The 56,549-nt window shown below is 64.0% G+C and carries 49 protein-coding genes, 1 tRNA gene and 1 pseudogene (1 of these 51 only partly in view); 19 read left to right on the top strand and 32 right to left on the bottom strand.

All coding sequences use genetic code 11. From position 1 onward, the window contains the following. From kdpB to AC3A4H_RS21130, 4 genes are all read left to right on the top strand, one after another. Positions 1–1,778, top strand: the 3' portion of a protein-coding gene (gene kdpB, locus AC3A4H_RS21145) for a potassium-transporting ATPase subunit KdpB (RefSeq protein WP_487768474.1). The gene continues 325 nt to the left of window position 1, outside the view; 1,778 of the gene's 2,103 nt are visible here — the last part of the coding sequence; its start codon lies off the left edge, out of view; its stop codon occupies positions 1,776–1,778. A gap of 11 nt (positions 1,779–1,789) precedes the next feature. Next, positions 1,790–2,395 (top strand): K(+)-transporting ATPase subunit C, encoded by a 606-nt coding sequence (locus AC3A4H_RS21140; RefSeq protein ID WP_487768473.1) that lies wholly within the window; start codon positions 1,790–1,792, stop codon positions 2,393–2,395. 75 nt (positions 2,396–2,470) lie between these two features. After that, positions 2,471–5,149, top strand: a complete 2,679-nt coding sequence (locus tag AC3A4H_RS21135; RefSeq protein ID WP_487768472.1) for a DUF4118 domain-containing protein — start codon at positions 2,471–2,473, stop codon at positions 5,147–5,149. Further along, the gene (locus tag AC3A4H_RS21130; RefSeq protein ID WP_487768471.1) at positions 5,146–5,841 is read left to right on the top strand and encodes a response regulator transcription factor; all 696 of its coding nucleotides are present in this window, start codon (positions 5,146–5,148) and stop codon (positions 5,839–5,841) included. Before AC3A4H_RS21135 ends, AC3A4H_RS21130 begins: the two co-directional genes overlap by 4 nt. 25 nt (positions 5,842–5,866) lie before the next feature. Here the strand turns inward: AC3A4H_RS21130 and AC3A4H_RS21125 are convergent, their stop codons facing one another. Beyond that, positions 5,867–6,112, bottom strand: coding sequence for a hypothetical protein (locus AC3A4H_RS21125; protein WP_348780852.1), 246 nt, complete (start codon positions 6,110–6,112; stop codon positions 5,867–5,869). Positions 6,113–6,250: 138 nt separating this feature from the next. Next, complete coding sequence (locus AC3A4H_RS21120; protein ID WP_487768470.1) at positions 6,251–6,808, bottom strand: DUF308 domain-containing protein; 558 nt, start codon at positions 6,806–6,808, stop codon at positions 6,251–6,253. Between the two features lie 234 nt (positions 6,809–7,042). On the opposite strand from AC3A4H_RS21120, the gene AC3A4H_RS21115 reads away from it, so the two are divergent. Further along, positions 7,043–7,591 (top strand): formaldehyde-activating enzyme, encoded by a 549-nt coding sequence (locus AC3A4H_RS21115; RefSeq protein WP_487768469.1) that lies wholly within the window; start codon positions 7,043–7,045, stop codon positions 7,589–7,591. Between the two features lie 139 nt (positions 7,592–7,730). On the opposite strand, the gene AC3A4H_RS21110 is transcribed toward AC3A4H_RS21115, so the two are convergent. Then, positions 7,731–8,462, bottom strand: a complete 732-nt coding sequence (locus tag AC3A4H_RS21110; protein WP_487768468.1) for an outer membrane protein — start codon at positions 8,460–8,462, stop codon at positions 7,731–7,733. Positions 8,463–8,976: 514 nt separating this feature from the next. On the opposite strand from AC3A4H_RS21110, the gene AC3A4H_RS21105 reads away from it, so the two are divergent. The 8 genes from AC3A4H_RS21105 (at position 8,977) to AC3A4H_RS21070 (ending at position 17,460) form a co-directional block, all read left to right on the top strand. Next, on the top strand, positions 8,977–10,071 hold the full coding sequence (locus AC3A4H_RS21105; protein ID WP_487768467.1) for a porin: 1,095 nt from the start codon (positions 8,977–8,979) through the stop codon (positions 10,069–10,071). A 245-nt stretch (positions 10,072–10,316) separates the two neighbouring features. After that, complete coding sequence (locus tag AC3A4H_RS21100; RefSeq protein WP_487768466.1) at positions 10,317–13,238, top strand: monovalent cation/H+ antiporter subunit A; 2,922 nt, start codon at positions 10,317–10,319, stop codon at positions 13,236–13,238. Continuing rightward, a complete protein-coding gene (locus AC3A4H_RS21095) occupies positions 13,238–13,576 on the top strand; it encodes a Na+/H+ antiporter subunit C (protein ID WP_348780846.1) in 339 nt (112 codons plus the stop codon). Before AC3A4H_RS21100 ends, AC3A4H_RS21095 begins: the two co-directional genes overlap by 1 nt. After that, positions 13,573–15,177, top strand: a complete 1,605-nt coding sequence (locus AC3A4H_RS21090; RefSeq protein WP_487768465.1) for a monovalent cation/H+ antiporter subunit D — start codon at positions 13,573–13,575, stop codon at positions 15,175–15,177. Before AC3A4H_RS21095 ends, AC3A4H_RS21090 begins: the two co-directional genes overlap by 4 nt. Further along, entirely contained in the window at positions 15,174–15,659 is a 486-nt protein-coding gene (locus AC3A4H_RS21085) for a Na+/H+ antiporter subunit E (protein ID WP_487768464.1), read from the top strand. Before AC3A4H_RS21090 ends, AC3A4H_RS21085 begins: the two co-directional genes overlap by 4 nt. Next, positions 15,656–15,937, top strand: coding sequence for a K+/H+ antiporter subunit F (locus AC3A4H_RS21080; protein ID WP_487768463.1), 282 nt, complete (start codon positions 15,656–15,658; stop codon positions 15,935–15,937). The genes AC3A4H_RS21085 and AC3A4H_RS21080 overlap by 4 nt, the downstream gene beginning before the upstream one ends. Then, positions 15,934–16,335, top strand: a complete 402-nt coding sequence (gene mnhG, locus AC3A4H_RS21075) for a monovalent cation/H(+) antiporter subunit G (protein WP_487768462.1) — start codon at positions 15,934–15,936, stop codon at positions 16,333–16,335. The genes AC3A4H_RS21080 and mnhG overlap by 4 nt, the downstream gene beginning before the upstream one ends. A gap of 141 nt (positions 16,336–16,476) precedes the next feature. Then, positions 16,477–17,460 (top strand): zinc-dependent alcohol dehydrogenase family protein, encoded by a 984-nt coding sequence (locus AC3A4H_RS21070; RefSeq protein ID WP_487768461.1) that lies wholly within the window; start codon positions 16,477–16,479, stop codon positions 17,458–17,460. A gap of 25 nt (positions 17,461–17,485) precedes the next feature. Here the strand turns inward: AC3A4H_RS21070 and AC3A4H_RS21065 are convergent, their stop codons facing one another. The 3 genes from AC3A4H_RS21065 to deoC all read right to left on the bottom strand — a co-directional run bounded on the left by AC3A4H_RS21065 (position 17,486) and on the right by deoC (position 22,708). Further along, positions 17,486–19,006, bottom strand: a complete 1,521-nt coding sequence (locus tag AC3A4H_RS21065) for an FAD-dependent oxidoreductase (RefSeq protein WP_487768460.1) — start codon at positions 19,004–19,006, stop codon at positions 17,486–17,488. A gap of 250 nt (positions 19,007–19,256) precedes the next feature. After that, positions 19,257–21,650, bottom strand: a complete 2,394-nt coding sequence (locus AC3A4H_RS21060) for an aldehyde dehydrogenase family protein (RefSeq protein ID WP_487768459.1) — start codon at positions 21,648–21,650, stop codon at positions 19,257–19,259. Between the two features lie 11 nt (positions 21,651–21,661). Then, on the bottom strand, positions 21,662–22,708 hold the full coding sequence (deoC, locus tag AC3A4H_RS21055) for a deoxyribose-phosphate aldolase (RefSeq protein WP_487768458.1): 1,047 nt from the start codon (positions 22,706–22,708) through the stop codon (positions 21,662–21,664). Positions 22,709–22,839: 131 nt separating this feature from the next. Here deoC and AC3A4H_RS21050 point away from each other — a divergent pair, with 131 nt between their 5' ends. Next, positions 22,840–23,568: a DeoR family transcriptional regulator gene (locus tag AC3A4H_RS21050; RefSeq protein ID WP_487768457.1), complete on the top strand. Its 729-nt coding sequence runs from the start codon at positions 22,840–22,842 to the stop codon at positions 23,566–23,568. Between the two features lie 56 nt (positions 23,569–23,624). On the opposite strand, the gene pyc is transcribed toward AC3A4H_RS21050, so the two are convergent. The 10 genes from pyc to AC3A4H_RS21000 form a co-directional block, all read right to left on the bottom strand. Further along, positions 23,625–27,083 carry a pyruvate carboxylase gene (gene pyc, locus AC3A4H_RS21045; protein ID WP_487768456.1) on the bottom strand — a complete coding sequence of 1,153 codons (3,459 nt, stop codon included), beginning with the start codon at positions 27,081–27,083 and terminating at the stop codon, positions 23,625–23,627. Between the two features lie 117 nt (positions 27,084–27,200). Further along, positions 27,201–28,319, bottom strand: coding sequence for a branched-chain amino acid ABC transporter substrate-binding protein (locus AC3A4H_RS21040; protein WP_348780835.1), 1,119 nt, complete (start codon positions 28,317–28,319; stop codon positions 27,201–27,203). A gap of 138 nt (positions 28,320–28,457) precedes the next feature. Then, a complete protein-coding gene (locus AC3A4H_RS21035) occupies positions 28,458–28,805 on the bottom strand; it encodes a DUF6867 family protein (protein WP_487768455.1) in 348 nt (115 codons plus the stop codon). Positions 28,806–28,887: 82 nt separating this feature from the next. Next, complete coding sequence (locus AC3A4H_RS21030; protein WP_487768454.1) at positions 28,888–29,619, bottom strand: ABC transporter ATP-binding protein; 732 nt, start codon at positions 29,617–29,619, stop codon at positions 28,888–28,890. After that, positions 29,616–30,662 (bottom strand): ABC transporter ATP-binding protein, encoded by a 1,047-nt coding sequence (locus tag AC3A4H_RS21025; RefSeq protein ID WP_487768453.1) that lies wholly within the window; start codon positions 30,660–30,662, stop codon positions 29,616–29,618. Before AC3A4H_RS21025 ends, AC3A4H_RS21030 begins: the two co-directional genes overlap by 4 nt. Positions 30,663–30,679: 17 nt before the next feature. Then, positions 30,680–32,068 (bottom strand): high-affinity branched-chain amino acid ABC transporter permease LivM, encoded by a 1,389-nt coding sequence (gene livM / locus AC3A4H_RS21020; protein ID WP_487768452.1) that lies wholly within the window; start codon positions 32,066–32,068, stop codon positions 30,680–30,682. A 4-nt stretch (positions 32,069–32,072) separates the two neighbouring features. After that, complete coding sequence (locus AC3A4H_RS21015) at positions 32,073–32,975, bottom strand: branched-chain amino acid ABC transporter permease (RefSeq protein WP_348780830.1); 903 nt, start codon at positions 32,973–32,975, stop codon at positions 32,073–32,075. 329 nt (positions 32,976–33,304) lie between these two features. Further along, positions 33,305–34,306 (bottom strand): 4-hydroxyproline epimerase, encoded by a 1,002-nt coding sequence (locus AC3A4H_RS21010; protein WP_487768451.1) that lies wholly within the window; start codon positions 34,304–34,306, stop codon positions 33,305–33,307. 10 nt (positions 34,307–34,316) lie between these two features. Next, on the bottom strand, positions 34,317–35,567 hold the full coding sequence (locus AC3A4H_RS21005; protein WP_487768450.1) for an NAD(P)/FAD-dependent oxidoreductase: 1,251 nt from the start codon (positions 35,565–35,567) through the stop codon (positions 34,317–34,319). 123 nt (positions 35,568–35,690) lie between these two features. Beyond that, positions 35,691–36,584: a dihydrodipicolinate synthase family protein gene (locus tag AC3A4H_RS21000; RefSeq protein ID WP_487768449.1), complete on the bottom strand. Its 894-nt coding sequence runs from the start codon at positions 36,582–36,584 to the stop codon at positions 35,691–35,693. A 107-nt stretch (positions 36,585–36,691) separates the two neighbouring features. On the opposite strand from AC3A4H_RS21000, the gene AC3A4H_RS20995 reads away from it, so the two are divergent. Continuing rightward, complete coding sequence (locus tag AC3A4H_RS20995) at positions 36,692–37,363, top strand: GntR family transcriptional regulator (protein WP_487768448.1); 672 nt, start codon at positions 36,692–36,694, stop codon at positions 37,361–37,363. Positions 37,364–37,471: 108 nt separating this feature from the next. Next, positions 37,472–37,873: a DoxX family protein gene (locus AC3A4H_RS20990; RefSeq protein WP_487768447.1), complete on the top strand. Its 402-nt coding sequence runs from the start codon at positions 37,472–37,474 to the stop codon at positions 37,871–37,873. A gap of 377 nt (positions 37,874–38,250) precedes the next feature. On the opposite strand, the gene AC3A4H_RS20985 is transcribed toward AC3A4H_RS20990, so the two are convergent. After that, positions 38,251–39,747 carry a CoA-acylating methylmalonate-semialdehyde dehydrogenase gene (locus AC3A4H_RS20985; RefSeq protein WP_487768446.1) on the bottom strand — a complete coding sequence of 499 codons (1,497 nt, stop codon included), beginning with the start codon at positions 39,745–39,747 and terminating at the stop codon, positions 38,251–38,253. Between the two features lie 178 nt (positions 39,748–39,925). Here AC3A4H_RS20985 and AC3A4H_RS20980 point away from each other — a divergent pair, with 178 nt between their 5' ends. Continuing rightward, on the top strand, positions 39,926–40,807 hold the full coding sequence (locus tag AC3A4H_RS20980) for a LysR family transcriptional regulator (RefSeq protein ID WP_487768445.1): 882 nt from the start codon (positions 39,926–39,928) through the stop codon (positions 40,805–40,807). A gap of 63 nt (positions 40,808–40,870) precedes the next feature. On the opposite strand, the gene AC3A4H_RS20975 is transcribed toward AC3A4H_RS20980, so the two are convergent. The 12 genes from AC3A4H_RS20975 to obgE form a co-directional block, all read right to left on the bottom strand. Next, positions 40,871–42,124, bottom strand: a complete 1,254-nt coding sequence (locus AC3A4H_RS20975; protein WP_487768444.1) for a D-amino acid dehydrogenase — start codon at positions 42,122–42,124, stop codon at positions 40,871–40,873. A gap of 45 nt (positions 42,125–42,169) precedes the next feature. Then, positions 42,170–43,303, bottom strand: coding sequence for an alanine racemase (alr, locus tag AC3A4H_RS20970; protein ID WP_487768443.1), 1,134 nt, complete (start codon positions 43,301–43,303; stop codon positions 42,170–42,172). A 373-nt stretch (positions 43,304–43,676) separates the two neighbouring features. Beyond that, complete coding sequence (locus tag AC3A4H_RS20965; RefSeq protein WP_487768442.1) at positions 43,677–44,192, bottom strand: RNA pyrophosphohydrolase; 516 nt, start codon at positions 44,190–44,192, stop codon at positions 43,677–43,679. Positions 44,193–44,201: 9 nt separating this feature from the next. Continuing rightward, the gene (locus AC3A4H_RS20960; RefSeq protein WP_487768441.1) at positions 44,202–45,350 is read right to left on the bottom strand and encodes a divergent polysaccharide deacetylase family protein; all 1,149 of its coding nucleotides are present in this window, start codon (positions 45,348–45,350) and stop codon (positions 44,202–44,204) included. Between the two features lie 119 nt (positions 45,351–45,469). Next, positions 45,470–46,798 carry a S41 family peptidase gene (locus AC3A4H_RS20955; protein WP_487768440.1) on the bottom strand — a complete coding sequence of 443 codons (1,329 nt, stop codon included), beginning with the start codon at positions 46,796–46,798 and terminating at the stop codon, positions 45,470–45,472. Next, on the bottom strand, positions 46,788–48,068 hold the full coding sequence (locus AC3A4H_RS20950) for a murein hydrolase activator EnvC family protein (protein WP_487768439.1): 1,281 nt from the start codon (positions 48,066–48,068) through the stop codon (positions 46,788–46,790). The genes AC3A4H_RS20955 and AC3A4H_RS20950 overlap by 11 nt, the downstream gene beginning before the upstream one ends. Before the next feature lie 149 nt (positions 48,069–48,217). After that, positions 48,218–48,700, bottom strand: a complete 483-nt coding sequence (gene rlmH, locus AC3A4H_RS20945) for a 23S rRNA (pseudouridine(1915)-N(3))-methyltransferase RlmH (RefSeq protein ID WP_487768438.1) — start codon at positions 48,698–48,700, stop codon at positions 48,218–48,220. A 215-nt stretch (positions 48,701–48,915) separates the two neighbouring features. Next, positions 48,916–49,293, bottom strand: coding sequence for a ribosome silencing factor (gene rsfS / locus AC3A4H_RS20940; protein WP_487768437.1), 378 nt, complete (start codon positions 49,291–49,293; stop codon positions 48,916–48,918). A 165-nt stretch (positions 49,294–49,458) separates the two neighbouring features. Then, entirely contained in the window at positions 49,459–50,046 is a 588-nt protein-coding gene (locus AC3A4H_RS20935) for a nicotinate-nucleotide adenylyltransferase (RefSeq protein ID WP_487768497.1), read from the bottom strand. Positions 50,047–50,248: 202 nt separating this feature from the next. After that, entirely contained in the window at positions 50,249–51,535 is a 1,287-nt protein-coding gene (locus tag AC3A4H_RS20930; RefSeq protein ID WP_487768436.1) for a glutamate-5-semialdehyde dehydrogenase, read from the bottom strand. A gap of 3 nt (positions 51,536–51,538) precedes the next feature. Continuing rightward, on the bottom strand, positions 51,539–52,684 hold the full coding sequence (proB, locus tag AC3A4H_RS20925; protein ID WP_487768496.1) for a glutamate 5-kinase: 1,146 nt from the start codon (positions 52,682–52,684) through the stop codon (positions 51,539–51,541). A gap of 11 nt (positions 52,685–52,695) precedes the next feature. Beyond that, positions 52,696–53,730 carry a GTPase ObgE gene (gene obgE / locus AC3A4H_RS20920; RefSeq protein WP_487768435.1) on the bottom strand — a complete coding sequence of 345 codons (1,035 nt, stop codon included), beginning with the start codon at positions 53,728–53,730 and terminating at the stop codon, positions 52,696–52,698. Positions 53,731–53,843: 113 nt separating this feature from the next. Between obgE and AC3A4H_RS20915 the strand changes: the two genes are divergently transcribed. Beyond that, positions 53,844–54,704 carry an endonuclease/exonuclease/phosphatase family protein gene (locus AC3A4H_RS20915; protein WP_487768434.1) on the top strand — a complete coding sequence of 287 codons (861 nt, stop codon included), beginning with the start codon at positions 53,844–53,846 and terminating at the stop codon, positions 54,702–54,704. A gap of 81 nt (positions 54,705–54,785) precedes the next feature. Here AC3A4H_RS20915 and AC3A4H_RS20910 read toward each other — a convergent pair whose 3' ends face one another. From AC3A4H_RS20910 to rplU, 3 genes and pseudogenes are all read right to left on the bottom strand, one after another. Further along, positions 54,786–55,376 (bottom strand): GNAT family N-acetyltransferase, encoded by a 591-nt coding sequence (locus AC3A4H_RS20910; RefSeq protein WP_487768433.1) that lies wholly within the window; start codon positions 55,374–55,376, stop codon positions 54,786–54,788. Between the two features lie 123 nt (positions 55,377–55,499). Next, positions 55,500–55,769 carry a 50S ribosomal protein L27 gene (gene rpmA / locus AC3A4H_RS20905; protein ID WP_348780810.1) on the bottom strand — a complete coding sequence of 90 codons (270 nt, stop codon included), beginning with the start codon at positions 55,767–55,769 and terminating at the stop codon, positions 55,500–55,502. Positions 55,770–55,803: 34 nt separating this feature from the next. Then, positions 55,804–56,211: pseudogene (rplU, locus tag AC3A4H_RS20900) on the bottom strand (50S ribosomal protein L21); the annotation flags it as partial. A gap of 246 nt (positions 56,212–56,457) precedes the next feature. Between rplU and AC3A4H_RS20895 the strand changes: the two are divergent. Beyond that, positions 56,458–56,547: transfer RNA gene (locus AC3A4H_RS20895), tRNA-Ser, on the top strand. Positions 56,548–56,549 lie beyond the last annotated feature (2 nt).

Below are 56,549 nucleotides of genomic sequence, written 5' to 3'. Positions count from 1 at the left end.
AGCTGCTCACCGGCCAGGATCGCCTTGCTTTCACGCTGGTGCCGGGCGCCAGCCTCAAAGTGGGCGACGTCGTGCTGGTTGAGGCCGGCGATATCATCCCTTCCGATGGCGAGGTGGTCGAGGGCGTGGCCTCGGTCAACGAAGCCGCAATCACAGGCGAATCGGCACCGGTGATCCGCGAGTCCGGCGGTGATCGTTCCGCCGTGACGGGAGGCACGCAGGTGCTTTCCGATTGGATCAGGGTGCGCATCACCGCAGCGGCCGGGTCGACCTTCCTCGACCGCATGATTGCACTGGTGGAAGGCGCCCAGCGTCAGAAGACGCCAAACGAGATCGCGCTTAACATTTTGCTGGCCGGCATGACCCTGATCTTCGTCATGGCCACCGTGACGATACCGAGCTTTGCAGCTTATGCCGGCGGCACGATACCGGTGGTGGTGCTGGTGGCCTTGTTCGTGACGCTGATACCGACGACCATCGGCGCGTTGCTCTCGGCCATCGGCATTGCCGGAATGGATCGCCTCGTGCGTTTCAACGTGCTTGCCATGTCGGGGCGCGCCGTGGAGGCCGCGGGCGACGTCGATACGCTCCTGCTCGACAAGACCGGCACGATCACGCTCGGCAACCGGCAGGCGACGGAATTTCGCGCGCTGGCCGGCATTGACGAACGCGAGCTTGCCGATGCCGCACAGCTTGCTTCGCTGGCCGACGAGACGCCGGAGGGACGCTCGATCGTCGTTCTGGCAAAGGAGAAATACGGCATCCGCGAACGCGACATGCGAAGCCTGCATGCGCATTTCGTGCCCTTTTCCGCCCAGACGCGGATGAGCGGCGTCAATCTCGACAACGGCTCCATTCGCAAGGGAGCAGTCGATGCGATCCTTGCCTACATCGCAAAGTCCGGCCCCGATGCGCTGCTGGTCAGCCGCCCCTCCGAGGTGCTGACGCGAGCTTCCGGCGCAAGCATCGGAGAGATGCGCGCTATCGCCGAGGACATCGCCAAGGTGGGCGGCACGCCGCTGGCGGTGGCGCGAGATGGCCGGTTGCTGGGCGTCATCTATCTCAAGGACATCGTCAAGGGCGGCATTCGCGAGCGCTTCGCCGAGCTGCGGCGAATGGGCATCCGCACCGTGATGATCACCGGCGATAACCCGATGACTGCTGCGGCGATCGCGGCGGAAGCCGGCGTGGACGATTTTCTTGCCCAGGCCACGCCTGAAAACAAGCTGCAGCTCATTCGCGACGAGCAGGCCAAGGGCAAGCTGGTGGCCATGTGCGGCGATGGAACCAACGACGCGCCAGCCCTTGCGCAGGCAGACGTCGGGGTGGCCATGAACACCGGAACGGTTGCGGCGCGCGAGGCCGGCAACATGGTCGATCTCGATTCCGATCCGACCAAGCTCATCGAGATCGTGGAGATTGGCAAGCAGTTGCTGATGACGCGCGGCGCGCTGACGACCTTCTCAATCGCCAACGACATCGCCAAGTATTTCGCCATCATCCCTGCCATGTTCGTGGCGTTCTATCCGCAACTGCAGGTTCTCAACGTCATGAACCTGGCGACGCCGCAATCGGCCATACTCTCGGCGATCATATTCAATGCGCTGATCATCGTCGGGTTGATACCGCTTGCCTTGCGCGGCGTCAGATATCGCGCGGTCGGAGCCGCCGCGCTGCTGCGCCGCAACCTGCTCGTCTACGGCCTTGGGGGCATTGTCGTGCCCTTCATCGGCATCAAGCTGATCGACATGATCGTATCGGCACTCGGCCTCGCGTAAGGAACGCTGCGATGCTCCGGCAATTTCGACCCGCGCTCGTCATGATCGTCGCATTCACGGCAATTACCGGCCTTCTCTATCCGCTCGCAATGACCGGACTTGCGGGCATGCTGTTTCCCGGCCAGGCCGCTGGCAGCTTGGTAACGGAAAATGGAAGGGTGGTGGGCTCCGCGCTGATCGGGCAGAACTTCACCAGCGAGCGCTATTTCCATGGCCGCCCTTCGGCCACTGTCGCGCCTGATCCGGCCGACCCCTCGAAAACGGTGCCTGCGCCCTACAATGCGGCGAACTCGGGCGGGTCCAACCTCGGTCCGTCCAATTCGGCCTTGATCGGGCGGGTACGCAACGATGTCGAACGACTGAAGGCCGAAAATCCCGGCCAGCAGGTGCCGATGGATCTCGTGACCACGAGTGGCAGCGGGCTTGACCCCGATATCTCGCCCGAGGCCGCGTTGTTCCAGGTGCCGCGCGTCGCCAAGGCAAGGCAGGTTTCGGAAGATGTGCTGCGTGAACTCGTTGCCAATCACGTTGAAAAGCCGTTCTTCGGGATCATAGGCGAGCCGCATGTCAACGTGCTGGCGCTCAACCGGGCACTCGACGCATTGCCGAAGAAGTAGCATTTTCATTCCCCGGGCTTTCCCTTGCGGCAGGGGGCGAGAAACCGGCTTTACGCCCGAAACAGAGTGATCTGGATGGTCGACGATACCGACAAGCGTCCGTCTCCGGAGGCGCTTCTGGAAGCCGCCGAGCGCGAGATGCGCGGCAAGCTGCGCATTTTCCTCGGTGCTGCTCCGGGCGTGGGCAAGACGTTCGAGATGTTGCTTTCGGCGCGAGCCCGCCTGGCGGAAGGCGTGGATGTCGTGATCGGTGTGGTGGAGACACACGGCCGCAAGGAAACCCAGGCGCTTCTCCAGGGCTTAGAGATCATCCCGCGCGCGGAGGTGTCCTATCTCGGCAGGATGCTCGAGGAGATGGACCTCGATGCGATTCTGGAGCGGCGGCCGGCATTGGTCCTGGTCGACGAACTGGCTCACACCAATGCGCCGGGCAGCCGCCACCCGAAGCGTTACCTCGACATAGAGGAACTGCTGGCCGCAGGCATAGACGTCTACACCACCGTCAACATCCAGCACGTCGAAAGCCTGAACGACATCGTCGCGCAGATCACCCGCGTGCGGGTGCGCGAGACGGTTCCCGACTCCATCATCGACCGTGCCGACGAGATCGAGGTGGTGGACCTCACGCCGGGCGATCTGATCGAGAGGCTGAAGCAGGGCAAGGTCTATGTGCCGGAGACGGCGCGAAACGCCATCGAGAACTATTTCAGGCCAGGCAATCTGACGGCGCTGCGCGAACTTGCGCTGAGGTGCACCGCACAGCGGGTGGATGAACAACTCGTCAGCCATATGCGCGAAAACGCCATCGAGGGCCCCTGGGCCGCAGGCGACCGGGTTCTGGTCTGCGTCGACGAGGCACCGCGCTCCCTGGCAATCGTGCGCTATGGCCGGCGGTTGGCCGAACGCCTGCGTGCGCCATGGTCGGTCATCAACATCGAGACGCTGCGCTCGGCGCGCCTGTCGGAAAGCGCACGCGACCAATTGGCGGCCTCGATGCGGCTGGCCGAAACTCTCGGGGCAGAGGCCGTCACGCTGCCCGGCCGCGCTGTCGCAGAGGATGTCATGCGCTATGCGCGCGAGCGCAATGTCACCCATATCGTGGTGGGGAGCTCCCACAAGGCGCGCTGGCGAGAATGGCTTCAGGGCTCCGTCACCCACGACCTCATCCGCATCGCCGGCGACGTAAGCGTGCATGTGATCTCAGGCCGCACGCCTGAGCCGAAGCCGCCACGGGGCACGGTGGAGCTCGGCTCCGCCGGAGGATTGTCGCTGCAGCCCTACATCGCAAGTGCGGCAATCGTGGGCGTCGCTTTGCTGCTGGGCGAGGCGCTGCACCAGTCGCTCGACGTCGCCAATATCGCGGTCGTGTTTCTCATGGGGGTGCTGGTCAGCGCGCTGCGTTACGGCCTGGCGCCGGGCATCTTCACCAGCATTGCCAGTGCGCTGGCTTTCAATTTCTTTTTCCTGCCGCCGCTCTACACCTTCACCATCGGCGATCCGGAAAGCATCGTCACATTCATCTTCTTCCTGATCGTCTCGGTGATCGCCAGCAACCTGACCTCGCGCGTGCGGACCCAGGCGATGGCGGCCCGCCAGCGCGCCCGCATGACGGAAAACCTCTACCTCTTCAGCAAGAAGCTGGCTGGAACCGCGACATTGGACGATGTGCTTTGGGCGACAGCCTTTCAGATTGCGTCCATGCTGAAGGTGCGCGTGGTTCTGCTCCTGCCGGAGCACGGGCAAATCGTGGTGAAAGCAGGATATCCGCCGGAGGATACGCTCGACGAAGCCGATCTGGCGGCAGCCAAATGGACCTGGGAAAATGACCGGCCCGCCGGTCGGGGCGCCGATACCCTGCCGGGTGCCAAGCGGCTCTTCCTGCCCATGCGCACGGTGCGCGGTGTCATCGGCGTCGTCGGCATCGATGACGATCGCCGCGGCCCCCTGTTGACGCCCGAGAGGCGCAGGCTGATGGACGCGCTGACGGATCAGTCAGCGCTTGCCATAGAGCGCGTCCATCTGGTCGAGGACCTGGACAATGCGCGTCTGGCCGTCGAGGCAGACCGGTTGCGTTCGGCGCTGTTGACCTCCATTTCGCACGACCTGAAGACGCCTCTTGCGGCAATCATGGGGGCGGCCGGGATGCTGAAGGAGTTTTCCTCCGCGCTGGAGGCGCCGGCCAAGGAAGAGCTGCTGGGCACCGTGCTGGACGAGGCAGAGCGGCTGAACCGGTTCATTGCCAACCTGCTGGACATGACGCGGCTGGAGTCCGGTGCAGTGACGCCCAATTTTGGGCTCCACGACATCAGCGAGATCGTGGGCAGCGCGCTTCGACGCGCCGGGAAGATACTTTCCGGGCATGAGATTGAGGTCGACCTGCCGGCGGACCTGCCGATGCTGCGCGTGGACCCGGTTCTGTTCGAACAGGTCCTGTTCAACCTGTTCGACAATGCCGCGAAATATTCGGAAGCGGGGTCGCGCATCCGCGTCCAGGCCTTCCTCGCTTCGAACACCCTGACCCTGCAGGTTCTGGACGAGGGGAGCGGCATTCCCCCCGATGAACTGGAAGACATATTCGGCAAGTTCACGCGGGCGCGCAAACGCGACAGCGTGCCGGCCGGGACCGGCCTTGGCCTTGCCATCTGCCGTGGCTTTGTCGAAGCCATGGGCGGAACCATCGCAGCAGGCAACCGCACCGATCGCAAGGGCGCGGTCTTCACCATCCGCATGAAATTGCCCGGAGAAGTCGCTTGACGCCCGCCTCTCACATCAGGGTGCTTGTCGTGGACGACGAGCAGCCCATCCGCAGACTGCTGCGTTCCGGCCTTTCCACGCAGGGCTATGCCGTCGCCGAGGCGCCGAACGCCCGGGCCGCCCTTGCAGAGATGGCGAATGAAGCCCCCGACCTGGTGGTGCTCGACCTTGGTCTGCCCGATGTGTCGGGGCAGGAGCTTCTCAAGCAATGGCGGGGCGCCGGCTGCGCAGTGCCGATCATCATCCTCTCCAGCCGCACCGACGAAGCCGGCATCGTGGAAGCGCTGGATCTCGGTGCCGACGACTACATAACCAAGCCGTTCGGGGTGAACGAGCTCATCGCCCGCATTCGTCTGGCGCTCCGGCACAGGCTGCAGCAACAGGGCGAGAAGCCGGTGTTCCAGACCGGCGGGCTCTGCGTCGACCTCGTGCGGCGGATCGTCAAGGTCGACGGGCGGGAAGTGAAGCTGTCGCCGAAGGAATACGACATATTGAGGGTGCTTGTGCAGCATGCCGGAAAGGTTCTGACCCACAATTTCCTGATGAAGCAGGTGTGGGGCGAGGTGCAGGACGTGCAGTATCTCAGGGTCTATGTGCGTCAGCTGCGTCAGAAGATCGAGCCCGATCCGAGCCAGCCATGCTACATTCGCACTGAAACCGGCGTCGGCTATCGCCTCAGCGAGGCCGATTGAGCCCAGTCAGCCAACCGGATCGGCCTCAGGTGACGATGGCGCCTATCGAAGCCCCTATCAGAAGAATGGCGACGACCAGCAGGGCGCCGTAGATCGTGGGTTTGCCAAAAAGCACCGCAAATGACGAACCCCATACGACGACCGCGGAGCCCAGGGCATAAAGGAATGCCGGCTTGTCGTTCCACGCGATGCCGATGGCCATCAGCCCGCCGATGATAAGGGCGCCGAAAAGCAGCATTATCGACAGGGCGAATTTCTCGACAGAATCCATGGATCATCCTCTCCTTGCCGGGCGAATGTGCCGGATCGCTGATCCTTGGGCAATGCCTGAACACACAGAATTTGACGTTTGCAAGCCGCCGGGCTGCCTGGGCGGAAAGCCGAAGCGTGCAGCTCGGAATTGCAGGCTTTAATACTCGTGGGCGCGCAGACGCCACGCCCGGACGAAAAGGCTGAGGCCGTATAGCACCAGCAAGACCATGATGACGCGGACAAGGGTGACTGCGCTGGAGAGCGGGATGAAAGCCAGCGCCAGCCCGAACACGATGTAGAGACCGCCGCCCAACAGGACCGGCCAAAGCCGCGCACGGCGGGCGCGACCGACGACCATTGTGGACAGAATTTCCATGATGCCGACGAGAACTGCCACTGTTCCCACGAGCCCAGCCAGGAAACTCAGGGTGAAGATCGTGAGCAGGAAAGAGCCCGAGAGCACCAGCAGGCCCGCGATGATGGAGAGGGCATTCCGAATGAGCGTAAACCAGAAGGCAGTGTCCCTGGGGCCGGAGTAGGAAAGCGTGGCGATGCCCAGGGCTCCGTCGACGAGCAGAAGGCCGCCCCCTGCAAGGACCAAGAATGTCACGGTCTGTTCCGGAAACATGAAGGCAACAATTGCCGCCGCGATCATTATAAGGCCGCGCAGTGCCGTCAGCGTTGCTGCAAAGCGTTCAGATTCTACAGCTGCCATGATCGAGTAATCCTTGGCCTGTTACTGCACGAATTCAATGAATCACCAATTCCGGTCGCTTTGCAATAGACGCAGAATTTTCCTCTCGCTGGCGGGAAACTTCCTGCCCTGTTCTGGCGGCACCACCAGACGCCCGGATTAACGCCTTGTTGACCATGCATGACCATGATGCGGCCGTCGGCGGTCGAAGTGAACCGCGATGATCCCCCTGCTTTGACTGTATGAGGAGTTGGAATGAGCAATCGTATCGTTATGCGGACCGGCGAAGCGCTGGTCGCTGGAGGCCCTCCGGGCACTGCGTCCGAACCCGAAGTGGTGATCGGCGAACTCGACGGGCCCGTCGGTACCGCACTTGCAACCCTGACCGGCGATCAGGTTGCGGGCCATACGCGCGTCTTCGCGCTGCTCAACACCGACATCATGGTGCGCCCGGTCACGCTTTGCGTGTCCAAGGTTACGGTGAAGAGCTCGCGCTACACCAATATCCTCATGGGTACGGTGCAGTTCGCCATCGCCAACGGCGTTCTCGACGCTGTGCGCGCAGGCTTCATCCCGAAGGAGAAGGCCAACGATCTCGGCATCATCTGTTCGGTGTGGCTGGCGCCGAGCGTGGTCGACGACCAGAACCTCGACCACAAGATCCTGTTCGACCTGCACCGGAAGGGCACGACCGAGGCCATCCGCAAGGCGATGTCCAACGAGCCTTCGATCGACTGGCTCCTGGAGAACCAGGACAAGATCATGCACAAGTACCACCAGATGGGACTCGACGGTAAGATCTGACGCAGCCTGACCGCCGGGAGCTACGCTCCCGGACGCACGGACATGAGCCGCCGCCTCGCAAGGGGCGGCGGTTTTTTGTGCGGCAAAACAAAAGGCCCCGGCGATGCCGGGGCCCCTTCGAAGCAAATGAAAGTTCTTGTCAGAACTTGTAGTTGATGCCGGCGCGGACCGTGTGGAAGTTAAACTTCCGGTTGATGTTGACGGGATCGCCGTCGATTTCGCCGTTGAAGAGATTGCTCTTGCCGAGATCGGTGTAGAGATACTCGGTCTTGAAGGTGACATTGTCGGTGATTGCGTATTCCGCACCGGCGCCGATCGTCCAGCCAGCCTTGGTCTTCTTCACGCTTTCGCGGATGGCTTCGTCGAAAGCATCTCCGTTGATGTAGCTGGTGGTACGGCCATAGGCGAGGCCGCCGGTGGCATAGGCCATGAAACGGTCGGTGGCAGCAACGCCCAGGCGCGCGCGCACGGTGCCGTACCAGTTGAGCTTGGTGCCCATGCGGACAGCCATCAGTTCGTCCTCGTCGAGGGCGGTCGCAGCGAACTCGGCCTTCGCATTGGAGCCCTGGAAATCAGCCTCGACGCCGAGAACGACCTGGTCGATCTGGTAGTTGTAGCCGATCTGGGCGCCGCCGACGAAACCATTGGCATTGAGGTTGATCGAATCATCGAAGTCGGTGCCGGAGAAGTGGTGCTTGGCCTTTCCGCCAGCATAGCCCGCGTTCAGACCGAGATAGGCGCCGGTCCAGCTGAAGATCGGCGTCACGGCTTCCGGTGCCGACGGCTCGTAGGAGAACGCGTCAGCAGCAAAGGCGCTGCTCGAAAGAAGCATGGCAGCTGCGGTGGCGCCGGCGATGTGCTTGAAGTTCATTTTTCCAATACCTTTGCATTCACACTCAAACTCAAGATGACCTCCACCTACACGGCTCGGTTGAAGAGAGTCTGTAGCAAAGCAGCAACAGCGGCGGCGATGAGTTGGGATGGTAAATAAAATGCTATTAAATTTCCGTGGGTTGCCGGCAGGCAGATCAGGCTGGAGCCAATGCCCGTTACTGCTGCCGGGCATTGACGGCCGCAATCCCTCGAACACCTTCACGACTACCGGTAGCGGCACCGAGGCGCCCCACGTGGAGAAAGGCATGTCCGTGAAGCCGGTGGGCCGCTGCCTGGCGCCCCGCCTGCGTGCAGTTCACCGCCACTGATGCCGATGTGCCACAGTGCAGGCCCAGATTCCCGATCTCCCGGTTTGTCATCTCTCTGTCATGTTCCCGATACGCAAGCGTCACGCGGCGTCGCTAGAGCGGCGGTGGGGATGGGGGCAGGGAAGGCTGGTCTCCAGCAAAAGTGCCCAGACCCGTTGATTAACTTTTGACTGGAGTCAATACATGAACATCAAGAGCCTTCTCCTCGGCTCAGCCGCGATGATGATCGCGGTTCCTGCTGCCTACGCCGCCGACGCTGTTGTCGTTGCTGAGCCCGAGCCGATGGAATACGTCCGCATCTGCGACGTCTACGGCGCCGGCTTCTACTACATTCCCGGCACGGAAACCTGCCTGAAGGTCGGCGGCTACATCCGCTACGACATTCGCGCAGGCAACGGTGGCAACCGCGGCCTGATTGACGTCGTCGACAAGCTCGACGCTGCCAAGGGCATCGATTCGACCAACGACACCTACTACAAGCGCGCCCGCGCTGCCATGCAACTCGATGCCCGTTCGGAAACCGAACTCGGCACGCTGCGTGGCTACATGCACATCAACTTCAACTACGACACGGCTGCGCCCGGCGGCATTACCACCGCCAACACCGGCTTCGCCATCAACCATGCGTTCATCGAACTCGGCGGCTTCCGCATCGGCAAGACCGACTCGATGTTCTCGACGCTGACCGGCTATGCGGGCGGCGTCATGGAAGACGATCTGGTGCCCTTCGGCCCCTACGACACGCATCAGATTGCCTATACCTACACTGGTGACAACGGCTTCTCGGCTTCCGTCGCCCTCGAGGAAGGCAATGGCGTTCTCTACACGCTCGATTCCTACGTCCCGCACGTGGTTGCCGGCGCTGCCTATACGCAGGGCTGGGGCGGTTTCTCCGGCGTCGTCGGCTATGATTCGGTCTGGAACGAGTGGGCCGGCAAGGTTCGCCTCGACGTGAAGGCGTCCGACAGCGTCTCGCTCTTCGTCATGGGCGGCTATGGCACCGACAAGAACATCTCCCGCAGCTTCTACAAGTCCTGGGGCGGCAACTGGGCCGTCTGGGGCGGCGGCAGCGTGAAGATGAGCAAGCAGGCTGCGCTCAACGCGCAGGTCTCCTATGCCGAGAACAAGGACCTCGCGGTCGTTGCCAACGTCGCCTACACCATCGTTCCGGGCTTCAAGATCACCCCGGAAGTGGCGTGGAACTCCGTCCACACCGACGACGGCACGAAGATCCGCGACGGCTTCGGCGGCATGGTCCGCTTCCAGCGCTCGTTCTGATTCGTTCGACCGATCCAACGAAAGGGCCCGGCGGGAAACCGCCGGGCTCTGCCGCTTCGAGACTGCGCACGACAGCAAATTTCGGGGTTCGGAGATCGCTTTTCGCGTGAGGAAAGTGCCGGCCGGGAAAAGATTTCAACTTTTCCGGCCAATTCCCTTGCGCGGGCTGTCCCGGGTCCCCAATAATATAGAGGGGTGGTTTCCATCCGACGCATTTGATTTGATTGGGAAACCGCCTGAGGACGATGAACGACGACATATTGCTGATTCTCATTGTCGTTCTTCCTTTCGCCGGAAGCATTCTCGCGGCCACCTTTCGCCCCAACGCACGAAATTCCGAGGCCTGGCTGGCTGGCGGGGTGGCGTTGGCATGCCTGCTTCTGGCCTCGATAGCCTATCCCGCCATCGTCGAGCGAGGTGTCATCCGTAGCGAAACGGAGTGGCTGCCTACCCTCGGGCTCAACTTCGTGCTGCGCATGGACGGTTTCGCCTGGCTGTTCAGCGTGCTGGTAAGCGGCTTCGGCTTCCTGGTGGTGCTTTATGCGCGCTACTACATGTCGCCGCAGGATCCCGTGCCGCGGTTCTTTGCGTTCCTGCTTGCCTTCATGGGCGCAATGCTCGGACTGGTGATCTCCGGCAATCTGGTCCTGCTGGTCGTCTTCTGGGAACTGACCAGCATCTTTTCCTTCCTGCTCATCGGCTACTGGCATCACAATTCCAGCGCGCGCGACGGCGCGCGCATGGCGCTCACGGTCACGGCAATCGGCGGCATGGCGCTTCTTGTAGGTGTTCTGCTGATCGGCCACATCGTGGGAAGCTATGATCTCGACCGCGTTCTCTCTTCGGGCGACCTGATCCGCTCGCACGAGCTTTATCTTCCCGCGCTGTTGCTCATCCTGCTGGGCGCGCTGACGAAAAGCGCCCAGTTCCCGTTTCATTTCTGGCTGCCCAACGCGATGGCGGCGCCGACGCCGGTCTCGGCCTATCTTCACTCGGCCACGATGGTGAAGGCGGGCGTTTTCCTGATGGCGAGGCTGTGGCCGGTTCTGTCGGGCACGCCGGAATGGTTCTGGATCGTCGGTTTCGCCGGAATGGCATCGCTGCTGGTGGGGGCGTTCTTTGCCATCTTCCAGCACGATCTCAAGGGGCTGCTCGCCTATTCCACGATCAGCCATCTCGGCCTGATCACCATGCTTCTCAGCCTCGGCAGTCCGCTGGGGGCGGTCGCCGCCATCTTCCACATGATGAACCACGCGACCTTCAAGGCTTCGCTGTTCATGGCTGCCGGCATCATCGACCACGAGACAGGCACGCGCGACATGCGCCGGCTGAGTGGGCTCTTCCGCTTCATGCCCATCACCGCGACGCTCGCCATGGTGGCAAGCGCGGCCATGGCCGGCGTGCCGCTGCTCAACGGCTTTCTCTCGAAGGAAATGTTCTTCGCCGAAGCCATCGAAACGCACGCGAAGTCGGTGCTGGACACGGCCGCTCCCTATGTGGCCGTTCTGGCCGGGGCTTTCGCCGTTACCTATTCCCTGCGCTTCATCCATACGGTGTTTTTCGGGCCGCCTCCCAAGGATCTCGAGCGTACGCCGCATGAGCCGCCTTTCTGGATGCGCTTTCCCATCCAGTTCCTTGTCCTGGCCTGCCTCGTCGTCGGCATCATTCCTGCCATGACGGTCGGTCCCTTTCTTCACGTTGCGGTGACTTCAGTTCTGGGGCCGGACACTCCGGCTTACAGCCTGTCGGTCTGGCATGGTTTCAACCTGCCGCTTCTGATGAGCGCGATCGCGCTCGTGGGCGGCGTGGTGCTCTATTTGTTGCTGAACTCGTATCTGAACGAGAGCGAGGAGGGGCCGCCATTTCTTCGCCGTCTCGAAGGACGACGTGTCTTTGAACGCGTGCTGGTCACCCTTTCCTGGAAGTGGGCCCGGTCGCTCGAAACGGTATTGGGGACGCGGCGTCTGCAGCCGCAGCTCCGCGTGCTTGTGGTCGTGGCCTTCCTGGCAGCGCTGGTTCCGCTCTATCTCAACGGCTTCAGGCCGGGTCTGCCCGTTCTGGACGCCATCGATCCCGTGTTCGTGCTGATCTGGGCCAGTGGCATCTTCTGCGCCATCGGCGCTGCCTACAAGGCCAAGTACCACAGGCTGGCAGCTCTCATCCTTCTGGGCGGGGCGGGGCTTTCCACCTGCATCACCTTCGCCTGGTTCTCGGCCCCGGACCTGGCCCTGACACAGTTGCTGGTCGAAATCGTCACGACCGTGCTGCTGTTGCTCGGATTGCGCTGGCTTCCGAAGCGTCTTGAGGAAAAGGAGCGCGGGGCCGTTGCGATCGGCATACGCCTGCGCAGATACCGCGACTTCGTCATCGCCGTTTTGGCGGGCGGTGGGGTCGGACTTCTGGCCTTTGCCGCCATGACTAGCCCTTTCGCGGCCGAGACCGTGGCGAGCTATTTCCTGGAGAAGGCCTACCTGGAAGGCGGCGGCAAGAACGTGGTCAACGTCATCCTCGTGGACTTCCGCGGCTTCGACACGCTGGGGGAAATCACCGTGCTGGCGGTTGTCGCCCTGACGGTGTTTGCACTGCTGCGCCGTTTCCGGCCGGCTGCCGATAGCGTGGCCGCGCCAGAGCAGCAGCGCATGCAGAATGCCTTCGACGAGGCCGCGCCCGACCGCGAGCTCGGCGACACGGTTGGCGACTATCTCCTGGTGCCGGCCGTGCTCATGCAATGGGCATTCCCGGTCGTCATCGTGCTGGCCGTCTACCTGTTCATGCGCGGGCATGACCTTCCCGGCGGCGGCTTTGTGGCGGGAATAGCGATGGCGGCGGCCTTCATCCTGCAATACATGGCCGCCGGAGCAAGATGGCTTGAGGAAAGGCTTCGCATCCTGCCCGTGAGCTGGATCGGCCTTGGGCTGCTTTTGGCGGCACTCACCGGCATGGGTTCCTGGTTGTTCGACTATCCTTTCCTGACCTCGCATTCCCAGTATGTCGAACTGCCCCTGGCTGGCGCGGTGCCATTCGCCACTGCCATGCTTTTCGACCTGGGAGTTTTCGGCATCGTGGTCGGCGCCACGGTGCTCATGCTGATCGCGCTCGCGCACCAGTCGATCAGAAGCCTGCGTTCGGCCCGCGCCGCCGTCGAAGCGGAAGGGGAGGACGCCTGATGGAACTCGTCCTCTCGCTCAGCATCGCCGCCCTGGCAGGTTCGGGCGTCTGGCTGCTTCTGCGGCCGCGCACCTACCAGGTCATCGTGGGCCTGTCGCTCATCTCCTATGCAGTGAACCTGTTCATCTTCGGAATGGGCCGACTGCGGGGCGGCGCCGCTCCCGTTCTGAACGGACAGAGCGGCAGCCTGGCCGACTATGCGGACCCGGTGCCGCAGGCGCTGGTTCTGACGGCAATCGTCATCGGCTTTGCCACGACGGCCTTGTTTCTGGTGATCCTGCTGGCGGCGCGCGGCTTTACCGGCACCGACCATGTCGACGGGAGGGAACCGGAATGACCGGCTGGTCCGACCATCTGGTCATCATGCCCGTGCTGCTGCCGCTGGTGGCCGGCGCGCTGCTCATGCTCTACGACGAGCGGCGTCATTTCCTGAAGTCGATCATCAATCTGGCTTCGACGCTCCTGCTGGTCGTCGTGGCAGTCAAGCTGGTGCGCCTTGCCGACACCTCCGAGGCTTCCGTTTATCTGCTGGGCAACTGGCCGGCACCCTTCGGTATCGTTCTCGTGCTGGACCGTTTGTCCGCGCTGATGCTGATGGTGACCAGCCTTCTGGCCTTGGCATCGCTGGTTTTCGCGCTGGCGCGCTGGCACAAGGCCGGAGCCCATTTCCATACGCTGTTCCAGTTCCTGCTGATGGGGGTGAACGGGGCCTTCCTGACAGGCGACCTGTTCAACCTGTTCGTCTTCTTCGAAGTGATGCTGGCGGCTTCCTATGGCCTCGTGCTGCACGGCTCCGGGCCCGCGCGCGTAAAGGCCGGCATGCACTATGTCGCCGTCAATCTCGCTGCCTCCTTCCTGTTCCTGATAGGCGTGAGCCTCATTTATGGCGTCACGGGTACGCTGAACATGGCCGATCTTGCTGCGAGGATCGGCGAACTATCCGGCCGTGACCGCACCCTGCTCGAGGCTGGCGCGGCGATACTTGGCGTTGCTTTCCTTGTGAAAGCGGGCATGTGGCCGCTGAGCTACTGGCTGCCGAATGCATATTCTGTCGCGGCTGCACCGGTAGCGGCCATTTTTACGCTGCTCAGCAAGGTCGGCATATATGTGCTCCTGCGGCTGTCGCTCCTCCTGTTCGGTGTCCAGGCCGGAGATTCCGCCGGCTTCGGCAGCAATCTGCTGATCGTGGGAGGCATGGCGACGATCGTCTTCGGCACGGTCGGCGTGCTGGCCTCCCAGGCGATGGCGCGGCTTGCCAGCTTCAGCGTGCTGATTTCGTCGGGAACGCTGCTGGCGGCCGTGGGCATGTCTGCGGTGGACGTCACCGCCGGCGCCCTGTTCTATCTGGTCAGCTCCACCGTCACCGTCGGCGCGCTTTTCCTCCTCATCGAACTGATCGAAAGGGAACAGAACCCAGCCGCAGACATTCTGGCGGTCACCGCCGAGGCCTTCGGAGACGAGGACGAGGAGGCCGTTGAGGACCGGGTGGGCGTGGCGTTCCCCGGCGCGTTGGCCATCCTTGGCGTGTGCTTTGCGATCTGCGGCCTGCTGCTGGCCGGCCTGCCCCCGCTGTCGGGCTTCATCGCCAAGCTGGCATTGCTGTCGGCCATCCTCGATGCCGGAGGGGCGGCGGGAATCTCCGCCGCCGCCTGGATATTGACGACCCTTGTGGTGCTGTCCGGTCTCGCGGCGCTTCTGGCGATGTCGCGTTTTGGCATACGCATGTTCTGGGCGCCGATCGAGGCGGTTGTTCCGCGCGTCCTCGTCATCGAGGTGGTCCCGGTAGCGTTCCTCCTTCTGCTCGCATTGATGATGACGATACAGGGCGGGCCTGTCATGCGTTACCTTGAGGCCACGGCCCGCTCCCTGCATGCTCCGCAGCAATATATCGGCGAGGTTCTGCGGGCGCCCCGAGCCGGGCCGGGAGCGGCGGAATGATGAGGCAGTTGCTCCCATACCCGCTTCTGACCGTGTCGCTGCTGGCGATGTGGCTTTTGCTGAACGGCTTTTCCACCGGCCAACTTCTGCTAGGCGGCGTCATTGCCGTTGCAGCGTCCGGTGCCATGGCAGCCCTGGAACCGAAAAAGCCGCGGCTGCGCCGATGGAGCGCGATCCCCGGCCTGGTCTGGGTGGTGTTCATCGACATTCTGCGCTCCAACATCGCGGTTGCGACCTTGATCCTGCGCGGCACCGGCGGACGCGAGATATCAGGCTTCGTGTCGATACCGCTGGCGCTTCGCGATCCCACCGGGCTGGCCGTGCTTGCCTGCATTGTCACCAGCACGCCGGGTACGGCATGGGTCGAATACGATTCCACCCGCAATACGCTCCTTCTGCATATCCTGGATCTCGGCGACGAGGACTGGGTGGGGCTGATCAAGAACCGCTATGAGCGGCCTTTGCTGGAGATATTCGAATGAGCGCCATAATTCTCGTCTGGTCGCTGCTGGTCGCACAGATCCTGCTTGGCATCGCCATGGCAATCGCCGCCTCGCGCATCGTTCGCGGTCCGCGCGCGCAGGACAGGATCCTCGCCTTCGACGCCTTCTACATTGCCGGCATGCTTCTGCTGGTCGTGCTGGGCATGCGCACCGGAAGCACGCTTTATTTCGAAGCGGCGCTTATCATCGCGCTTCTGGGTTTTGTGTCCACGGTGGCTCTGGCAAAGTTCCTCATGCGAGGCGAGGTCATCGAATGACCGAAATTGCAGACCTGCCGGCCTGGGCCGCGCTTCTCGTCGCATTCCTTGTGCTTGCCGGTTCCGCGTTGACGCTGCTCGGCATAGTGGGGCTGGTGCGGTTGCGCAGTTTCTACCAGCGTGTTCACGCCCCGACGCTCGGCACCACCTGGGGCGCAGGCAGCATATTGATCGCCTCGATGGTCTTCTTCTCCATCCTGGAAAGGCGTCTGGTACTGCACGAAGTGCTCATAGCCGTCTTCGTGACCGCGACGACGCCGGTGACGCTGATGATGCTGGCCAGGGCGGCGCTCTATCGCGACCGCGCCGAAGACGCCAGCTTGACGACCGCGCCGGGCGATAGCTGTTCCGGGCGCGACGGAACCGCCAACCAGACTGACCTGCCGCCCGCTGCCTGAAGCCGTGTCACGCCGACGGCCATGATCGGCAAGATTGCCAGACAGGTGCGGAGCGTGGTCAAATGACCTCGTAGGGCGCAAGTCCGCGCTGCGGCCACGGCTCGGCGGGATGCGGCCGAAGTCTCTGCGCTGGAGACGACCATGCGAGCAATGGTGCTGGAAGCAATCGGCAAGCCCCTGGTTCTCGAAGAATGGCCAGATCCTGATCCGGGAGCAGGCGAGATCAGGCTGGTGGTCGAAGCCTGCGCCGTCTGCCGCACCGACCTCCACGTCGTCGACGGCGAACTGCCCGACCCGAAGCTGCCGCTGGTTCCCGGCCACGAGATCGTGGGAATTGTCGATGCGGTTGGAGATGGGGTCGATCCAGCCCGCGTCGGTCGCCGGGTCGGCGTGCCCTGGCTCGGGCACAGCTGCGGAACCTGCCCCTATTGCCTCGCCGGTTCAGAAAACCTGTGCGATCGACCGCTGTTCACCGGCTATACCCGCGATGGCGGCTTTGCCACTCATGTCGTGGCAGACGCTGCATTTTCCTTCGATCTCGACATGGAGGCCGATCCCGTGTCGCTGGCGCCGCTGCTCTGCGCCGGCCTGATCGGCTGGCGATCTCTAAGGAAGGCCGGGGAGGGGCGGCGCATAGGGCTCTTCGGCTTTGGCGCGGCGGCGCATATCATTGCCCAGATCTGCCTCTGGCAGGGGCGGGAAGTATATGCCTTCACGAGACCCGGCGACCTAGAGGCTCAGAAGTTCGCGTTGAGCCTGGGCGCGGTGTGGGCCGACGGCTCTGACACGCGGCCGGAGACTCCGTTGGATGCGGCAATCATCTTTGCTCCTGTGGGCGATCTGGTGCCGGCCGCTCTCCGGGCAGTCAGGAAAGGCGGCCGCGTCGCCTGCGGCGGCATTCACATGAGCGATATTCCCTCAATGCCCTATGCACTTTTGTGGCAGGAGCGGGAGCTTGTTTCGGTGGCAAACCTGACGCGGGAGGACGCCCACACCTTCTTCCCGGTTGCGAGGCAGGCCGGCGTGCGCACCCGGACCATCCCCTATGCGCTGGAGCAAGCCAACACTGCACTTGCCGATCTTCGCGCCGGCCGCTTCAGCGGCGCGGCGGTTCTGGTGCCGTGAAGGAGCGGCGAGCCACCCGTCAGCGTCAGCTCGATGCTTCGGCCATCCTGGCCTCGAACTCCAGCGCCTGGATATCGCGGCCGATGGAGGCGATGGCGACCGTCTTCCCGGCCTTCCGGTATTCGACAAGGCAATCCCGGCGCTCGATGCTGCCGTCAATTTCGATCGAGTCCCAGGACCGGGCGTAGCCGACATAGCGGATCGTCACGTCGTAATGCGCGCTCCAGAAAAACGGCGGCGCCGAAAAGGGTATGCGCCGGCCCAGCATGTTCTCCGCCGCGGCCTGGCCGTGCCGCTCGGCCAGGACCCAGTGCTCGACACGCCGCCTTTCGCCGTCGGACTGCCATTCGGCAATGTCTCCGGCCGCGTAGATTCCGAGCACGCTCGTCTGCAGGAACTCGTCCACCAGCACACCGCTGTTTACGGCAATGCCGGCCTTCGCGGCCAGGGCGATGCGCGGCTTCACGCCGACGCCCATCACCACGAAATCGGCCTCGATCTCGCTTCCGTCGCTCAGCTTCAGCGATCGGTCGTCGATGCTTGCGGCGGTGGCTCCGAGGTGGAAATGCACCCCATGCTCTTCATGCAGCGACCTGATGAAGGCGCCGAGCTGCGGACCGAGCACCTTTTCCAGAGGCGCAGCCTCCGGCGCGGCCACGTGAACCTCCAGCCCGCGCTCCCGCAAGGCGGCAGCCACTTCCAGCCCGATGAAGCTCGCGCCGACTATCGCCACCTTCGCGGCGTTCTGTGCAGCTGCGATGATCGCGCGGCTGTCGGCGAGCGAGCGCAACACGAAGACGTTTTCGCGGTCCGCACCGGGGATCGGCAACCGCACCGGCTCGGCACCGGTCGCAAGGAGAAGCCGGTCGAAGGGAAAGCTGCGCCCGTCGGCCGCAATCACGGTCCGCGCCTCCGGGTCGATGCGCTCCACGCTTGTGCCCAGCTGCAGGTCGATCTGCTTCCTTGCGTAATATTTCGGCGAGCGCAGTGGAATCCATCCCTCCTCGGCCGTTCCGGCGAGATAGTCCTTCGACAGGTTGGGGCGATCATAGGGCGCGTCGGCGTCTGCGCTGAGCATCGTCAATTGCCCCGCATAGCCGCGACGACGCAACATTTCCGCCGCTGCGAACCCTGCCGCGCCACCGCCCACGATGACGATCCGCTGCGGGTCTCCGGCCGTATCCCGGGCACCTGAAGGTTCCGGCGAGATCTTGTCGCCCACCACGATCCGGTCGCCGTGGCGTTCTACCTTCCAGCACCCAACAGGGTCGAAAGCCGGGGCCGCCAGCGCTTCGCCAGTGCGCAAGCTGAAGCACGCATGGTGCCATGGGCAGCGAACCGTATCGCCCACAAGAATGCCGTCGCCCAGCGATGCCCCGTAGTGCGTGCATGTCGCGCTCACGGCAAGCACTTCGTCGCCAACGCGCGCAAGCACCACCGGCTCCCCGTCGACATGCCCCTGGATCAGCGACTTTTCGTCGAATGCCGAAATCGGCACGCCGGCACCGAGATCGGGACCCGCGTCGTGATCACCTTGCGAAGCCATGTTGCCTCTCCCTCACAGCTTGGCCCGCGCCTGAAGTGACGCGGACATGGCTGTTTGACGCCGCAAACCGCAATTGGTTCCCGGCGGGAGCTGCAATGGTGGAATTTTTCGATCGGCGGCAAATCGGCCCTCGCGGCGAGCGACGGGAGAAGCTCCGGAAGAGTGTCATTTGCCGGGCAAGTTTGCCTGCTGCCAAGACGATGCGGGCCACATCCGGCCCGCACCGCCGCAATCCATGAAGGCCTCGGCCCTACTCGCCGTAGGGCACCCAGATGTTCTTCACCTGCGTTGCCCGGCGCAGGAATTCCCGTCCCTGGCCGTCGCTCGAGGTCCAGTCACGCGCGCCGCCGCTCCACACCGGCTTGAGGTTGCCGGCGGAAGCCGTCTCGATCGTGGCTGCGTCGCCTGCCGTGCCGAAATCCCAAAGCGCTGCAACCTCGTCGTGCTCGGCCAGCGTCTTGGCAAGGCCCGCCGTCTCGCCGGTGACGATGCTGACCACGCCGGCCGGCACGTCGCTGGTGTCGAGCAACTGGTAGAAATCGGTCGCCGCCAGCGGATGGCGGGCCGACGGCACGGCGATGACGCGGTTGCCTGCGGCAAGCGTCGGCATAACGAGCGAGACGAAGCCGAGCAGCGGCGCCTTGTCGGGGCAGACGATGCCCATGATGCCGAAGGGCTCGTTCATCGCCAGCGTCACGTGGCGCGACTTGGTCGAGTGGACGGCGCCGTCATGCTTGTCGGCAAAGCCGGCATAGAAGAAGGTCCGGCGGATCGACGCCGCCACTTCCTCCGCCGCATCCTTGGCCGAGGCCCCGGTCATCGCGCGCAGCCTTGCCTCGAACTCGGCCGCTCGGGCCGACAGGTTTTCGGCGATGTAGTAGAGGATCTGCGCCCGGTTGTGCGCCGTCGCATCCCCCCAGCTTCCCGCCTTGGCGGCCGCTTCCACCGCGTTGCGGATGTCCTTGCGGTTGCCGAGGCCGGCATGGCCCACCGTCTTGCCGGCGGGATTGACCACCACATAGCTGTAGCCGGAATCCGGCCGCGCCTGCTTGCCGCCGATATAGAGCTTGGCTGTGCGGTCGATCGCATCGTCGGAGACGGGCGCCAAGGCCGTCGCGGCCGATGGCGTGGGGTTGAGCGCAGCCTTTGACGCCTCCGCGCCCTTGGCCGGCTTGCCGTTGGCGGGCACCAGGTATTCGTAGAGCCCTTCCCGGCCACCCTCGCGCCCGAACCCGCTTTCGCGGTAGCCGCCGAAGCCGGCGGCGGCATCGAACAGGTTGGTGGCGTTGATCCACACCACGCCGGCCTTCACGCGGGCGGCGAGATCGAGGCTGCGGTTGATGTTTTCCGACCAGATCGAGGCGGCCAGGCCGTAGCGCGTGTTATTGGCGAGCGCCACCGCCTCGTCCGGCGTACGGAAGGTCATCGCCACCAGCACCGGCCCGAAGATTTCTACCATCGCAACCGTCGAGGCCGGTTCGACGCCGGTCATCAGCGTCGGCGGGAAGAAGCAGCCTTTGGCCGGCAGCGGGATCGACGGCTGGAACACTTCGGCGCCTTCCTGTCTGCCCTTGGCCACCAGTGCGCCGATGCGCTCCAGCTGCTCGGTGGACACGACCGCGCCGATGTCGGTCGATTTCTCGAGGGGGTCGCCGACCCGCAGCGTGGCCATGCGGGCGCGCAGCTTGGCGTAGAATTTTTCGGCAATGCCTTCCTGCACCAGCAGGCGCGAGCCGGCGCAGCAGACCTCGCCCTGGTTGAACCAGATCGCATCGACCAGACCCTCGACGGCGCTATCGAGATCGGCGTCTTCGAAGACGATGAAGGGCGACTTGCCGCCGAGCTCCAGCGACAGCTTCTTGCCCGAGCCGGCCGTGGCGCGGCGGATGATGCGGCCGACCTCGGTCGAGCCGGTGAAGGCGACCTTGGCCACGCCCGGATGCCCGACCAGCGCCGCACCCGTGTCGCCCTCGCCGGTGACGATGTTGACCACGCCGTCCGGCAGGCCGGCCTCGCGGCAGATCTCGGCGAAGGCCAGAGCCGTCAGCGGCGTCTGCTCGGCGGGTTTGAGCACCACGGTGTTGCCGGCGGCCAGCGCCGGCGCGATCTTCCAGGCCAGCATCAGCAGCGGGAAGTTCCACGGGATGACCTGGCCGCAAACACCGACCGGCTGGTAGCCGGGAAACTCGCTTTCGATCAGCTCGGCCCAGCCGGCATGGTGGTAGAAGTGGCGGGCGACCAGCGGGATGTCGATGTCGCGGCTTTCGCGGATCGGCTTACCGTTGTCCATGGTTTCCAGCACGGCCAGGAAGCGGTCGCGCTTCTGGATATGGCGGGCGAGCGCATAGAGATGCCGCGCCCGCTCGTGTCCGGACAGCTTCGACCAGCTCTTGAAGGCGCGTGTGGCGGCTGCCACGGCGCGGTCGACGTCCTCGGCCGTGCCCCGGGCCACCCGGGCAAGCACCTTGCCATTGGCCGGGCTGGTCACCTCAAAGCTTTCGCTCGCCGCCGGGTCGGTGAACTTGCCGTCGATGAAGTGGCCGAAGCCCGCCTCATGCTGCCCGAGCCAGGCGACGACGTGTTCGTTGCTTTCGGGCGAGGGGCCATATTCCATGGTTTGCAGGATATCCTTGATGAGGGCCATGGGTGTCTCTTTCAGGCGAGTGCGTGCCGGTAGGCGGCGGAGTAGCGGCCGGTGACGAAATGCTCGAGCTGGCGCTCGATGTCGCCCAGCAGCGAGCTTGCGCCGATGCGGAAGAGGTCGGGCTCCAGCCAGCGCCGGCCAAGCTCCTCCTTCATCAGGAACAGCCAGTTCATGGCGTCCTTGGCAGTTTTCAGGCCCCCGGCGGGCTTGAAGCCGATCTTGAAGCCGGTCTCTTCTCCATAGTCGCGCAAGGCCCTCAGCATCACCAGGCTGACAGGCAGCGTGGCGTTGACGTCTTCCTTGCCGGTCGAGGTCTTGATGAAATCGGCGCCGGCCTGCATGGCCACCATCGAGGCCTTGTAGACGTTGCGCAGCGTCTTGAGGTCCCCGGTGGCCAGGATGGCCTTCAGATGCGCCTCGCCGCAGGCTTCGCGCATCGCCGCCACCTCGTCATAAAGCGCCTGCCAGTCTTGGTTGAACACGAGCGCGCGGTTGATGACGATGTCGATCTCCTGCGCGCCCTGCTCCACCGCATAGCGGATTTCGGCGAGGCGCTGCGGCAGAGGAGTAAGACCCGCCGGGAAGCCCGTTGCGACCGAGGCCACCGGGATGCCGGAGCCGGCAAGCGCCTTGACTGCGGCCGGAACCATGGCCGGATAGACGCAGACCGCGCCCACGGTGGGCGGCGCATCCGTCAGCCCCAGCCCCTCGACCAGCTCGTCGCTCAAGGGGCGCATCGCCTTGGCGCAAAGCCGGTGGACACGCCCGGGCGTGTCGTCTCCGGCAAGGGTGGTCAGGTCGATGCAGGTCAGCGCCTTCACCAGCCAGGCCGCCTGATATTCCTTCTTCACCGAGCGGCGGGTGGGGAGCGTCGCGGCGCGCCGCTCTACGGCGCTGAGATTGACCTGAACCGCCTCGAAGGCCTCGGTGCGCAACGGTGTTCCCTCGTTGCGCCGGAAGTTTTCAAGTCGTTGCGGCGTCGAATGATCCGGATTTGTCACGGATGGTGCCCGTCCTCTGGAGCCGACCCGGGCCTGCCTGGAGGGGCGCCGGCTCATTTTGTTAGAATTCCATCATTATGTTTCGATCGTTTCATGTTGACGTGAGAACTGTCAAGAGCGCATCTATCCGTATGCGGGTGCGACGACTGGCCGGGATGCCCGCAATTCGTGATCCGGATGGAGGCCACGTGAGCAGAACGGGACGCAGAAGCGAACGCCTGGATGCGCTGGGCGCGGTGTTGGAGAAAGAGGGCGTGCTGCGGCTGCGCGATGCTGCCGGTCAACTCGGGGTCTCCGAGATGACGATCCGTCGCGATATCACCGAGGCCAGGGATCGTTTCACCTGCCTCGGCGGCTATATCGTCGGTGCGCTCGATGGCCCGGCGGGCGGCGACTACTCGCTGGCCCGGGAAAGCGACAGCCATGCGGCCGCCAAAGCGGCGGCTTGCGCCGAGGCGGTGAAGCTCATCGAGGAAGACGACACCATCTTCATCGATTGCGGCACGACCACGCCGCACTTGGCCGCACGTATCCCGGAGGACATGCGCCTGACGGCGATCTGCTATTCGATGAACGTGGCCGAAATTCTCTGCCACCGCAGGAACACCCGGCTGATCATGCTTGGCGGCCTCTACCACCCCGAAGCGGCTTCTTTCTCGGGCGAGGAAGGGCTTGAGACGTTGAAGCGCATCAACCTCAACAAGGCGTTCATCTCGGCCGGCGGCGTGCACGAGACGCGCGGCGTCACCTGCTCGCATTTCCATGAGGTGCCCATCAAGCAGATGGCGATCGAACGCGCGCTGGAGGCGCATCTCGTGGTCGACGCAAGCAAGTTCGGCAAGGTCAGGCCGGCGCATTTCGCGCAGGTCTCTGCCTTCACCTCGGTCATTTCGGACCGCCGGGAAACCTCCGGGTAACACACGCTCTTCACGGCGCCCCGGCAGCAGGCCTGGGCGCCGTGAGGTTACGGAGGTTAGCCGAAGACCACCAGAAGGTCCTTGGCGTCGATTTGGTCGCCGGACCTGACCAGTACTTCCGAAACGGTGCCGTCGCGTTCGGCGTGAAGGGCGGTCTCCATCTTCATCGCCTCGATGGAAAGCAGCACGTCGCCTGCCTTGACGGGTTGTCCGGCGGCCACCGCCAGCGTCGAGACAACCCCCGGCATCGGCGCTCCGACATGCGCGTCGTTACCCGGTTCGGCCTTGCGCCGCGCCCTGGCGGCGGAAGTACCATGCGCCCGGTCCGGCACCTTCACGCGACGCGGCTGGCCGTTGAGTTCGAAGAACACCGTCACCATGCCCTTGTCGTCGACGTCGCCGATGGCCAGGCAGCGGACCACCAGTGTCTTGCCCTTTTCGATGTCTACGAAGATCTCGTCCTCGGGCTCCATGCCGTAGAAATAGGCCGGCGTGGGCAGCACGCTGACCGGGCCATAGCTTTCCTGAGCTGCCGCGAAGTCCGAGTACACCTTGGGGTACATCAGCCAGGATGCAAACTCGAACTCGCTCATCGAACGGCCGAGCTTTCCTTCGATCTCCTTGCGGTTGGCTGCAAGATCGGCCGGCTTGAGCAGCGAGCCCGGGCGCACGGTGATGGGCTTTTCGCCCTTCAGCGCCTTCTTCTGCAGCGCGGCCGGCCAACCGCCCGGCGACTGGCCGAGATCGCCGCGCAGCATCGACACCACCGAATCCGGGAAGGCGATGTCCTTCTCCGGGTTCTCGACGTCGGCGACGGTGAGGTCCTGGCTCACCATCATCAGCGCCATGTCGCCCACGACCTTGGAGGAGGGGGTAACCTTGACGATGTCGCCGAACATCAGGTTGACGTCGTGGTAGGCCTGCGCCACCTCGTGCCAGCGCGTCTCCAGCCCCAGCGAACGCGCCTGTTCCTTGAGGTTGGTGAACTGGCCGCCCGGCATCTCGTGCAGGTAGACCTCCGAAGCCGGCCCCTTCAGATCGCTCTCGAAGGCTGCATACTGGTTGCGCACGGCCTCCCAATAGAAGGAGATGCGGCGTATCCAGTTGGGATCGAGGCCAGGATCGCGCTCGTCGCCGCGCAGCGCCTGCACGATGGAGCCCAGGCAGGGCTGCGAGGTGTTGCCGGAGAAGGCATCCATCGCGGCATCGACGGCATCGACGCCGCTTTCGACCGCGGCAAGCACCGTGGCGGCCGACAGGCCCGACGTGTCGTGCGTGTGGAAATGAATCGGCAGGTCGGTTGCCTCACGCAGCGCCTTGAACAGAACGCGCGCCGCCGCCGGCTTGAGCAGCCCGGCCATGTCCTTGACCGCGATGATGTGGGCGCCCGCGGCCTCCAGCTCCTTGGTGAGACCGACATAGTATTTCAGGTCATACTTCGCCCGCGCCGGATCGAGTATGTCGCCGGTGTAGCAGATCGCCGCCTCGCACAGCTTGCCTTCGGCCAGCACGGCGTCCATGGCGACGCGCATGTTCTCGACCCAGTTCAGGCAGTCGAACACGCGGAACAGGTCGATGCCGCCGGCGGCCGCTTGGGCGACGAAATGCTGCACGACATTGTCGGGGTAGTTGGTATAGCCGACGCCGTTGGCGCCGCGCAGCAGCATCTGCAGCAGCAGGTTGGGCGCAGCCTCGCGAACCTGCGACAGCCTCTCCCAAGGGTCCTCGGTCAGGAAGCGCATCGCAACGTCGAAGGTCGCGCCGCCCCAGCATTCGAGCGAAAGCAACTCGGGCAGGGCGCGGGCATAGGTTCCGGCAATGCGAGCGATGTCATAGGTGCGCACGCGCGTCGCCAGCAGCGACTGGTGGGCGTCGCGCATCGTCGTGTCGGTAACGAGCACCCGCTTTTCGCCGCGCATCCACTCGGCGAATTTCTTAGGTCCGAGTGCGTCGAGACGCTGCTTGGTGCCGTCCGGCACGGGGCCGGTGAACCAGGGAATGACGGGGGCAGCGGCGTGCGGGTTGGGCTTGGCGCGGTCGCGCGTCTCCGGATGGCCGTTGACCGTCACGTCGGCCAGATAGTTCAGGAGCTTCGTCGCGCGGTCCTGGCGCTTGACCTGCGCGAACAGTTCCGGCGTGGAGTCGATGAACCGCGTCGTGTAGCTGTTCGCGCGGAAGTCGGGATGCGTGATGATCGCTTCCAGGAACGTCAGATTGGTCGCTACGCCGCGGATGCGGAACTCCCGAAGCGCACGGTGCATGCGCGCGATCGCCTCGTCCGGCGTCGGCGCCCAGGCAGTCACCTTTTCCAGAAGCGGGTCGTAGAAGCGGGTGATAACCGCGCCCGAATAGGCGGTGCCGCCGTCGAGGCGGATGCCGAAGCCGGTCGCGCCGCGATAGGCGGTGATGCGGCCATAGTCCGGGATGAAATTGTGCTCCGGATCTTCCGTGGTGATGCGGCATTGCAGGGCATGGCCGTTCAGCCGGATTTTCGACTGGCTGGGCACCCCGGATTCCGGCTTGCCGATCGCGAAGCCGTCGAGGATGTGGATCTGCGCCTTGACGATGTCGATGCCGGTCACCTCTTCGGTGACGGTGTGCTCGACCTGGATGCGCGGATTGACTTCGATGAAGTAGAATTTCCCCGTATCCGCATCCTGCAGGAACTCGACCGTGCCGGCGCCGATATAGTTGGTTTCCTTGGCGAGCTTCAGCGCGTGGCCGCACAGTTCCTGGCGCAGCTCGTCGCTGAGATAAGGCGCCGGGGCGCGCTCGACCACCTTCTGGTTGCGGCGCTGGATGGAGCAGTCGCGCTCGAAAAGATGCACGACATTGCCATGGGTATCGCCCAGCACCTGCACCTCGACATGGCGCGCCCGCTCGATCAACTTCTCGAGATAGACCTCGTCCTTGCCGAAGGCCGCCTTCGCCTCCCGCTTGCCTTCCGTGACTTCACGGGCGAGATCGGCCTCGGAGCGGATCGCGCGCATGCCGCGCCCGCCACCGCCCCATGAGGCCTTGAGCATGACCGGATAGCCGATCTCGGCAGCCAGCTTCTTGACCGCCTCCATGTCGTCGGGCAGCGGATCGGTTGCCGGGACGACCGGCACGCCCACTTCCATGGCGAGGTGGCGGGCAGCGACCTTGTTGCCCAGACGGCGCATGGTTTCGGGCCTGGGACCGATGAAGACGATGCCATTTTCGGCGCAAGCCTCTGCAAATTCAGGGCTTTCCGAAAGCAGCCCGTAGCCGGGATGGATCGCATCGGCGCCGGAAAGCTTGGCAACCCGGATCACTTCGTCGATCGACAGGTAGCTCTCGATCGGCCCCAATTCCCGGGCCAGATGGGGGCCGCGCCCGACCTGGTAGGATTCATCGGCCTTGAACCGATGCAGCGAATATTTGTCTTCCTCGGCCCAGATCGCGACGGTTTTGAGCCCGAGCTCATTGGCCGCGCGAAACACGCGAATGGCAATCTCTGAACGGTTGGCGACGAGGATCTTGCTGATCGGCAAAGGACTTTCTCCGATTGACGTTGGGAGAGGGGCGCCGGTCTGCTTAGCCTCACAATTGATGCGGTGCAAACAAAAATGCCCGGCGCAGGCGCCGGGCATTTGCTCTAGATTTGAAGCTTAGTCGATCTGGAAGTAGTTGTACTTGCCGTCGTCGCCCTTCTTCCACTGGTAGACCACGTAGTCGGCGTCGGTGCGGTCGCCCTTCTCGTTGAAGGAGAGATCGCCCAGCACCGTCTTGAAGGGGCCCTTGGACTTGATGGCCTTGGCAACTTCCTGCGGGTCGTTCGAACCGGCAGCGGTCGCAGCCTGCGCGATGACCTGCGTGGCGGCATAGGAGTAGAGCGTGTAGGCCTCGGGCTCGAAGCCGGCAGCGCGGAACTTCTCGACCACTTCCTTGGCGGCCGGGTTGTTGCGCGGGTCCGGACCGAAGGTGTTGTAGGTGCCCGCCACCGCATCGCCGGCGATCGAGGCGAGCTCGTTCGACACGATGCCGTCGCCCGAGAACAGCGGAGCCTTCAGGCCCTGGTCGGCCGCCTGGCGGATGATCAGGCCGGCTTCGGTGTGCAGGCCGCCCCAGTAGATCATGGTGACGCCGGCTTCCTTCATCTTGGCGATCAGCGCCGAGAAGTCCTTGTCGCCGGTGTTGACGCCTTCGTACATGACGTCCTTATGGCCGGCGGCAACGAGCGCCTTCCTGGTTTCGTCGGCAAGGCCCTGGCCGTAGGGGGTCTTGTCATGAATGACAGCCACCTTGGCGTCGGGGAACTTCTTGGCGATGTAGGCGCCGGCAATCTCGCCCTGCTGGTCGTCGCGGCCGCAGACGCGAATGGTATTCCACAGGCCGCGCTCGGTGAAGACCGGGTTGGTCGCGGCCGGCGTGACTTCCAGGATGCCGTTTTCGGCATAGACTTCCGAGGCCGGGATCGAGACGCCGGAGTTGAAGTGACCGACGACGAACTTCACGCCATCGGCAACGAACTTGTTGGCAACCGAGATGCCCTGCTTGGGGTCGGAAACGTCGTCGCCGACCGAAACCTTGATCTGTTCGCCATTGATGCCGCCCGCGGCATTGATATCTGCGGCCGCCTGCTCGGCGCCCTTTTGAAGCTGCGCGCCGAAGGCTGCGTTCGGGCCAGTGATCGGACCGCCGACGCCGAGCAGAATGTCTGCCCAGGCGCTTCCGCTGAACGCCATCAGCGCAGTCAGTGCAACTGCAGACAACAGTGATTTTTTCATTGAAACACTCCCATTAGACGGGCGGACGTGGATGATGCTTTCATGCGATGCCCACCCCTATCGCAGAAAGATTAGTTTGCCGATTTTCCGGCTATTGTCACGCCGATTCAAAGATGAACCGGCGCTATTATTTGCAGCTCAGGCCTTGTTTCTCCAGCTCAGCAAGGAGGCTCTTTCGTAAAGCCAGTGATATTGTGTCACCATCTGGTTGGTGCGCGTGTACTGGAAGCCGAGGGCTCCGAGAATAATGAGGACCAGCGTGTCCGCGGCATAGTATTGCAGCGAAAACATCGTTCCCTCGAACAGCGCGTGATGGATGAAACGCACCGCTACGCCAAGCAGCAGCAGATAGAACACCAGTGCAGCGAAGCTGCGCCAGGTCTGCGCGCAGGCGCGGCCGGTCATCCAGGCTGCCCAGCCGCCAAGCAGGCAGGTTACGAAAAAAAACTGCCAGATCGAGGCTTCTTCATAGAGAATGCCTTGCATTTCAACTCCTCCGCGCGGGCCTTTGGACCCTGTTCTGCGTATTAGCCCGTACGCGACCTGACCGCCGCGTGCATCGCCCCTGCTAGTGCCGGCCGCCTTCGAGATAGGCCGCGCGCACTTCCGGATCTGCCAGAAGTTCCATGCCGGAGCCGCTCATGGTGACGACGCCGTTCACCATCACATAGCCGCGATCCGCAAGCCGCAAGGCGCCGAAGGCGTTCTGCTCGACCAGGAATACCGTCAGGCCCTGCGTCTTGTTGAGAACGCGTATGGCATCGAAGATCTGCTTCACGATCAGCGGCGCCAGTCCCAGCGACGGTTCGTCGAGCAGCAGCAGGCGAGGGCGTGCCATCAGCGCGCGTGCTATCGACAGCATCTGCTGTTCGCCGCCCGAAAGCGTGCCGCCGCGTTGCGACACGCGCTCCTTCAGGCGCGGAAACAGCTCGAAGACCTTTTCGACGTCCTCGTCGAAATATTTCAGCTTGTCGAGGCTGGCGCCCATCTGCAGGTTTTCCATCACCGTCATGCGCGGAAAGATGCGCCGTCCTTCGGGGGACTGGGCGATGCGCAGACGGGCGATTTCATGCGTGGGCAGTTCGGTGATGTCGGTGCCGGCAAAGGTGATCTTGCCGGCGCGAGCCCGCGGATTGCCGAAGATCGTCATCATCAGCGTCGACTTGCCGGCGCCGTTGGAGCCGATCAGGGCGACGATCTCGCCTTCATTGACCGTGACGTTGACGCCCGCCAGGGCGCGGATATTGCCGTAATAGGTCTGAACGCCCTCGACCTGGAGCAAGGGTTTTGCCGTAATCATGTGCGCCTCTTGCCCTTGCCTGAGCCGGATCTGTCCGTGCTGCGCTTGTCTATCTGCAGCGCCTTGGATGCCTCGCCAGACACCCGGACGAGTTCACCATCTCCATTGCTGTGGCCGATCGTGTCGCTGACCGGCCCGGCCATCATCGACGAGGACGCTGACGGCCCATGCGCCGGGTCCGGTTCGCCATCCAGTTCGTGGATGACGTGCTCGTCTCCAACGACTGTCAGGACTTCCTCGACCTCCTCGTCGTCGACGCCGAGATAGGCGGCGATGACGCGCGGGTCGTTCTTCACCTTGTCCGGATTTCCGTCGGAAATCTTGCGGCCATATTCCAGCACCACGACGTGGTCGGAGATCTGCATCACCACCGACATGTCGTGCTCGATCAGCAGGATCGAAGTGCCGCTGTTTTCCTTGATGTCGTTGAGCAGCGTGTTCAGCGCCAACGATTCCCTGGGGTTCAGGCCGGCCGCGGGTTCATCGAGGCACAGGAGTTCCGGTTCGGTGCACATGGCGCGCGCGATTTCCAGCCGGCGCTGCGCGCCATAGGGAAGATCGCCGGCCGGGTCATCGGCACGGTCGAGCAGTTCGGCCTTGTCCAGCCAGTATCTGGCCATGTCGATGGCGTCGGCGGAGGCCTTGTGGTAGCCGCCGATGCCGAGCAGGCCAAGCACCGTGAAGCCCGAAGCCCGCATGAGCTTGTTGTGCTGCGCAACCAGCAGGTTTTCCAGCACCGTCATGCCCGAGAACAGGCGGATGTTCTGGAACGTGCGCGCCACCTTGGCATGGGCGGTGATGCGGAAGTCCGGCATGCGTTCCAGCAGGAACTCGTTGCCGTCGCGGCCGGTCATGCGGATCAGGCCTTCGGTCGGCTTGTAGAAGCCGGTGATGCAGTTGAAGACGGTCGTCTTTCCCGCACCGTTCGGTCCGATCAGCGCTGTGATCTCGCCGCGGCGGGCCTCGAAGGACAGGTCGCCGATGGCAACCAGCCCGCCGAATTTCATCGAAAGATGCTCGACCGAAAGAATCGGCTTGTTCATGTTCGTTCCCGTAGCCATCAGCCGTGCCCTTCCTTGGTAAAGGAGGCCGAGACGGCTTTTCGTTCGTGCAGGAAGGCGCTCGGTTCACGGCTGCCGACGAAGCCGCGCGGCTTCCACAGCATGACGATGACCATGGCGCAGCCGAACAGCAGCATGCGGTAGAGTTCCGGTGTGAAGCCTTCGCCGAAAACCGCCTTCAGGAACTGCATCTCGCGCAGGATTTCCGTGCCGCCGATCATGACCACGGCGGCAACGGCGATGCCCGTGAGCGAGCCCATGCCGCCAAGCACCACGATGGCCAGGATCATTGCCGATTCCAGGAAGACGAAGGATTCGGGGCTGACGAAGCCTTGCCGGGCAGCGAAGAACGAACCGGCGAAGCCGCCGAACATGGCGCCCGTGGCAAATGCCGACAGCTTGGTGGTGGTGGTGTTGATGCCGAGCGACCGGCAGGCGATCTCGTCCTCGCGCAACGCTTCCCACGCCCGGCCGACGGGCATGCGCCGCAGCCGGATGGTGACGAAAGCGGTGAGCAGCGCCAGCAGCAGGATCAGATAGAAGAGGAAAATCTTATAGTAGGCGCCCGACTGGGCAATGTTCAGCACTTTGGCGATGTAGTTCTCATCGCTGACATTGAACGACATCAGGCCGAAGAAGCTGACCTTCGGGATGCCGGAAATGCCCGCCGAACCATTGGTCACGTCGCGCCAGTTGATGAGCACAAGGCGGATGATCTCACCGAAGGCGAGCGTGACGATGGCCAGGTAGTCTCCGCGCAGCCGCAGCACCGGGAAGCCGAGTATGACGCCCCAGAAGGCGGCCATGATGCCGGCCATCGGCAGCAGCACCCAGAACGACCAGCCGAACTGACTGCCAAGCAGCGCATAGGAATAGGCGCCGACGGCGTAGAAGGCGACATAGCCCAGGTCCAGGAGGCCGGCGAGGCCGACGACGATGTTCAGGCCCCAGGCCAGCATCACATAGATCAGGATCTGGATGCCGAAATTGTCCACCCATTTGAGCGAACCCTGGAAGCCGAACAGCAGCACCATCAGCACGGGGTAGAAGAACAGTGCGACGATGGCGAGGGTGGAGAAGTTGCGGCGCACGAAGCCCTTCTCGACCTTGGTCGCGGCGCGGCTTTTCTCCGCGCTGCGGCGCTCGATGGCCGGCTGCACGAAGGCCACGAAGAGGAAGCGGCCCGCCATCGTAAGCGCGACGATGATGGCCAGGACGCCCCAACGCTGCACCAGGACGAGCTCGTTGTGGATGTTCTGGTCGGTCTTGAGGCCGATCAGCAGGACGAACAGCCCGAGCGAGACCAGGCCCGCATAGATCGCCTCGCGAAACGCACGCGCAAACGGCCTGCCGATTTCTTCCCGGCTCACGGAAATTGCTTCAGCCATGATCTCAGACCTTTTCCACTTCCGGCCGGCCCAGAATTCCGGAGGGCAGGAAGATCAACACGATGGCCAGGATGGAGAAGGCCGCCACGTCCTTGTAGTCGATGGAGAAATAGGCAGACCACATGGACTCGATGAAGCCGATCATGAGCCCGCCGATCACGGCGCCCGGGATCGAGCCGATGCCGCCCAGAACGGCTGCGGTGAACGCTTTCACGCCCGGCACGAAGCCGTCGGAGAAGACCACGACGCCGTAATACATGAGGAACAGCGTGCCGGCGACGGCGGCCAGGCAGGCGCCCATGATGAAGGTGATGGAAATGGTGCGGTCGACGTCGATGCCCAGCAGCGCGGCCATCTTGCGGTCCTGCTCGCAGGCGCGCTGGGCGCGGCCAAGCGAGGTCTTGTTGACCAGATACCAGAAGATCGCCAGCAGGGAGGTGGTCACCAGCACGATGATGATCTGCTTCAGCGAAACGCTGATCCCCTCGATGGTGTAGACAGTCGACACCATGGGCGGAATGGGCTTGTTGCGGGGGCCTTGCGTAACCTGCACGAAGTTGGACAGCGCGATCGACATGCCGATGGCGGTGATGAGCGGCGCCAGCCGGAAAGACCCGCGCAACGGGCGGTAGGCCACCTTCTCGATCGTCCAGTTGTAGAGGCTGGTTAGCAGCATCGCCACGATCATCATGATCAGCAGCGCGACGACTACCGGCACCGAGTAGAAGAAGGCCACCAATATGAGAAAGACGATCAGGGCCGTGAAGGCGCCAACCATGAAGATGTCGCCATGGGCGAAGTTAATCATGCCGATGATGCCGTAGACCATCGTGTAGCCGATCGCGATCAGCCCATAGATCGATCCCAGCGTCAGCCCGTTGATAAGCTGCTGGATGAAATATTCCATGTAGATGCGGCTCCCCTGGGATGTCGCCTGACAGGCGCATCCCCTATCGAAATTCCCCTAGCCGTTATGCCGCCGATCACCGATTTGGATCTTGCTTATTATGATCGGTCGGGAGGCTTGGCTTTGTGTTCTGGTTGTTTGTTTTCTGCCCCAGTTTTCTGGACTATCGCGGAAGCTAGCATTGGCCTAACGCAATGTCCTTGCTTAATTGACGAATACCGCTGCCATTTTATCGCAGTTTCGTGCGAGGGATAGCTGCATACAAGCAAATTCTTGCGTAAATGAGCTTCCCCTGTCTTTTCCGCCGCGCGCCGCCGAAAACTCCCGTGTCAGCTCACGGTAAAACCGTGCGCAAAGGGATCGCGATCGTCGATGAAGATCGTGTTCAGCCCGGTCATGCGGGCCCAGCCCCCGATGGACGGAATGATGGCCGGCCTGCCCTTGACCTCCGTTTCGCGTTCCACCCGCCCCTTGAACAACGAGCCGATAATGGACTCGTGAACGAAACTGTCGCCGGCCTTCAGCCTGCCCTTGGCGTGAAGTTGCGCCATGCGTGCAGAGGTGCCGGTGCCGCAGGGGCTGCGGTCGATCGCCTTGTCGCCGTAGAAGACGGCGTTGCGGGCGTCGGCCTCCTCGTGCCTGGGGGCGCCGGTCCACAGCATGTGCGAAAGGCGGTTGATGCCGGGATTCTCCGGATGCACGAAGGAATACTTCTCGTTGAGCCGCTGGCGCACCACCGGGCTCCAGGCGATCAGGTCGCCGGCGGTGTAGTCGGCCACGTCGCTATAATTCTCCTGCGGTTCGACGATGGCATAAAAGTTGCCGCCATAGGCGACGTCGACCCGGATTTCGCCAAGCGTCGGGCACTCCACCGTCAGCCCTTCGGCGTAGAGGAAGGAGGGCACGTTGGTTATGCGAACCTCCTCCACATATTCGCCGACCTGTCTGTACTCCGCCACCACCAGCCCGGCCGGGGTGTCGAGCCGCAGCACGCCAGGCGTCCGTGGCTTCACCAGCCCGTTCTCGATCGCCATCGTCACCGTGCCGATGGTGCCGTGGCCGCACATGGGCAGGCAGCCCGAGGTTTCGATGAACAGGATGGCGACGTCGCAATCCTCGCGCGTCGGTGGATAGAGGATCGAGCCGGACATGACGTCATGCCCGCGCGGCTCGAACATCAGCCCGGTGCGGATCCAGTCATATTCGGCCAGGAAATGCGCCCGGCGCTCCATCATGGTCGAGCCTTGGAGCAGCGGCCCCCCGCCGGCCACGAGACGAACCGGATTGCCGCAGGTGTGGCCGTCGATGCAGGTGAAGGTATGCCGCGCCATTGTGAAGCCCTCAGAAGCGTTGTGCGGAAAAAGGCGAGAGATCTATTGCAGGCGCATGACCGAGCACGAGGTCGCGGATCAGGGCGCCGGTGGCTGCCGATTGTGTCAGCCCGAGATGGCCGTGGCCGAAGGCATAAAAGACGTTGTCGCGGCCGCGGGCGCGGCCGATCACCGGAAGCGAATCGGGCAGCGAGGGGCGATAGCCCATCCATTCGCGTCCGTTCGCGGGGTCGAGGCCAGGAAGGAAGTCTTGCGCTTTTTGCAGCATCGCCTGCGAACGCGCGAAGTTGGGCGGCCGCTTCAGCCCACCCAGTTCGACAGCGCCGCCGATCCGCAGGCCTGTCGAAAGCGGCGTGATGACGAAGCCATGGCGAGAGAAAATGAGCTGGCGTTTCACGTCGAATGCGCCGACCGGCAGTGTGGTGTTGTAGCCGCGCTCGGTCTCGAGCGGGATGCGGTCGCCGAAGGTCTGCGCCAGGAGATGCGACCAGGCGCCAGCGGCAATAACGACCTTGCGTGCCAGGAAGGTGCGGCCCTGCTTCAGCTGTATCGCAATGCGATCGTTTGCCGGTCGGGCAAGCGCCACATCGCCCTGGACGAATTTCGCGCCGCATTGTTCGGCGTAACGCCAGATCGCCTTGCCGAGCAGTTTCGGGTCGGCCACCGTCTTCCATCCGGGAACGAATGTGCCGCGCACGAACCGCGGCGACAGGCCCGGCTGAAGGCCGGGCAACTCGCTCTTGGCCATATGCTTATATTCGATGCCGACGCGGTCCCGCGCGGCCCAGCCCGGAAGCGATGCCTTAAACTCGGCTTCGCTTTCATAGAGTTCCAGCGAGCCGTCCTCACGCAGCATGTCGCTTGTGCCGGAACGCGCCATCAGGCCGGCCCAGGCTGTTTCGGCGAATTTCATCAATCCGGCCTGCGCGGCAAGCGCGCTTTCGTAATTGGCACCCGCGCCCGCGCGCCAGAAACGATAAAGCCAGGGCAGGAGCTGCGGAAAATAAGCCGGCGGTATCGCGAGCGGCCCGAGCGGATCTGCCAGCCATTTCGGCACTTGGGCGATCATGCCCTTATGCGCCAGCGGCAGCACGTCGGAGAAGGCGAAGGCGGCGGCGTTGCCGGAACTGGTCTCCTCGCACATGCCGCTGCGGTCGAACACCGTAACCGCAAGGCCGGCTTCCGCCAGATGGGCGGCAGTGGCGATGCCGACGATGCCCGCGCCGACAATGGCAATGTCGGGGGCTGCCTCAGCGCTCATCGGCCGCGCCTCCGGCCTTCCTTCACCCGGCTTGTCGCACAGCTCCTATCCTTCCCGTCAGGGAACGGAGCGGGCGATGCAGTGGCCGGGTGAGGGAACATGATTGGCCTTTGAAGCAGAACCTCAGAACTGCGGCAATGCGGGGCGCACCGCCAGCGCATCCTTGATGACCTTTTCGGCAGCCTTGCGGCGCTCGCCCGTCAGCGGCTGGCGCGGCATGCGAACGCGGTCATTGGTGCCGATGGCATGGACCTCTGCAAGCTTGATGTTCTGGACCAGATAGGTCGACACGTCGAGATCGAGTAGCGGACGGAACCAGCGGTAGATCGCCAGTGCCTCTTCGCGGCGGCCGTGCTTCATCAACTGGTAGATGGCGACCGTCTCGCGCGGGAAGGCGGTGACCAGGCCAGCAACCCAGCCGACCGCGCCCACGCTCAGCGCCTCGAAAGCAAGGTTATCGACGCCGGTGAAGAGGTCGAAGCGGTCGCCAAAGCGATTGATGATCTCGGTCGAGCGGCGGATGTCGTCGGAGGATTCCTTGACTGCGACGAACAGCGTATCAGCGGCCAACTCCTCCATGATGTCGACCGTGACGTCGACGCGATAGGCAACGCGGTTGGAATAGATCATCACCGGCAGGCCGCCCGCGGTAGCCACCGCCTTGAGCGTTGCCACGGTCTCTTGCGGGTTGGTGTGGTAGATCGGGCTCGGCACGATCATCAGGCCGTCGGCGCCGGCCGCAGCGGCCTTCCTGGCGACCTCGGCGCCTTCACGGGTGCCGGCCTCGTTGATGGTGAGCAGCACCGGCTTGCCGTTGGCCACGCCCTGGGCGGTCTTCAGTACGGCCAGCTTCTCCTCGGTCGAGAGCATTGGCCCTTCGCCGAGCGACCCCGCGACGATGATGCCGTCGCACCCCGCCTCCATCTGAATCGCAAAGCAGCGCTCCATCTCGGCGTGGTCGAGGGCGTCGTCCTCGGTGAACTTGGTTGTGACGGCTGGGAATACTCCGGTCCACATAGCGGGCTCTCCATCTGATATATCACAGATATATCTCTCCAGAAATCCGACTGTCAATTGGCTTTCCGCTCTGATATATCAAAAAATCCCAATCGGAACTGCACAGTTTGAACACCAACGACACCATCGCCGAACGCGCGGATGTGGCCGAGCCGGTCAGCCTGAGGGCCTATCACGCGCTGGAAAAAATGATTGTCACGCTGGAGCTTGCGCCCGGCAGCGTCATCACCGAACGCGTCCTCATCGAAAAGCTGTCGCTGGGCCGTACGCCGGTCCGCGAAGCCATTCAGCGGCTGGCCTGGGAGGGGCTTATCTCGGTGCGCCCGCGCGCGGGTCTGGAAATCGCGCCGCTGCACGCGGCCGATTGGCTGCGCGTTCTCGACGTGCGGCGGGGGGCGGAGATCATCCTGGCACGCTCTGCGGCGCGCTTCGCCACTCCGGAGATCGCGGCCCGGCTACAGGCGACGGCGCTTGCCATGCACCGCGCCGTGCTCGCCAACGACGTGATCGGCTATCTCGAGGCGGACAAGTCTCTCGACGAGGCGATGGCGCTTGCGGCGGACAATCAGTTCGCCGCCCGCCTGGCGGCCCCGCTGCAGACGCACAGCCGCCGCTTCTGGTATCGCTTTCAGAGCGGCACGGGGCTTGCCGAAGCCGCCGGCAACCATGTGGCGCTCATCCGCGCGATCCTGGATCGCGACGAAGATGCGGCCGCCACCGAGGCCGACAGGCTGATGGCGCTCTTGCGGCTGCACGCGCAGGCGGCTGCGATGCGGTAAGCCAAATGTCGTCTCATGTCGGAAACGCGCCGGCTCGCGCGTCTTTCATCCGATCCGCGCGGCACGAGAGCTTCGGCCGCTGCAGGCAAGGTAGATAAAGGAGGACTCATGGGCAAAAGCATCGCCGTCATCATCGCGAGGCTCATATTTGCGGCCATCTTTCTCATTGCAGCCGCATTCAAGTTTGCGGGCATGCAGACCACGGCCGACTACATCGCTGCCTCCGGTTTTCCGTTCCCGCTTTTCCTGGCTTGGGTTGCTGCGCTGTTCGAAGTGGCGCTGGTCGCCTGCTTCCTCAGCGGCGCATTCTTCCGCGAAGCATCCCTGCTGGCCGCAGCATACGTAATCTTCCTCGGCTTCGCCTTCCACGGCCCGTCCCATTGGCAAGGCAACCAGGCCGAGTTCGGGTTCTTCGTCGACCACTTCTCGTTCATGGCCGGCCTGCTCTTTGCGGCAGTTTATGGACCAGGCGAGAAGCTGGCGCTGCCCTACGGCAGGCACTGGAGATAGACGTCTCGAAAAGAGAAAGGCCGCGGTTGACCGCGGCCTTTCTGCATTAATCGAGAACCGGACCGGCCTCAGTTCCTCGTCGGGATGATGAACTCGGCACCGTCCTTGATGCCCCGCCGCGCGCCCGCAGCCGCATCGCGGCGAGGACGCGCAAACAGGAAATCGTCGGGCTTAGTTCATCGTCGGGATGATGAACTCCGCGCCGTCCTTGATGCCCTGCCGCGCGCCCGCAGCCGCACCGCGGCGAGGACGCGCAAACAGGAAATCGTCGGGCTTAGTTCATCGTCGGGATGATGAACTCCGCGCCGTCCTTGATGCCCTGCCGCGCGCCCGCAGCCGCACCGCGGCGAGGACGCGCAAACAGGAAATCGTCGGGCTTAGTTCATCGTCGGGATGATGAACTCCGCGCCATCCTTGATGCCCGACGGCCAGCGCGAGGTGACCGTCTTGGTCTTGGTGTAGAAGCGGAACGCATCCGGACCATGCTGGTTGAGATCGCCGAAGGACGAGGCCTTCCAGCCGCCGAAGGTGTAGTAGGCGATCGGCACCGGGATCGGCACGTTCACGCCCACCATGCCGGCCTGCACGCGGGAGGCAAAGTCACGGGCGGCGTCGCCGTCGCGGGTGAAGATGGCCGTTCCGTTGCCCATCTCGTGGTCGTTGACCAGCTTCAGCGCGTTCTCATAGGTCGGCGCACGGACGACCGAAAGCACCGGGCCAAAGATCTCTTCCTTGTAGATGCGCATCTCCGGCGTCACGTGGTCGAACAGGCAGCCGCCCATGTAGAAGCCGTTCTCGTAGCCCTGCATCTTGAAGCCGCGGCCGTCGACGACCAGCTTGGCGCCTTCCTGCACGCCGCTGTCGACATAGCCCTTGATGCGCTCCAGCGCCTCGCGGGTGACGACCGGGCCGAAGTCGGCCGAGGAATCGGTCGAGGGGCCGACCTTCAGGCTTTCGACGCGCGGGATCAGCTTTTCCATCAGGCGGTCGGCGGTCTCGTGACCCACCGGAATCGCAACCGAGATCGCCATGCAGCGCTCACCGGCCGAGCCGTAGCCGGCGCCGATGAGGGCGTCGACGGTCTGGTCCATGTCGGCGTCGGGCATGATGATCATGTGGTTCTTGGCGCCACCGAAGCACTGCACGCGCTTGCCGGCCGCACAGCCCCGCGCATAGATGTACTGCGCGATCGGCGTCGAGCCGACGAAGCCCACGGCCTTGATGTCGTGGTCGTCGAGGATCGCGTCGACCACGGTCTTGTCGCCGTTGACGACGTTGAGGACGCCCGCCGGCAGGCCGGCTTCGACGAACAGTTCGGCAATGCGCAGCGGCACGCCCGGGTCGCGCTCCGACGGCTTCAGGATGAAGGCGTTGCCGGCGGCGAGGGCGGGAGCGATCTTCCACAGCGGGATCATGGCCGGGAAGTTGAACGGGGTGATGCCGGCGACGACGCCGAGCGGCTGGCGCATCGAATAGGTGTCGATGCCGGGGCCGGCATTGTCAGTGAACTCGCCCTTCATCATGTGCGGGGCGCCGATGCAGACCTCGACCACTTCAAGGCCGCGCTGGATGTCGCCCTTGGCGTCGGCGATGGTCTTGCCGTGCTCGCGGGCAAGGAGCTCGGCCAGTTCGTCATATTCCTTGTGGACGAGTTCGAGGAACTTCATCAGCACGCGCACGCGGCGCTGCGGGTTGGTGGCAGCCCAGGCCGGCTGTGCAGCCTTGGCGTTTTCCACCGCCAGGCGCAGTTCCTCGGGCGAGGCCAGCGCCACCGTGCCGCGCACGGAGCCGTCCATCGGCTGCATGACGTCCTGCTTGCGCCCGCTTGTTCCGGCGACGCGCTTGCCGCCGATGAAATGACCGTATTCGACCATGATGGCTCTCCTTAAGATGGTGGCCCATTGTCTTGCTTTGCGCTGCGCATTGCAACGCGATCGGAGCAGCAACCGTTGTGCGCAAAATAATGTACCCGTGCAGATTGCGTGCTGTTTTTCGCATAGTAAACTGCGCTCATGGTTTCGTTCCCCACCACACCTCCAGTGGGCCGCCCCGATGAACTGGGATGACGTCCGCATATTCCTTGCCGTGGCCCGTGCCGGGCAGATCCTGGGCGCGGCGCGGCGGCTGGAGCTCAACCACGCTACCGTGTCGCGCCGCCTGGCTGCGCTGGAAGAGGCGCTGAACACAAAACTGTTCCGCAGGCTGACAACGGGGAGCGAATTGACCGCCGCGGGCGAACGCTTCCTGGATTTTGCCGAGCGCATGGAAGCCGACATGATCACCGCGCGCGCCGAAGTGGCAGGCGAGGGGGACGACGTTTCCGGCACGGTGCGCATCGGCGCGCCGGATGGCATCGGGGTCGCCTTCCTGGCGCCGCGGCTCGGCGCGCTGACGGCGATGCATCGCGACCTGAAGATCCAGCTGGTGCCGGTGCCGCGGTCGTTTTCGCTGTCGCGGCGCGAGGCCGACATTGCCATCACCGTCGAGCGCCCCACCGAAGGGCGTCTGGTCGCCGGCAAGCTGGTCGACTACACGCTCGGCCTGTTTGCCTCACGCGCCTATGTGGAGCAGAATGGCCTTCCCAAGACGGTGGCCGAGCTTTCCGGCCACCGCCTCGTCGGCTACGTGTCCGACCTCGTCGCCAGTCCATCACTCGATTACGCCGCCGAATTCAGCCCCGACTGGGATGCCGGCTTCTCCATTTCCTCCAGCCTTGGCCAGACCGAGGCGGTGCGGGCAGGCGCTGGCATCGGCATGCTGCACAGCTTCATCGCCCGCTCGATGCCCGAACTGGTGCCGGTGCCGGCGGCAAAGCCGATCCGCCGCGCCTATTGGCTGGTCTATCACGAATCGATGCGCCCGCTGCGCCATATCCAGACCGTCGCCGGCTACATCACTCGCATCGTGGAAAGCGAGAAGGCGCTTTTCATCTGAGAATCCCAGAAAAGCCAAAGGCCGCATCCTTGCGAATGCGGCCTCTGGGATCTTGGCGAAGGCTCAGTTGTACCGGCTGAGGTTGAGCGGTGTGGCGTCGATCTCCGGCTTGCGGCCGGTGACGATGTCGGCCAGCACGCGGCCCGAGCCGCAGGACATGGTCCACCCCAGCGTGCCGTGGCCGGTGTTGAGGTAGAGATTGTCGTAGCGGGTCTTGCCGACAATGGGCGGACCATCCGGCGTCATCGGGCGCAGGCCGCTCCAGAATGTGGCATCCTTCACCGACCCGCCCTTCGGGAACAGGTTGGAGACCGAATATTCCAGAGTGTCGCGACGGCTCTTGTGCAGGCGCAGGTCGAAGCCGGAAATCTCGGCGGTGCCGCCGACGCGGATGCGATCGCCGAGGCGGGTGATGGCGATCTTGTAGCTGTCGTCCATGACTGTCGAGACGGGCGCGGCGTCTGGATTGGTGATCGGAACGGTGATCGAATAGCCCTTGACCGGATATACCGGCACCGACATGCCGAGCGGCCTGAGCAGGAAGGGCGAATAGCTGCCCAGCGCCACCACATAGGCGTCCGCCTTCAGCACGCCGGCGCTGGTCGCAACGCCCGAAATGCGCCCGCCCTCGACCAAGATCTTGTCGATGCTGGTGTTGAAGCGGAATTTTACGCCGCGTTCGCCGACATGCTCGGCCAGCTTGTCGGTGAATATCTTGCAGTCGCCGGTTTCGTCATTGGGCAGCCTGAGGCCGCCGGCAAACGAGCCTTCGGCCGTTGCCAGGCCGGGCTCGGCGCCAATGCAGCCAGCCCTGTCCAGAACCTCGAAGGGAACGCCGAACTGCTTCAGAACCTCGATGTCGCCGCCGACGCCGTCGAGATGCTTCTGCTCGCGGAAAAGCTGCAGCGTGCCCTGGGCGCGGTCGTCATAGGTGATGCCGATGGTCTTGCGCATCTCCTTCAGGAGATCGCGGCTATACTCGGCCACCGGCACCATTCGCGCCTTGTTGACGGCGTAGCGCGATGAGGTGCAATTGCCGAGCATCTTGAACAGCCACGACCACATGTGGCGATCGAGCTTCGGCCGCACCACGAGCGGGCCGTGCTTCATCAGCAGCCACTTGATGGCCTTGGTCGGAATGCCGGGGCCGGCCCAGGGCGAAGCATAACCGGGCGAAACCTCGCCGGCATTGGCGAAGCTGGTTTCCAGGGCCGGGCCGCTCTGGCGATCGACCACCTCGACCTCGTGGCCGGCTTCGGCCAGATAGTGGGCCGAGGTGACGCCAACCACCCCGCTCCCCAAGACAAGAACTTTCATTCGTACAACTCTCCCCTGCGATGATGCTTTTGGGCGGCGGGCCGCTCAGCCGCCTTGGTAGATACGGTGGAAACGATGGCCCAGGCCGGTCAGCACCTCGTAGCCGATGGTGCCGGCATGGCCGGCAACGTCGTCCACGGCCTGGTGGCTGCCGATCAGCTCGACCAGATCGCCCGCCTTCAGCGCGCCTTCCGGCAGCGCGGAAATGTCGATGATGATGCTGTCCATCGAGACGCGGCCGATGAATGGCAGCCGGACGCCGTTGAAATAGGCGCCGGCGGCAGCACGGCGGTGCCAGCCGTCGGCATAGCCGAGCGAAATCGTGGCGGCGCGCAGCGGGCCGGCGGTGCGGAAGGTGTGGCCGTAGCCGATGCCGGTGTTCTTATCGAGCGTGCGGGTCTGGATGACCTTCGCATCCAGCCGCACCACCGCGCGCATCGGGTTGGCATGGCCGGGGGTGGGATTGATGCCATAGAGCGCGGCACCCGGCCGGGCGAGATCGTAGTGGTAGTCGGCGCCCAGGAAGATGCCCGAAGAATTGGCGAGCGAGGCGGGGGCTGCCGGCAGCATTGCGCGCAGGCGGTCGAACGCTTCCTTCTGCGCGGCATTGGCCGGGTGTTCCGGCTCATCGGCGCAAGCCAGATGGCTCATCACCAGCTTGACCTCGAGGCCGTCCAGCAGGCTCGCGTCGCCGGCGAGCGTCTCGACTTCCGAGGGCATCATGCCAAGCCGCGACATTCCGCTGTCGACCTGAAGGGCGACGGGGAGGCGGCGGCCGACGGCACGGGCCGTTTCGCGCCAGGCGGCCAACTGTTCGAGGCTGTTGGCAACGGTGGTGAGGCCGGCGGCCGCCGCTTCGACCTCGGCGCCGGGCGTCGTGCCGTTGAGTATGTAGATCGCGGCACCGCGGCCAAGAACTGCCCTCAGCGCCAGTCCTTCGCCGACATGCGCCACGAAAAACGTGTCGCAACCTTCCTCGACCAGCGCCTTGGCGACCTGGGCGGCACCCAGCCCGTAGGAGTCCGCCTTCACGACGCCGGCACAGCGAGCGTTACCCAGGCGGCTCTTGAGCAGGCGGTAGTTTTCCCGAACCGCAGAAAGATCGATCGTCAGGATCGCGCCGGCTTCCGCGAGGCTTGCCTGCGTGAAATCGCGATTATTTGCGTAAGACTGGTCCATTCCGCCGAAATTTCCCTCACGCTGGCGCAAAACCCCTCTGAAAAGAGGGAAAATTGCTTCAAGCCTTGGTTTGATGCACGATCCTCCTCGAAATCTCCCGGATATTCGGGGATCGTGCCTCGGTGCCACCAATAGTTCGGGAAACATTGCATCGCAATATGGCCGGCTGGGGCAGTGCGCCTTTGTGCGTTGGCGCAGAAGCGGCGAAACGTCGCATCCCGCCGCGCCATGCGAACTGGATTGCGCTGCCGCGCCGAAACTGACCAGCCATTGTTGAATAGGACGCCTGCGGCGGCGAGCGATCGCGCCACGTCGGATTCGACCGGCCTAACCGGCCGGTTGTTCGGCGTCCATCGGAGGGGCGTGCCGGGGATTAGGGCGCGAGGTGCCGGAAGGCGGCCACGACCTCGTCATAGACCTTGCGCTTGAAGGGCACGATCAGCTCCGGAAGGTCGATCATCCTCTTCCAGGCCCAGCGGTCGAACTCGGGGTCATGTCCACCCGGCGGCGGATTGATGGCGATCTCGCTTTCGTCGCCATCGAAGCGGAAGGCGAACCATTTCTGCTTCTGCCCGCGATACTTGCCCTTGAGGGCGATGCCGACCTTGTCGGCCGGAAGGTCGTAGTGGATCCACCCGGGTGCTTCCGCCAGAAGCGAGACGCTGCGGATGCCGGTCTCCTCGTAGAGTTCCCGCAACGCCGCCGGCAGCGGATCCTCTCCCTTGTCGATTCCACCTTGCGGCATCTGCCACAGCTTGTCCGCTCCGGCCATTTCGCTGTCGGGCTCGGCAATGCGATGGCCGGCCCAGACCAGCCCGGCCCGGTTCAGCACCATGACGCCGACGCAAGGCCGGTAGGGAAGCGACTGCGGGTCGAGTTTCTTTGACATCTATGTCCTTCAGCCCTTTTCGGGATCGTTGGCGAGTGCCGACACGGGCACGATCTCTATGCCGCGCTGCCTGGCCTCTGCGACCCATTGCGCAATGGCGTCCACCGTGACGTCGAAGGCGGAGCCGGTGCCGATGGCAAAACCCTTGGCGCGCGCGATGCTTTCCAGCTGGTCGAGCTTCTTCAGGATCGTGTCGCGGTCGCCCGCCTGATCGATGATCGCGTCGCCCGAGGCGAAGGGAACGCCGTCCTTCAGGGCCAGTTCCGGCGCGAGGCTGCGTGCAGAGGAACCGTCGTCCAGGTAAAGCAGGCCGCGTTTGCCGAGTTCGGCCATGAACGGCCCCATGGCGGCCGGATCGGCGGCGAAGCGTGCGCCCATATAGTTCATCACACCCGTATAGTTGGTGGTGCGCGACAGAACCCAGTGCAGGTTCTTCAGGTTCTCGGCTGCGGACGCGGAAACCGTCAGCGTGTTGCGGCCGGGATTGACGTTCGGGTAGTCGAACGGCTCCAGCGGCACCTGCATCACGATCTCGTGGCCCTGCCGGCGCCCCTCCTGCATCCAGCGGCCGATGCTGTTGCCGTGCGGCGCGAAGGCAAGGGTGACCTCCGGCGGCAGCTTGGCTATCGCCTGCTGGGTGCCCGTCTGCGACAGGCCCAGCCCGCCGATGACGATTGCCACCCGCGCGCCGCGCGCGCCCGACCAAGGCCGCGCATAGACGTCGAACGGCCGCCTGCCGTCGGCGGCCCGCGCCGGCAGCGGGCCGGCTTCGCTTTGCTCAATCAGGTCACGGTCCGGCAGATGGGCGACGCGCGGATCCTGGCCGATGCCGGACGGGTCGTGGATGACGACGACATTGCCAGCCGAACCGCTCGGTGGGCTGACATGGATGATCGAGGGGCTTTCGACCTTGGGCCGTTCTTCCAGCGCCGCCTGTTCAACCGGCATGGCCATCTCAGGCTTCGAAACGGTGATCGGCGCCGGATTGCGGAAGGGTTTTTCGCGAAAGGCGATCGCGCTCGATGCGGCGACGATCGCCAATGCCGCCAACCCCGTCAGTACCGTCCCGGCACGGACGGAATATCCGCGAGTTCCCCTCCGGGGGCCGGGGGCATTCTGTCCAAGTGGGCGATCGATGTCCTTCTGCACTGGCGACAAGCCGCATCCTCGAGGCCGGAGGGAAGGTGTGTTGCTGGAAAACTCCGCCGGTGGAATTCCGGCGGAGTTAGAAGGCTTTGCCCTGTGGCGGTTGCCCCGCTTAGATCGGGGCTCAGCCCTTACTGCTGGTTCAGTACCGCCTTGTCGGGGTTCGGCGGGAAGGCCGGATCGGTCTTGGTGCCGCGCATCAGGTCCAGCGCGTAGTTGAGCTGGATGTCGTCCTTTGCTTCCGGCGGCACATAGGCAGCCGAGCCCGAGCCTTCGTCGTTCTCTTCGACACCCTTGATGTGCCCCTTGAGTTCGGACTCGCCGCGCGTCACGTCACGTCCCTTGAGCTCGTCCGGCAGCGGCTGGTCGACCTTGACGTCGGGCGTGATGCCCTTGCCCTGGATCGACTTGCCCGAAGGCGTGTAATAGAGCGCCGTCGTCAGCCGCAGTGCACCGCTTTCAGCCAGCGGGATGATCGTCTGCACCGATCCCTTGCCGAAGGACTGCGTGCCGAGCACGGTCGCGCGGCGGTGATCCTGCAGCGCGCCGGCGACGATTTCCGAAGCGCTCGCCGAACCGCCATTGATGAGCACGATGAGCGGCTTGCCGTCGGTCATGTCGCCCGAGCGGGCATCGTAGCGGGTGATGTCCTTCGGGTCGCGGCCGCGGGTCGAAACGATCTCGCCGCGATCGAGGAAGGTGTCGGAAACGCTCACCGCCTGGTCGAGCAGGCCGCCCGGGTTGAGCCTCAGGTCGAGGATGTAGCCCTTGAGCTTCTCGTTCGGCACCTGCTTCTTGATCTGCTCGATCGCGTTCTGCAGGTCGTCGAAGGTCTTTTCGGTGAAGGAGGTGATCTTCATGTAGCCGACGTCGTTCTCGACGCGGAACTTCACCGCCTTGACCTTGATGATGTCGCGCATGATCGTCAGGTCGATCGGCTTGTCGGCGCCCTGCCGCAGGATCGTCAGCTTGATGGGCGTGTTGACGAGGCCGCGCATCTTCTCCACGGCGTCGTTCAGCGTCATGCCGCGCACTTCCTCGCCGTCGATCTTGGCAATGAAGTCGCCAGCCAGCACGCCGGCCTTGGCCGCAGGCGTGTCGTCGATCGGCGTGATCACCTTGACCAGATCGTTCTCCATGGTGACTTCGATGCCGAGGCCACCGAATTCACCCTTGGTCTGGACGCGCATGTCCTTGGCCGCTTCCGCGTTCATGTAGGACGAATGCGGGTCGAGCGAGGTGAGCATGCCGTTGATGGCGCTCTCCACGAGGGATTTCTCATCCGGCGGGGTCACATATTGGGCGCGCACGCGCTCGAAGATGTCGCCGAAAATCGCAAGCTGGCGATAGGTGTCAGACCCCGCCGCATTTGCCGTCGAGCTGGGCACGCCATAGACTAGGGTCATGGCGGATGCGCCCATCAGCGCTCCGGCTAACAGAAGCGACAATTTACGTATCATTTCCTGTCCTTCCCGAAAGCCGCTCCGACCACCATGGGGTCGGATCGACGGGTTTTCCATCCTTACGGAACTCTACATAGAGCTCCGAAACAGTGTTTCCATTGGGAGGCTCAGAGGTGCTCGCCACCCTGGTTTCCCCCATCGCTCCGATCGGTTCGCCTGCGAGGACGGACTGTCCCTGTGAGACGCTGATTCTGCTCATGCCCGCAAGAACGACATGATAACCGTCGCCTGCATTCAGGATCAAGAGTTGTCCATATGAGCGAAAGGGTCCCGCGTACAAGACGGTTCCATCGGCTGGCGCCGTGACGATGGCTCCCGATTGTGTCGCAACCGTGTCGCCGAGCATCACGCCGCCGTTATCGTCGTGCGCCCCGAAATGCCGGGTGATCCGGCCGATCACCGGCAAGGCGATCCGGCCGCGCAAGGCCGAGAACGGCGCCGAGGCCAGGAGCCGGTTGGCGTCTGGCAATGCCGCCAGTTCGGCTTCCTGTGCCAGCCTGCGCTCTGCCGCCTGCCTGGCGGCCGCATGGTTGCGGCGGCTGTTTTCCGCCTGGGTTTCAAGCGAGGCGATCAGGTCCTTCAGGCTTTTGGCGCGGGCGGCAAGCTCCTGCGATCTGGTCTGTTCCTCGGCCAGCGCGGTTTCGGTCTCGCCATGCAGGCGCTGCTTCTCCTCCAGCAGCAGACCGAGCCGCTTTTTCTCCGTCAGCTGCTCGGCGACCGAAGCCAGCAGGCGTTGCCTTTCCGCCTCGATGGAAGCCGTAACCCGCTGCATCTCCTTCATGTCGGTCATCAGGATCTCAGTTTCGGCGCGCAACTCCGGCACCACGGCCCCGAGCAGGATGGCGCTGCGAACGGAAGACAGCGCGTCCTCGGGCTTGACCAGGATGGCAGGGGGAGGGTTGAGGCCCATGCGCTGCAGCGCGCCCAGAACTTCGGCGAGCACGCCGCGCCGCGCCGCCAGCGAAAGCCGAATTGCTTCCTTCTGTTCCTTCAGCCCTTCCAGCCGCCCGGTGATGTCGTCGATGTCCTGGCTGAGCTTCTTCTCCGTCTTGGCCGACTGGATGAGCGCTGCGGTGATGCTGGCGTAGTCCTTCTTGACCTTGGCGATCTCTGCAACCAGCGTATCCAGACGCTCGGCCGAGAGGCTCATGTCGCGCGAGACCTGCTCGTATTCGGCCTGCCGCTCGGCGTGGCTGGCCAGGATGGCGGAAGTGTCTTCGGCCCGCGCGCAGGTTGCCGATACGGCAAGCGCGAACGCGACAGACATGCCCAGGCATGTCCGCCCAACGCCCGCTCCTTTGACCATTCGATGCATTCCGCCACGCCGCAAATTTCAACTCGACCTTAGCGGCTCGTTCGTTAACGAACAATCAACCATGTTGCGCCGCCCGTCGCCGGACTGGAAATCGCGGCGGGTCAAGCCCGATGGTAGGGATGGCCCGAAAGGATGGTCGAGACGCGATAGAGCTGTTCGGCCAGCATGATGCGCACGAGCTGATGCGGCCAGGTCAGCGCGCCGAAGGAAAGCGTCAGCTCTGCGCGCTCGCGAAGTGCGGCATCATGGCCGTCCGGCCCGCCGATGGCGATGACGAGGTTCTTCTGGCCGCCATCGCGCAGGCGGCCGATCCGCTCGGCAAGATCCTCCGAGGAGATGTTCTTGCCGCGCTCGTCCAGAAGCACCAGGGCAGCGCCGGAGGCGAGCTGCGCCTGCAGCTTCTGGGCCTCCTCGCGCTTGCGCTCGTTGACGGCCTGCGCCCGGCTTTCCGGCGTTTCGGTGACGCCCGCAAACTCTAGCCCGATCGCGGGCCCGCTCTTGGCGAAGCGGTCGAGATAGCGGTCGGCCAGTTCCTTGTCGGGACCGGCCTTCATCCGGCCCACGGCTTGTATGGCGATCTTCATCCTGCTCCGACCATCGGAATGGCGCGTGACGCGCGACGGCCGGATAGCCTATCCAGCCGCGACATGTTCTCGCGAGAGCGGCGGCATCCTGACGGATGTCCTGCTCCGCTCTCTCTTCTTGTTTGGCCGCATTCTGGGAGGCCAAGCGATTCCGCTTGGCTGCCAAATGCTCCAGAGCGAGATGTTGGAAGGTTCTTACACCTTTCCTTCCTTCTCTAGTGGACCGTTTCTTCCTCGAGGCCCGGCGCCTGCCACATCTTTTCCAGATTGTAGAAGTCGCGGACTTCGGGACGGAAGACGTGGACGATGATATCGCCCGAGTCGATCAATACCCAATCGGCTGCCGCCAGGCCCTCGATGCGCGGGGTGCCCAGTCCGGCATCCTTGAGCGCCTTGAGGAGATGATCGGCCACCGCCGCGACATGACGGTGCGAACGACCCGATGCCACAACCATGTGGTCGGCGAGGCTCGATTTACCGTGAAGGTCGATGGAGACGATGTTTTCGGCCTTGGAGTCTTCCAGACTGGCAAGGACTGCTTTGAGGGCACGGGACACGGCATCGCTTCCGTCCATCCCGGCCAGTGAAGGCATGACATTTGCCTTCTTGCTGAGTGCTGTTCTCAGTGTCTTTCCTTCCGAACAGGAACAACCAAAAAGTCCCGCGGGCATCGCAGGACAATCAATAGATATGCAGAGTCGTATTGTGGTTTCAAGGCTCGGACGCTCATTGAATCAAGATGGGAAACAAGCTGGCGTTCAGCGCTTGGAGCCGTTGCGAATGGCGGTGGAAGACAGGAGCGAACGACGCCCGTGGATGAAGGTCCACGCGGGCGCCCGCATCCTGGCCAGGCGTGGTGCATCCGCCTCGTCCACCCGGGCATAGCCGAAGGTCTTTGCCACCACCGATGACAGGAAGGACAGGGTCGAGCCCGGCCGATCGATGACCGCGATGGGGAACGTCATGACGATCTGGCGCCAGCGCTGCCAGCGATGGAAGCTCCGCAGATTGTCGGCGCCCATGATCCACACGAAATCGACGCCGGGGTTGCGCGCCTTGATCAGCGCCAGCGTGTCGGCGGTGTAGCGCATGTGATATGTCGCCTCGAAAGCCGTCACCTTCATGCGCGGATCGCGCGCCATCGCTTCCGAAAGGCGAATACGTTCGGCGAGCGGCGCCAGCTCGCGCGTGTCTTTCAACGGGTTCCCCGGAGTGATGATCCACCAGAGCTGGTCGAGACGCAGCCGGCGCATCGCGATCTCGGCCACCAGCGCATGGCCGCGATGGGGCGGGTTGAACGAGCCGCCGAACAGGCCGACCTGCATGCCCTTTTCGACATGCGGCATGCGCAGATATTTCGGCGCAACGCTGTCATCCTCCCCCTTGCGGGGAGGGTCGATCCGCGAAGCGGAGCGTGGTGGGGGTGCCGGCTGGGTCAGGTCGGAGGTGGGCAACTGGTTTCCACCCCCACCCCTGCTTCCGAATGACGCTTCGCGACATTCGTCTGCCGACCCTCTCCGCAAGGGGGAGGGTAAAACGGCCCCGCGATCACGGCCGCACCTGCCCCGATCCGCGCACGCGGTACTTGAAGGAGGTGAGCTGCTCGACGCCGACCGGACCGCGCGCATGCATCTTGCCGGTGGCGATGCCGATCTCCGCGCCCATGCCGAACTCGCCGCCGTCGGCGAACTGGGTCGAGGCGTTGTGCAGCAGGATTGCCGAGTCGATTTCGTTGAAGAATCGCTCAACTGCCGCGGCATCCTCGGCAACAATTGCCTCGGTATGATGCGAAGAATAGGTTTCGATGTGGTCGATGGCGCCGGCAACGCCGTCCACCAGCTTCACCGAGATGATGGCATCGAGATATTCCGTCACCCAGTCGGCGTCGGTCGCCGGCTTGGCGTCGGAGAAGGCCTTCAGCACGTCTTCGTCGGCATGGATTTCGCAGCCGGCCTGACGCAGCGCCTCAAGCACCGGCACCAGATGCGTGCCCGCAACGGCCCGGTCGACCAGCAGCGTCTCGGTGGCACCGCATATGCCGGTGCGGCGCATCTTGGCGTTGACGGCGATCTTTTTCGCCATGTCGAGGTCGGCCGACTTGTCGATATAGAGATGGCAGATGCCCTCGAGATGGGCGAAGACCGGCACGCGTGCCTCGTTCTGCACGCGCTCCACCAGGCTTCTGCCGCCGCGCGGCACGATCACGTCGAGATTGCCCGACAGACCTTTGAGCATCTCGCCGACGGCGGCGCGGTCGGTGGTCGGCACCAGCTGGATCGCGTCTTCCGGCAGGCCGGCGGCGCGCAGGCCCTCGACCAGGCAGGCGTGAATGGCCGCTGACGAATTCAGCGAGTCCGAGCCGCCGCGCAGAATGACCGGGTTGCCGGCCTTGAGGCAGAGCGCGCCGGCGTCGGCCGTCACATTGGGGCGGCTCTCGTAGATGACGCCGATGACGCCGAGCGGCGTGCGCACGCGCTCGATGTGGAGACCGTTGGGACGATCCCACTCGGCCGTCACCTCGCCCACCGGGTCCTTGAGTTCGGCAATCGCGCGGACGCCGTTTGCGATGTCGCGGACGCGCTTGGGATCAAGCTTGAGCCGATCCATCAAGGAGGCGCTGAGCCCCGCTTCCGCGCCGTTCTTCATGTCGATTGCGTTGGCTGCGAGGATCTTTTCCTCGCCGCGAACGAGAGCATCGGCCATGGCGACCAGCGCCGCATGCTTGCGCTCGGCGCTTGCAATGGCAAGCGGCCGCGCGGCCGCACGCGCCTTGCGGCCAAGTTCGGCCATCAGGGAGGCGGTGTCCTCCCGGGATTTCTCATGTGCCACCTGCATGGCTCAACCTCCCGACTGCGTCGTTTCCGCCGGCTCGCTGTGGCTTACCACTAGATCGTCGCGATGAATCATAGCCGAACGCGCCTCATAGCCAAGCACGCCGGCGATTTCGTCGGTTTTCAGTCCCGCGATCCTTACGGCATCGGCGGCATCGTAGGCAACAAGGCCGCGCGCGATCTCGCGTCCCGCCGGACTGACGATCGCCACCGTGTCGCCGCGCGAGAAATTGCCGTCCACCACCGTCACACCGGCAGGCAGCAGCGATTTTCCCGACAGTAGGGCGCGAACCGCGCCAGCATCCACGACCAGCCTGCCGGCAGGCTCGAGCTGCCCTGCGATCCAGGTCTTGTAGCCCTTCACCGGATTGGCGCTGGGCTGGAAGAACGTGGCCCGCTCGCCGCGGTCGATGGCGCTGAGCGGGTTGAGCCGCGTGCCGGAGGTGATGATCATCGCCGTTCCCGCGGCCGTGGCGATCTTGCCGGCATCGAGCTTCGTCCGCATGCCGCCGCGCGACAGTTCGGAGGCCGCAGCCCCAGCCATCGCCTCGATGTCGGGCGTGATCCGTTCGACCAGCGGAATGAATTTCGCATTCGGGTCGCGGGCAGGGGGGGCGGTGTAGAGGCCGTCGATGTCGGAAAGCAGCACGAGCAGGTCGGCGCCCATCATGGTTGCGACGCGCGCGGCCAGGCGATCATTGTCGCCATAGCGGATTTCGCTGGTGGCCACCGTGTCGTTCTCGTTGATGACCGGCACGGCCTTCATCTTGAGCAGGGTCGAGATGGTGGCGCGCGCATTGAGATAGCGGCGGCGCTCCTCGGTGTCGCCGAGCGTCACCAGCACCTGGCCCGACTTCAGGCCGTTGCGGCCGAGCTCGTCCGACCATGCGCCCGCAAGAGCGATCTGGCCGGCGGCGGCCGCGGCCTGGCTTTCCTCCAGCTTCAGCGCGCGCTTGCCCAGGCCCAGAATGGTGCGGCCAAGCGCGATGGCGCCCGAGGAAACGACCAGTACCTCGGCGCCGCCTGCCGCAAGGGCGGCGATGTCGTCGCTGATCGAAGCCAGCCAGTCACGTTTCAGGCCGGCCGAACGGTCGACCAGCAGGGCCGAGCCGATCTTGACGGTGATGCGGCGGTAGTTCTTCAGGGATTGCAGGCTCATGGCTTCTACCTGACCCACCGCTCGTCAGGCTCGCTCGGCGCTTCTTCCACCCGTGCCGCATGAATCTCCGCCATCAATGCGCGCAGCACCGCCTCGACGCCTTCGCCGCTCACTGCCGAGAGAATGAAAGGCGCCGTCCCCGTCGCACGCTTCAGCGAGGCGAGCTTCTTCTTGCGGGCATCCGCATCAAGCGTGTCGACCTGGCTCAGCGCCACGATTTCCGGCTTGTCGGCAAGGCCGTGGCCATAGGCTTCCAGTTCCTTGCGCACGGTCTTGTAGGCCTTGCCCGGACTTTCCTCCTGCGCCGACACCAGATGCAGCAGCACGCGCGTGCGCTCGACATGGCCGAGGAAGCGGTCGCCGATGCCGACGCCCTGATGTGCGCCCTCGATCAGGCCGGGAATGTCGGCGATGACGAATTCGCGCGCGTCGACCCGCGCCACCCCGAGGCCCGGATACAGCGTGGTGAATGGATAGTCGGCAATCTTGGGCTTGGCCGCGGTGACGGCCGCCAGGAAGGTCGACTTGCCGGCATTGGGCAGGCCGACGAGCCCGGCATCGGCGATCAGCTTCAGCCGGAGCCAGATGGTGCGTTCCTCGCCCGGCAGGCCGGGGTTGGCGCGGCGCGGTGCCTGGTTGGTCGAGGTCTTGAAATGCTGGTTGCCGAAGCCGCCATTGCCGCCCGCCGCCAGGCGAAAGCGCTGGCCCACTTCGGTGAGGTCGCAGATCAGCGTCTCATTGTCTTCTTCATAGGCCTGGGTGCCGACCGGCACCTTCATCACCACGTCGGCGCCCTTGGCGCCGGTGCGGTTGCGGCCCATGCCGTGCACGCCGGTCTTGGCGCGGAAATGCTGCTGGTAGCGATAGTCGATCAGAGTGTTCAGGCCGTCGACCGCCTCGATCCAGACATCGCCGCCGCGACCGCCATCGCCGCCGTCCGGGCCGCCGAACTCGATGAATTTTTCCCGGCGGAACGAGACGGAGCCGGCGCCCCCGTCGCCGGAGCGGATATAGACTTTGGCCTGGTCGAGGAATTTCATCGGAACAAGATTTTCGCTGCTATCTAATGTGTGGGACTGCTCTAGCGCAAAGAACGCACGAGGGCGAGTGCAGGTTTGAGGCTTCGCGCAATCGGAGAGGGTGAGAGATGGGCATGAAACTGGTCACATACAACATCCAGTATGGCATCGGCCGCGACGGCAACTACGATCTCGGGCGCATTGCGGCGAGCCTGCAAGGCGCCGACATCATCGCGCTGCAGGAGGTGACACGCAATTTTCCGCGCAATGGCGGCGCCGATCTCGTGGCCGGTCTCGCCGAACTTCTGCCCGATCTGTTTCATGTCTACGGCCCGGCCATGGATGTCGATTTCGGTCTGCGTGGCGAAGACGGCCGGCCGCTCAACAAGCGCCTCCAGTTCGGCAACATGGTGCTGTCGCGCTGGCCGATTGCGGCCTCGCGCAACCTGCTTCTGCCTCGCACGCGCCGCTTCAACCGCGGCAATCTCCAGCGCGCGGCGCTGGAGGCGCTGGTCATGGCCCCGTCCGGGCCGCTGCGCGTCTATTCGGTTCATCTCGATCACCTCAATCACGAGGAGCGCTCGGCCCAGATTCGCCATCTGAAGGAGCGTGTCTTTGCCTATCCGATTGAGGGCGGCGCCATTACCGGCTCGGCCGAATACGGGTTTCCCGAGCTGCCGTGCCCGGAAGAATTTGTTCTGATGGGCGATTTCAACATGGTGCAGGGATCGCCCGAGTACACCCTGATGACCGGCGAGATCGACACCGTCGAGGGCCGCCAGATCGTGGCTCATCATCCCGTCGACGTCTTTTCGCTCGCCGACGGCGCGCAAGAAGGCGCGATAAGCTGGATCGACGACGACAAGCCGGAACAGAATAGGCTGATCGATTTCGCCTTCGTCCACGCAAGCCTTTCAGCCAGCGTCAGGCGAAGCTGGATCGACGCATCCGCAACCGGCTCGGATCATCTGCCGGTCTGGTTCGAGCTGGAGTGAGCGGCCGGCGGACCGGCCGCTCGTCTTCCTTCATATGCATGACCGCCGTGGCCGGCGTTGATACTTGGCGTACGTCTTTGCTCAAAGTCGCGCCCATGTCCTGAGGCTCACCCAAGCCTTGCGGTCGAGGCGATAGCGCTCCACAGGCACCCTGCCTGCGACGATGGAGTTCAGCATGCCCTGGCCGGCATACTGGAAGCCGCACTTGTGGATGACGCGCCGCGAGGCCGGATTGATGACCCGGCAGGAAACGTGCAGCACATTGATGGTCGTGGCCCGGAAGGCGAGGTCGACCAGCGCATGCGCGGCCTCGGTCGCATAACCACGCCGCCAGTAGGGTTCGCCGATCCAGTAGCCCAGCTCCAGGCCGCGATCCGTGGCGTTCAGCCCCGCGCACCCGACGAAGGCGCCCGTTTCCGCGAGTGCGACCGCATAGACTGCCCCGGTGCTGCGCGGCTGCGCGGCACTGTTGAGAAAGGAGCGCGCCTCGGCGTCGCCGTAGGGATAGGGCATCCGCGACAGCATCTCGGCCACGCGCGGATTGTTCGCCAGCGCGATCAGCTCGGAGGTGTCGTCTTCATGCGGCGGGCGCAGCACCAGCCGTTCGGTGACAAGCACCGGGCAATCTATGCTCAGACTTTCGTCTTCGAAGTCATCCGCTTCGGCAACCATGTCCAATATTCCTCCAGACAAAAGAAAAAGGGGAGCTGGCGACCCATCTCCCCTGATCCTTTTTCTGGATTCTACCAGACACCGGTCCCGAGATGGGGCGCCGGTGTTGTGGTGCGGATCCGGCTATTCCGCGGCTTCGGTAAACGGATTCACCGATACGTAGGTTCGGCCGTTGGCTTTCTTGCGGAAAGCAACTGCACCGGCTTCGAGCGCAAAGAGGGTGTGGTCGGTGCCCATGCCGACATTGGCGCCCGGATGCCACTTGGTGCCGCGTTGGCGGATGATGATGTTGCCCGGAATGACGGCTTCGCCGCCGAACTTCTTCACGCCGAGGCGCTTGGATTCCGAATCGCGACCGTTGCGCGACGAACCGCCAGCTTTCTTATGTGCCATTGGTCTACTCCTTCAGTCCTCGAACTTACTCGTTTTCCGCCGCGGCTGCAGCCTTCTTCGGCGCGGCCTTCTTGGCGGGCTTTTCGGCGGCTTCCGTTTCGGCGGCAGCCTTCTTCGTCGGCTTCGCGCCACCCGTCAGGATTTCCGAAATCCGGATGACGGTCTCGTGCTGACGGTGGCCGCGCTTGCGACGCGAATTCTGGCGGCGACGCTTCTTGAACGCGATGACGGTGGCGGCGCGGCCCTGCTCGACCACTTCCACGGCCACGGTGGCGCCTTCAACGAAGGGCGCGCCGATCGAGGCGTTCTCGCCCTCGCCCACGGCGAGGACTTCGGTGATTTCGATGATGTCGCCAGCATTGCCGGCGATCTTGCCGACCGTGATGACGTCATTGGCGGCAACGCGATACTGCTTGCCACCCGTTTTGATGACTGCGAACATTTTTTGCCTTTCGCTGTTCGGTCCGGCTTCAAGGAACGCTCGACGCGTTCGAGCCGTCTTTTTGTCAGTCTGCGGGGTTCATACACGTCCCACGTCGGGCAAGGCCCATGGCGGAACTGTGCGCGTGTAACCGAACGACCGGGGCAAGTCAAGGTAAGCCACAAATAAGTGCGCGAGAGGCCTTGTGCGATCGATCGCGACTCGTTATCTAGTGCGCCGCGCCAGCAAGCTGGCCAACCACGACGCGGAGAGGTGGCAGAGTGGTTGAATGCACCGCACTCGAAATGCGGCATGCTCGCAAGGGCATCGGGGGTTCGAATCCCTCCCTCTCCGCCATT

The organism is Pseudaminobacter sp. Soil_N_29 (assembly GCF_057656055.1).
Note: the sequence above shows the minus strand (reverse complement) of the source record. Positions and strands in the feature narration are given on the sequence as shown.

Bases quoted from the DNA above. Each gene is read 5' to 3' on its own strand.
- AC3A4H_RS21025 (WP_487768453.1), bottom strand. From the start codon at position 30,662: ATGAACAAGCCGATTCTTTCGGTCGAGCATCTTTCGATGAAATTCGGC.
- AC3A4H_RS20935 (WP_487768497.1), bottom strand. From the start codon at position 50,046: ATGCCGCATGTCGAAAAGGGCATGCAGGTCGGCCTGTTCGGCGGCTCG.
- AC3A4H_RS21070 (WP_487768461.1), top strand. From the start codon at position 16,477: ATGCGAGCAATGGTGCTGGAAGCAATCGGCAAGCCCCTGGTTCTCGAA.
- AC3A4H_RS20965 (WP_487768442.1), bottom strand. From the start codon at position 44,192: ATGTCAAAGAAACTCGACCCGCAGTCGCTTCCCTACCGGCCTTGCGTC.
- rpmA (WP_348780810.1), bottom strand. From the start codon at position 55,769: ATGGCACATAAGAAAGCTGGCGGTTCGTCGCGCAACGGTCGCGATTCG.
- AC3A4H_RS21090 (WP_487768465.1), top strand. From the start codon at position 13,573: ATGACCGGCTGGTCCGACCATCTGGTCATCATGCCCGTGCTGCTGCCG.
- rsfS (WP_487768437.1), bottom strand. From the start codon at position 49,293: ATGCCTTCACTGGCCGGGATGGACGGAAGCGATGCCGTGTCCCGTGCC.
- AC3A4H_RS20990 (WP_487768447.1), top strand. From the start codon at position 37,472: ATGGGCAAAAGCATCGCCGTCATCATCGCGAGGCTCATATTTGCGGCC.
- AC3A4H_RS21115 (WP_487768469.1), top strand. From the start codon at position 7,043: ATGAGCAATCGTATCGTTATGCGGACCGGCGAAGCGCTGGTCGCTGGA.
- AC3A4H_RS21035 (WP_487768455.1), bottom strand. From the start codon at position 28,805: ATGCAAGGCATTCTCTATGAAGAAGCCTCGATCTGGCAGTTTTTTTTC.
- AC3A4H_RS21085 (WP_487768464.1), top strand. From the start codon at position 15,174: ATGATGAGGCAGTTGCTCCCATACCCGCTTCTGACCGTGTCGCTGCTG.
- AC3A4H_RS21100 (WP_487768466.1), top strand. From the start codon at position 10,317: ATGAACGACGACATATTGCTGATTCTCATTGTCGTTCTTCCTTTCGCC.
- AC3A4H_RS21030 (WP_487768454.1), bottom strand. From the start codon at position 29,619: ATGATTACGGCAAAACCCTTGCTCCAGGTCGAGGGCGTTCAGACCTAT.
- AC3A4H_RS21105 (WP_487768467.1), top strand. From the start codon at position 8,977: ATGAACATCAAGAGCCTTCTCCTCGGCTCAGCCGCGATGATGATCGCG.
- AC3A4H_RS21015 (WP_348780830.1), bottom strand. From the start codon at position 32,975: ATGGAATATTTCATCCAGCAGCTTATCAACGGGCTGACGCTGGGATCG.
- AC3A4H_RS21140 (WP_487768473.1), top strand. From the start codon at position 1,790: ATGCTCCGGCAATTTCGACCCGCGCTCGTCATGATCGTCGCATTCACG.
- alr (WP_487768443.1), bottom strand. From the start codon at position 43,303: ATGGACCAGTCTTACGCAAATAATCGCGATTTCACGCAGGCAAGCCTC.
- AC3A4H_RS21095 (WP_348780846.1), top strand. From the start codon at position 13,238: ATGGAACTCGTCCTCTCGCTCAGCATCGCCGCCCTGGCAGGTTCGGGC.
- AC3A4H_RS20950 (WP_487768439.1), bottom strand. From the start codon at position 48,068: ATGTCTGTCGCGTTCGCGCTTGCCGTATCGGCAACCTGCGCGCGGGCC.
- AC3A4H_RS21040 (WP_348780835.1), bottom strand. From the start codon at position 28,319: ATGAAAAAATCACTGTTGTCTGCAGTTGCACTGACTGCGCTGATGGCG.
- livM (WP_487768452.1), bottom strand. From the start codon at position 32,068: ATGGCTGAAGCAATTTCCGTGAGCCGGGAAGAAATCGGCAGGCCGTTT.
- AC3A4H_RS21000 (WP_487768449.1), bottom strand. From the start codon at position 36,584: ATGTGGACCGGAGTATTCCCAGCCGTCACAACCAAGTTCACCGAGGAC.
- AC3A4H_RS20915 (WP_487768434.1), top strand. From the start codon at position 53,844: ATGAAACTGGTCACATACAACATCCAGTATGGCATCGGCCGCGACGGC.
- AC3A4H_RS21065 (WP_487768460.1), bottom strand. From the start codon at position 19,006: ATGGCTTCGCAAGGTGATCACGACGCGGGTCCCGATCTCGGTGCCGGC.
- AC3A4H_RS20955 (WP_487768440.1), bottom strand. From the start codon at position 46,798: ATGATACGTAAATTGTCGCTTCTGTTAGCCGGAGCGCTGATGGGCGCA.
- AC3A4H_RS21135 (WP_487768472.1), top strand. From the start codon at position 2,471: ATGGTCGACGATACCGACAAGCGTCCGTCTCCGGAGGCGCTTCTGGAA.
- obgE (WP_487768435.1), bottom strand. From the start codon at position 53,730: ATGAAATTCCTCGACCAGGCCAAAGTCTATATCCGCTCCGGCGACGGG.
- AC3A4H_RS21125 (WP_348780852.1), bottom strand. From the start codon at position 6,112: ATGGATTCTGTCGAGAAATTCGCCCTGTCGATAATGCTGCTTTTCGGC.
- AC3A4H_RS21110 (WP_487768468.1), bottom strand. From the start codon at position 8,462: ATGAACTTCAAGCACATCGCCGGCGCCACCGCAGCTGCCATGCTTCTT.
- AC3A4H_RS20975 (WP_487768444.1), bottom strand. From the start codon at position 42,124: ATGAAAGTTCTTGTCTTGGGGAGCGGGGTGGTTGGCGTCACCTCGGCC.
- AC3A4H_RS21120 (WP_487768470.1), bottom strand. From the start codon at position 6,808: ATGGCAGCTGTAGAATCTGAACGCTTTGCAGCAACGCTGACGGCACTG.
- AC3A4H_RS21060 (WP_487768459.1), bottom strand. From the start codon at position 21,650: ATGGCCCTCATCAAGGATATCCTGCAAACCATGGAATATGGCCCCTCG.
- AC3A4H_RS20985 (WP_487768446.1), bottom strand. From the start codon at position 39,747: ATGGTCGAATACGGTCATTTCATCGGCGGCAAGCGCGTCGCCGGAACA.
- AC3A4H_RS21080 (WP_487768463.1), top strand. From the start codon at position 15,656: ATGAGCGCCATAATTCTCGTCTGGTCGCTGCTGGTCGCACAGATCCTG.
- AC3A4H_RS20980 (WP_487768445.1), top strand. From the start codon at position 39,926: ATGAACTGGGATGACGTCCGCATATTCCTTGCCGTGGCCCGTGCCGGG.
- AC3A4H_RS21010 (WP_487768451.1), bottom strand. From the start codon at position 34,306: ATGGCGCGGCATACCTTCACCTGCATCGACGGCCACACCTGCGGCAAT.
- AC3A4H_RS21005 (WP_487768450.1), bottom strand. From the start codon at position 35,567: ATGAGCGCTGAGGCAGCCCCCGACATTGCCATTGTCGGCGCGGGCATC.
- AC3A4H_RS20930 (WP_487768436.1), bottom strand. From the start codon at position 51,535: ATGCAGGTGGCACATGAGAAATCCCGGGAGGACACCGCCTCCCTGATG.
- rlmH (WP_487768438.1), bottom strand. From the start codon at position 48,700: ATGAAGATCGCCATACAAGCCGTGGGCCGGATGAAGGCCGGTCCCGAC.
- AC3A4H_RS20910 (WP_487768433.1), bottom strand. From the start codon at position 55,376: ATGGTTGCCGAAGCGGATGACTTCGAAGACGAAAGTCTGAGCATAGAT.
- deoC (WP_487768458.1), bottom strand. From the start codon at position 22,708: ATGAGCCGGCGCCCCTCCAGGCAGGCCCGGGTCGGCTCCAGAGGACGG.
- mnhG (WP_487768462.1), top strand. From the start codon at position 15,934: ATGACCGAAATTGCAGACCTGCCGGCCTGGGCCGCGCTTCTCGTCGCA.